Source organism: Candidatus Avedoeria danica (assembly GCA_016703025.1).
Classification (GTDB): domain Bacteria; phylum Chloroflexota; class Anaerolineae; order Epilineales; family Epilineaceae; genus Avedoeria; species Avedoeria danica.
In genome coordinates, this window is sequence record JADJCV010000002.1 from 1 (window position 1) to 57,671 (window position 57,671).

Here is a 57,671-nt window from a genome sequence, read left to right on the forward strand (position 1 = left end):
TGCGCCCACTTGCTCTTGAACTTCTCCTTGCGCTCGACCTCCTCACCCTCCGTGGCCTCTTCGAAGTCCGGGTCGATCGTGGGCCGCTCGGCTTCATCGAGCGCTAGCTTGGCGAGGCGGCTCTCGTAGTAGATCGGCACGGTCGCGCCGTCCTGCACGGCGCGCTGGATGTCGTAGACGCTGATGTAGTCGCCGAAGACGGCGCGCGTGTTGGCGTCCTTGAGTTCGATGGGCGTGCCGGTGAAGCCGATGAAGGAGGCGTGCGGTAAGGCATCGCGCATGTGGGCGGCGTAGCCGTCGACGAAGTCATACTGGCTGCGATGCGCCTCGTCGGCGATGACGACGATGTTGCGGCGGTCGGAGAGGGTGGGGTGCCGATCGCCCTGGGTTTCCGGGAAGAACTTGTGGATCGTGGTGAACACGACGCCGCCGGCGGCGACGCTGAGCAGCTCGCGCAGGTGCGCGCGGCTCTCGGCTTGTACGGGCGGCTGGCGCAGGAGATCGCTACAGCGCGAGAAGGTAGCGAAGAGTTGGTCGTCGAGGTCGTTGCGGTCGGTGAGGACGACGAGGGTGGGGTTCTCCATCGCCGGCTCGCGGATGATGCGGCCCGCGTAGAAGGCCATCGTCAGGCTCTTCCCCGAACCCTGGGTGTGCCAGACGACGCCGATGCGCCGGTCGCCGCTTTGCCGCCGGAGCTTGCGGCCCGTCTCGTAAGATGCCCTCGGGCTCGGCCGCTCTGGGGGGGCGCGGTGCAGCTCGGCCGCACGCAATGTCTCGTCCACGGCCACTTGCACGGCGTGGAACTGGTGGTAACCGGCCATCTTCTTGGCGATGCGGCCCGCCGTCGTCCTCGAATACGAGGAAGTCGCGCACGAGGTCAGGAAGCGCCGCGGCGAGCACAAGCCCTCGATCAGCGACCTGCAGCTCCGGCACGTGCAAGCCGGCAACCGTCGGCCGCGATCGTCCGCCACGGCTTGAACCACTCGCGCCCGGCGGTGAGCGTGCCGACGCGCGCCTCCAGCCCGTCGGAGACAGCCGGGGCGCGTTCGGCGCGAGAGGGACGGCACCTGGCGTTGTAGGTCTGGAGTTGGTGGTGCGCTCCAGATCGTGGCGTTCTCGTCGGCGGCGTTCTTCAATTCGATGACCGCCAGCGGCAGCCCGTTGACGAACAGGACGATGTCGGGCCGCCGCTTGTGCCGGTTCTCCACGACGGTGAACTGGTTGACGGCCAGCCAGTCGTTGGCGGCGGGGTCGTCGTAGTCGAGGACGCGCGCCTGGGCGCCGCGGATCTCGCCGGCGGGGGTGCGGTACTCCACGGTGACGCCCTCGACGAGGAGGCGGTGGAGGGCGCGGTTGCGGGTGATGAGGTCGGGGCCTTCGGGGCGGGTGAGCTTGCGGAAGGCGTCGTCGAGGGCTTCGGCGGGGAGCGCGGGGTTGAGGCGGGTGAGGGCGGTGCGGAGGCGGTGGGCGAGGAGCATCTGGCCGTAGTCGTCGCGCTCGGCGGCGGGTTCGCCGGGGGCGATGGTGGCGCCGTGGATCGTCTGCCAGCCGAAGTTGCGCAGCCAATCCAGGCTGCGTCTTCTACAATGGCCTCGTTGACGCCGCGAAACGTCATAGTTGACCGCCGGGCAACATGTGTTGCATATCTGTAGGCACGCTTACATGTCCAATTCGTGGCGCAACCGTTCGACTGACCATACCTGTTCGCAGAGACGCTGATACAATCCCTGACGCTGATCGAGGTCTGATCTCCGGAAATCGCTATGTGATTGGAAGGGTAGCTTGCGCCGCTCTACCACATTCACAAAGTTCGGGTTGCGAACATATGCATCTGGGTGCAGGGACTGCACCAACAGATTGTTCTTGATGTAGTGCTTGAGTTTCACGCTATAAGGCTGGTCACTATAGCTTTGATTCGTACCTCGAGGAAGCAACACCAATCCTCCAATACGATTTCGATACAAGTTGAAGTCCGCCTCGCTCTCAAACTCATCCTCATGTGTGCTTAAATCGCGTTCGCGCCTTTGTGGAACTATACTTGTCGAAGCTGCTCTCGCCACCACTCCAAACCTCGACGGCATCCGTGAGGCGCGCAAGAATGTGATGTACTCGTTGCTTGTTTTGTTGATGAAGGTAGAAGTCTCGCATACCATCAAAAGTCTCTCCTTGCGCGTCCATTTCATTAAGCGCAGAGATAAAGAACTCAACTATTCCTTGTAGATCCAGTGAACGCAGCGATACGATCCAATTGAAAATGCGCCCCTTTACTGCGGCACCGGCCGTAGTCTTAAAGTTGACAAAGCGTCGCGCTAAGAAAATGTCGAGGAAAGCCGAGACTACTCGTGTCTTGCGCTTCACGATATCGGCTGAGTCCTCTGGATTTAAGGCGCTGGTATTAGCGGATACTGCAATGTGAAACCGTTGTTTGCATTATAGTGAACGGACTCCAATCCTGACTGATGTGCTTCCTGAAATGAGGCCGCGGCGTGACGCATCAAGCCGTATTGACGCGCATAGAACTCGAAGTCCGAGATAGAGAAGCGATTGAAGTCCTGCGGGCCATTCAGTCCTATACTCTTGCGCTCGTCCGTACCCACTTATGGAACGCGGTAACGATTCACTCCCAGTCCTTATTCTCTTCGCCGGGCTTCGAGCCGCGAATTGACTTAGCATGCCGTGCTCTCAACCAGGACTTGAAGAAGTCACTGACATCATCCACGTCTGAGTCGGCGAGCTGTCGGATATGTTTCTGCCACAGTCCATTCAGCTGGTCACGGTCAATCTCATTGTCGATGTTTGCCAGAAGGTACCCCTTCAACATATCGGCAGGGCTCAATGATAATCCGCGATCATTCATCGTTTCGAATATTGTATAGGCCTCCTCATCTGTAAATGCTGTGATCTCCACGAGATCAACGCACTCGACTAGCCAATCGACGAAGAAAGGGAGAGGCCTGCCCTCAAGTCCTCAGAATAACTCGACGATGTCCTGATAGCGATCAAGAATGTTCTGTGCGGAAAGTCCTCGATCAGAGCCGTCGATTGACTCGGCATTGAACAACGAATTGAAGATAACAGTACGCTCCGGAATCTCCAGATTGAATGACTTGTGACCAAACTTCTTGCTAAAGATCATAGGGGTGACGTCAACGATATCAGGCTTGTCTTCCTGCATTACATGGAGATAGATCAACAGCAGCGTTAGAGTTGTTAGTCTCTGCTGTCCATCGATGATGTAGCGATTGCCGTTGCGATTGCAGACCACGATGGAACCCAAAAAGTAACGCGGATAGCCTTCAACCGACTTGCGCTCGTCTGACGGATTGTGTAGTGACGCCAAAAGTGGTTCTGTAGATCTTCCATTGGTTCCTGGACATGTCGACGCTGCCACAGATATTCGCGTTGATAGTAATCGATCAAACGTATTTCTGTCCCGCTAAGCAATTCACGCACAGACTTCGTGCGGGCGTCCGTTCGAGCGGGGGAATCTGACATTATTGTCTCCAGTTGAGCAAGTCGGATCACTCATGGCGTTCGCGCATTGTCCTTTAGAAACGCATGCTACGCCAGAGGCACCGAATCGAGCGCGCCGCTCGTGCGAGCCCCTTGGCGTCGTTCAGCCGCATCACCTCATCTCCAATGTCACCGACAGGCGTTCCGCATTCTCCGTGCAGACCGTGACGAAATACGCGCCGGGGCTGGAATAATCGTACCCCTTCAACCGGATCGACCGCCGATGATGCCGATCCGGCACGGGCGCCATCACGCCACCTCGGCGGCGATGCGTTCGGCGGCGGGGATGCGGAGTTGGCCGGAGATGAGCTTGGGAAGTAGCGCATCACGCAGGTCGGCAGAGTACGCGACTCAAAATACGACTGAGAAATGCGCGCCAAAATGGGCCGAACCACGTCATTAAACGCCCGCACGTACGTTCGGTGGAGGGAGGATCGCTTGCATGGAGTCCATCGCCCCCCCCCACACCGCATAGGGGATCGTGCTCCCCGTGGAATGCCTTGTAGCGAAATCAATCGTCGCGGGATCGTGCAACAGCATTGTCGCGAAGGCAAAGTCATCATTGCGCTTAGGATGGAGGACAAATGCCGTGGTACGAGTCGTGCCATCAAACGGTGCAATGCATACCTTATGGAGATGCGGCCGCATCGCCCCAAAGAGCAAGTCGTCCTTGTAGAACTTCGACAGGCTGCTCTGCGCCTCCTCCCCAGGCTTGCTAGTCGTCAGGGAGAGCGACTTCGAAGAGATGCAGTCAATTGGCACATATGGCCGTGCCGCTGTCTCGGCTGATGCGACACAGCGCTCTATTCGCTGGCGGAGTACGGCACCGAGCGTCCCAACCCCCCACCCCTCCGGAATCTCCCCCCCCTCCGACCCCACCAACCGCCCCGGAAACAACCCCGCCACCCCCTCCGGCAACCCCGTCCCCCGCCCCTCCGCCTTAGCCCGCACCGGCTCGAAGTCCACGAACCACGACTTGAACAGCGCCCGCGCCATCGCCTCCAGCGTCTCGCTCATCCGCCGGTTCAGCTCGATCTTGTCGTCCAGCGTGCAGAGGATGTGGGCGATGGCGCGTTGTTCATGCAACGGGCACCACCAAACATCTAGAGTTGCGAGATCGCTTCCGCGAATCCCCGATGCACCTGCGCCTTGTTCAACTATGCTTCGAATAGCAGCCTGGCCGTGGTGCGACTGCACCGCAAAGTAAGTAGAAGGACGGATCGGCTTTTCGAGGTCGAGTCTGACACGGGTCGTAGCGCTCGAACGTCACGCCAGTTCATCATCCTCTAGGAAGATCAGCGCCAGCCCCTTCCAAAACCAATGATTGCCTCGTCGGAAACCAAGTCACGCTTCTTTCAGCAGAAACCGGTCTGACTCTGACGCATCCAGCGGTACGCGATCCATGTGTGCATTGCGGAGCCGCGGATGAGCGAACAGTTCGCCCATGTTGACCATCTTGACCCCGACGCCACGTACGGCCTTTGGACGCGTCAGTCCGTTTCGCGTCGACTCCGGCAAGGACATCGAACCAAAGGGACGATGTTTCACCCCCATACCCAAGCCCCTCAGGTTCTCCGCAATCACCCCATCCAGCCGCGCCCCTCCGCCTGCTGCTCCCGCAACACCCCGCCAACCGCCGCATCTTCTCCTCAAACGCCTCCCCATCCTCCTCCACCGCCTCCGCCCCCACGTACCGCCCCGGCGTCAGCACATGTCCGTGCTTGCGCACCTCGTCGAGCGCCGCGCTCCTGCAGAAGCCGGCCACGTCCCCGCGGCTCGCCCGCCGCCTCCTCGCCCCGCCACGCGTGGTACGTGTCGGCGATGCGCGCGATGTCCTCGTCCGTCAGCTCGCGGTGCGTGCGGTCCGCCATGGGCCGAGCTTGCGGGCGTCGATGAAGAGCACCTGGCCGCGCCGGTCGCGGTACGAGCCGTTCCTGCGGTCGCGCGCCAGGAACCACAGGCACACCGGGATCTGCGTGGAGTAGAAGAGCTGGCCCGGCATGGCCACCATGCAGTCCACGAGGTCGGCCTCGATCAGGTTCTTGCGGATCTCGCCCTCGCCGGACTGGTTGGACGACATCGACCCGTTGGCGAGCACGAACCCCGCCACGCCCGCGGGCGCCAGGTGGTGAACGATGTGCTGCACCCAGGCGAAGTTGGCGTTGCCCGCCGGCGGCGCGCCGTACTGCCAGCGTTTGTCGCTTGCGCAAGCGCTGGCCGCCCCAGTCGGAGATGTTGAAGGGCGGGTTGGCCAGGATGAAGTCGGCCCGCAGGTCGGGGTGCAGGTCGTTGTGGAACCTGTCGCCTTGGGCGATCTGGCCCAGGTCGATGCCGCGGATGGCGAGGTTCATCCGGGCCAGGCGCCAGGTGGTGTAGTTCGACTCCTGCCCGTAGATCGAGATGTCCGCCTTGGCCCTGCCCCCATTGCCGTTGCCGCGTGCATGTGCCCGGATGAACTCCACCGACTGCACGAACATGCCCGACGAGCCGCAGCAGGGGTCGTACACCCGGCCCCTGTAGGGCTCGATCATCTCCACCAGCAGCTTGACCACGCAGCGCGGCGTGTAGAACTGGCCGCCCTTCTTGCCCTCGGCACTCGCGAACTGCCCCAGGAAGTACTCGTAGACCCGCCCCAGGATGTCCTTCGCCCGGCTCGCCTCGTCGCCCACCCGGATGTTTCTCACCATGTCGATGAGCTGCCCCAGCCGCTGCTTGTCCAGCGACGGGGCGCGTAGTCCTTCGGCAGCACCCCCGCCAGGGCAGGGTTGTCCCGCTCGATCCCCGCCATCGCGTCGTCGACCAGCTGCCCTCGCTGCCCTAGCCGGCCCGCCGCCGCCAGCCCCCCCAAATGCTGCCACCGCGCCTCAGGCGGCGCAGGGGGGGACCAAGGTTCAGTATGGTGTCCGGATCCCCGGGGGCGCGCCTGCGCCCCCTCCCCCCTCAGGCCGAGCGACCTCGAGCGTCCGCGAAACCTTCGGAAGATTAGGCCAGGGAGGACAGGCTGTACTCGACGGCGTCCTCCGGTGCTGCCGCGAGGCCTACTATCGGCCCATCTGCCAGGCTGCGCCTCGTAGCCGATGTTGGCGGCGGTGGGGCGGGTGTTGCCTCGCTTGATGGGCATGAATGAGTCCTACGTGTCGAGATTGCCTGTGGCTGCCGAATCATCGCACCTACTGCCCTGGCGGCGCAAGACGATCACCGGTCGCCTGCCAATCATCCGACAGGCCGCCGCGTGATTTCCGCGTAGGGGCGCTGCTTGCTGCGCCCTCGCTGGACATGCGCACCGACACGTCTTGCGAACCGGGGCGCAGCAAGCGGCGCCCCTATCGCCGTGCCTGGGGCGCGATCACGCCGAATTGGCGTTAATGGGGGACCGAGCTCGATGATCCATCAGGCGATATCCTGCACCGCGCTCACCATCTGCCGCCCGGTCATCGTCACCGGATTGCGCTACTTCGGCAGTACGAAACCGCGGCGCCCGCCCGTGCTGGATTCACTCCCGCTCGATGTGCTCCCCCGACTCCTCATCCGACGCCGGCGGGGTTTCCGCGTGCGGCCCTGCTTGCTCCTGAACCGTCCTGCGGAAATCGTGCGGCGCTCGGATGCGATTGAAGCGCTCCTGTGTGCCGCCCGTGCCTCCGATCGTAATGGAGCCGTAGTCCAGAATTCGTCCGAGCAGCGGCTGATCTACAGTGAGAGCCTCGACCTTTGCCAGAAGGATCTCGATGGAACGATGACGGAGAAAGCCGACCTTGAAGAGGACGCGCTGGTTTGTGACGGCGAATTCCGATGAGCGGTACTCGATATACCCGGCCAGAAACGCGATGCCGAAAAGGACCGCAATGACGAGAAACACGCTGGTGCCGGCATCGGATACATAGTCGGCGGAGGACATCGCCGACCACAGGGCGGCCAAGACAACCGTCGCGAGGACGGGACCGGCGAACAGGATCCAGTGAAGCCTGGTCCGATAGATGACGACCTCTTCGGGCATCAGGTTTGCATCGACGTAGTTCACGCTTGTCCCTGTCTGCTTGTGAAATGCGGCTCCGGTAACACGCACAGTACCCGTGCCCTGCTCCCCATTCAATCCTCTGCCCTTCGCAGCGAGGGGCATGGGCACGCGTGCGCTGGACCGCCGGATCAAGTCCACTCGCCTTGCGGGGCAACCCTGCCGTCCAGACGCATGATGCGCCGGATCAGGATTGCCCGCACTATACCGCCAGAACCCCGCCCTCTCAAGTCGCTCCCCCCGCCGATTCCGATGTCGCCCATCGCTCCCCCGCACGGTCATGGCACCCGTGCCGCGCAGCACCGCCCCATCGCTGCCCCACCACACCACAGCACCGCACCGCACCGCACCCGCATCGCCTCAGCACCCCAAGAAGGACATCCCGATGCCCCCCCACCTCGGCCCCAACGCCCACAGCACCCTCACCGCCCAAAACGTCGGCACCGAAAACGCCACGTTCCTCGTCGCCGCCGGGCCACACGCGGGAACCGGCACCACATCGCCGATCGACCGCATCGTCCAGTCCGTCTTCCCCGGCAGCGCGTTCCGCGACGCGCTGCCCTCCGCCCACGGCCTCCCGCCGGGCGACTACGCCGTACGGATCTCCACCGACCGCCCGACGGCGGCCGTGGCGCGGCTGTCGTGGGGCGATGGGCGGCGGGTGATGTACCGCGATGTTGAAGCGAGCACGGACGTCATCCTGCCGCTCGTGCTCGCGAAGTCCTACGGCCAGACGTCGCGCATCGCCATTCAGAACACCGATCCGGACCGCCCGACGCGGGTGACGATGACGCTCTGGCCGAGCGGCGGCGCCACGCCGACTTGGGAGAAGCCCTTCGACGTCCCGGCCGGTTCGGCGATCGTCCTCGAGCTCGGGCGCGACTGGACCTGGCCACCGTTCGCCGGCTCGGCGCGCCTGGTGAGTCACGACGCGCCGATCGCCGTCGCCTCGGTCGTCGAGCTCGACTGGAGCGACAGGGGCGCCTACGCCGTCTCCGGCGTACCTGCCGAACGGGCAGCGCGCACGCTCTACGCGCCGCTCGTCCGCAAGATGTACATGGACTTCGACCAGCGCACGCGCTCCACCGGAATCTCGGTCGTGAACCCGTCGGCCGCACAGGTGCAGGTGCGCGCCGAGTACCGCGGTACCTCGCCGGCCTGCCACGACCTCACCGCGACCGAGCAGCCGGTGACCTTGCCCGGGCACGGCACGTTGGTCTTCTACCAACCCGTGCACGCGGCCCTGCCGATCCACTGCCAGGGCGCGGCCGTCCTCGAGGCCGACGGCCCGATCCTGGCCGTCGTGAACCATGGCGACGACAAGACCGTCCAGTCCGCCGCCTACCCGGCGCTCGGCGCCGACGAGGCAGCCAAGACCGTCGCCGTCCCCGAGTTCATGCTCGACTACGGCCCGGACCGCTTGTACAGCACGGCCACCGTCATGAACGTCGGCGCCGTGACCGCAACGATCGACTTCGCCTATTGGCGCGAGGGCGACGCCGCCCGCCTCCCGTGCGGCGCACCGTGCCGCTACGACGTGCCGCCCTACGAGTCCGTCACCTATGACCGGTCCCAGCTGCACCCGTCCCACCGCGGCACCCGCGGCTCCGGCCTCGTCACGAGCGACCAGCCCGTCGTCGTCGTCGTGTCCGAGACGAGCGACACCGGCAGCGTCGACGCCGCCAGCTACGTCGGGATCCCCCTCGACGCGCCCCGGCTCGGCGGGACGGCCACGCCCGCGCCGCGAGAGCGGTACGTGCCGTGGCTTGCGGGGGGTGAGCCGGGAGGGACGAGAGCACAGGTGTACTTGCCGATCGGATGGCGGTAGGCGGCTGGCGTTAGGCGAGGCGGTCGGCCGGATGGCGGTCGGCCGAACCAGCCGCTGTCGAGCGGGCGAGACGGGGCGGAGACCAAGGCGTCCAGCGCGCTTGCGTCAGCCCGCCCCAAACTCCAACACGAAGTGCCGCTCCCCCACGAACTCCCCCTCCCAACACAACGCCCGCGGCTCGTGCCCCCACTCCCGAAACCCCGCCCTCCTATACAGCCGCTCCGCCCCCTCCGCCGCCTCCGTCGCCGACAGGCCCACCTGGATCACCCCGTCCCACCCCCGCGCCCGCTCGACTGCCCCCGCCACCAGTGCCGCGCCGACGCCGGCCCGGCGGTACGCGGGCATTACGTACATGCCCCAGATGTAGGCGCGATGTCGTGCCTTGGCCTCCTGTTCGCGGATGACCCCGAGCATCCCCACCAGTCGATCCCCGTCGAACGCCCCGATCACCGCCGCGGCATCGTCGTCCGCCAGCGACGCGCGCATGTACGCCTCCGACCCGCCGCGCCCGTCGTCCTCGGGCGACGAGCCGAAAACCAGCGGCGCCGTTTCGAGCGCCTCCCGGCGCAGCGGGATCAGCGCCGGGACGTCGTCGGGGACGAGTGGTCGGATCGTGACGCCCGTCCCATGCATCCCGTCCGGCGTGCCCGACGCACCCGTCACGGCCGTCACGACGCCCGCCCCCGCCCGATCGCCCCCAAGTGCGTCGCCCCGAACCCCGTCGCGTACTTCAATCCGAAGCCGATCGCGCGGTCCATCCCGATGTGCGCCGCCCAGATCAACCCTGCCCCCGTCACCCACTGCGGGAACGTCCCCGCCAACAGCACGCCCGCCGCGATGCACGCCGCCGCACCGACATACGAATGCGCCGCGTTGTACGCCGCCGCCCCGGCCCGGGGCCCAGCAAGATAGCCGAGGAACGACACGTCGGGCACCAGGAAGAACAGCGCAAACGTGCCCCAGCCGAGGCCGAACCGGCCGTACGCCAGCGCCGCCGCCACCAGCACCAACAGACCCTCAAGTCGCAGCACCGTCCGCACGCCGCCGGTGACCGCACCGTTCGCCGCTCCGTTCATCGCCATCCTTGACCTCCGTCTGATACCCGCACCGCCACCCCAAAGTGATCCGACACCCCCCGCAACTCCGATCGCGCCCCGTCCGGCCACCGCCACGCCGCCCCCGCTCGCCATCGCGCCCTCGTCGATTCCGATTCCGATGCCAGTGTCGACGGCTTCGGCATGCAGATGTGGTCGATGCACGCCGCCCCCTGCATCTCCGGCCCCGCCCCCCGCCGCACCGGATCCCCGTCGCCCCCCGTCACCGCGATGAGCCCGGCGCTGCCCAATGCTTCCAACAACAGCCGCCGGTTCGCGCGCGAGCCATAGTAGTGGGGCGGGCCATCGACCAAGTCCTGGTTCAGGTCGCCCAGCACGAACAAGTCGTCCTTGGGATACGCGGCCCGCAACGCCCGCCAGTCCGCCGCCTGCGTCTCGAGCGCCGCCGCGAACGCCCCGTCGCGCCACGGAATGTCCCGCCACACGCTGCCGATCCACGGCAGGACGGTGCCGTAGACGATGAGGCCGCGTTCGCCGTCCGTGCCTGCCGATGCCGACGCTTCTCGCGACCCCACCTCCGACTCCACGATCACCCGCGCCGCCACCGCCCGCTCCGGATCCCCCGTCGCCGCCAGCCGCTCGATCGGCCACCGCGACCAGATCGTCACCCACCGCTCGCCCGGCCAGTGCGCCCGGTCCGTGCCGGTCGTCGACACCGCCGCGTACCCGTCGCCCGGCGTGATCGAATCGTGCGTCTCGGTCAGCACCCAGACGTCCGCGGCCACGCGGTCGATGTGCTGCCGGAGCGTCGCCGAGCGCGCATTGGGCTGGGCGGCGGGGCGGCGGAGGTTCCAGGTGGCGAGGGTGAGCGTCGGCAATCGAGCCTCCTCAGTCAGCCCGCCCTTCTCTGTGAAGACATCGGCGTGCGGACCGTTCAAGGTACTACCGTGTACTCGAACCCCGTACACATGTGTACTTGGGCCCAGTTCACATGTGTACTTGGCGAAGTACACAAGGGTACTGTCACGCACTTCACATGTGGAGTTGAGCAGCGCCGTCCCATTGACCACCCCCGATCCACGTCGATATACTCGCCGTCCACCCCGCCCACCCCACCCCACCCGCGTGCGCCCATCGCACGCCCCCGAGGAGGCGCGACGATGCGGATCCGCCGGTTCACCACCACCCTGGCCACCGGCGCCCTCGCGCTCGGCCTGCTCGCCGTCGCCGCCTGCACGGGCGCCGACCCCGACGCCCCCGCCGATGCCCCGGCGGCCGACGCCCCCGCCGCGCCCGGAGAGGCCGGCGCCGGCTCGTCGATCACGACGACGGGCGCCACGACATCGTCCCTCCCGGCCGACACAGGCGTGACGACGGCGGGCGCATCCGCCGACGCATCGGCCGCTCCCGCCCCGGCCTCATCGGGCGCCCTCCTCGCCACCGTCCGCCAGCGCGGTCGCCTCAACTGCGGCGTCCAGGACAAGCTCCCCGGCTTCGGCTACCTCGACCCAAGCGGCGAGTACAAGGGCTTCGACGTTGACTTCTGCCGCGCCATCGCCGCCGCCGTGCTGGGCGACGCGGCCGCCGTCGACTTCACGCCGCTCACCGCGCAGCAGCGGTTCACGGCGCTCCAGACCGGCGAGGTCGACGTCCTCGTGCGCAACACCACGTTCACGCTCGCGCGCGACACCCAGAACGGCCTGGACTTCAGCCCGACGACGTTTTACGACGGCCAGGGCATGATGGTCCGCGCCGACCTGAACGTCGACAGCCTGGCTGGCCTGGACGGCGCCAACATCTGCGTCGGCTCCGGCACGACGACCGAGAAGAATCTGGGCGACGCGATGCGCAAGGCCGGCGCGGCGTTCACGCCCGTCGTCCTCGAGGACACGGACCAGGTCTTCAGCGCCTACGACGGCGGCCGCTGCGATGCCGTCACCAGCGACAAGTCCCAGCTCGCCTCGCGCCAGACGACGCTTGCCGACCCGACGGCCCACGTGATCCTCGACCTCACGCTCTCCAAGGAACCCCTTGGCCCCGCCGTCCTCCAGGGCGACGCGCAGTGGGCGGACGCCGTGAACTGGGTCGTCTACGGCGTGATCGCCGCCGAGGAGTTCGGCATCACCAGCCAGAACGTCGACACCTTCCTCACCAGCGAAGATCCCGAGATCCGCCGCCTCCTCGGCGTCGAGGATGCCCTCGGCGAGGGCCTCGGCCTCACCAATGACTTCATGGTCGGCGTGATCCGCGCCGTCGGCAACTACGCCGAGATCTACGACCGCAACCTCGGCCCCGACACGCCGTTCAAGCTGCCGCGGGGGGCAAACCGGTTGTGGACGGAGGGGGGATTGCTCTATAGCCCGCCGTTCCGGTAGCAGTCCTCGATGATCCGGCGTCCTCTCGCCCCTCCCCCAGCATTGGGGGAGGGGTCGGCGCGACAGCGCCGGGGGCGGGGGCCGTAGGCCACCCATGACCCACCCCCTCCGCCACGAACGCATCCGCGCCGCCGTCGCCCAGCTCGCTGTCGCCGCGCTCGTCCTGGCGCTCGTCGGGTGGCTGGCCGCCGGCGTGCTGGCGGACATGCGCGCCCGCAACCTCGTGCCGGGGCTCGGCTTCCTGCGGAACGTGGCAGGATTCGGGATCAGCGAGGGGCCGGCGTTCGCGCCCACCGACAGTTACGGCCGGGCGCTCGTCGTCGGCCTGGCGAACACGCTGCGCGTCGCGGTGCTGGGCATCGTGCTCGCCACGGTGTGGGGGTTTGCGGTCGCGCTGGCGCGGTTGTCGGGCAACGTGCTGCTCGGCGGGATGGCGCGGGGCTACATCGAGGCGCTGCGGAACACGCCGCTCGTGCTCCAGCTGGTGCTCTGGCTCAGCCTGCTCCGCGCGCTGCCGCCGCTCAGCGAGGCGATCGCGCTCGGGCCGGTCGGCAACGCGGCGGGGGCGGCGGGCGGTGCGGCGACGCAGACGGCCTGGCTGCTCCTCAGCCGCAAGGGCGCTGCCATCGCGTGGTGGCAGCTCACGGACGGCGCGCCGTTCCTCGCCCTCGACCTGCCGACGACCGGCCGGTTCGGCTACGACGGCGGCCTCGTCCTCTCGCCCGAGTTCGCGGCGCTCCTGTTCGGCCTCGTCGTCTACACCGGCGCGTTCATCGCCGAGGTCGTCCGCAGCGGCATCGAGGCGGTCTCGCACGGCCAGCTCGAGGCCGCGCGCGCGGTGGGGTTGCGCGAGGGCCAGGCGCTGCGGCTCATCGTCCTGCCGCAGGCGATGCGGGTCATCGTCCCGCCGCTGACGAATCAGTACCTGAACCTCGCCAAGAACTCGTCGCTGGCGATCTTCATCGGCTACCCCGACCTGTTCAACGTCAGCCAGACCGTCGGCAACCAGACTGGGCAGTTCGTCGCCGTTCTCGGCATCGTCATGGCCGTCTACCTGACGATCAGCCTCGGCACGTCGCTGGCGATGAACGCCTACAGCCGCCGCGCGCGCTGGGTCGGGCGATGATGACGTCGCGTGCGTACGCGATCGTCCGCCGGCACGGCCCGTGGTGGCTGGCGGCGCAGGCCGCGCTGACGATCCTGGCGGCGCTCCTCGTGTGGTGGACCGTGCCGCCGCTGCTGCGCTGGCTCTTGTGGACGGCCGATTGGGGCGTCGTCGGCGCGAACCTGCGGCTCTTCGTCCTCTTCCGCTATCCCGTCGACGCCGCCTGGCGGCCGGCCGCGGCGCTGGCGATGACCGCTGCCGCGCTCTGGCTCGCGGCCCGTCGCGGCCGTTCGGGCGAGCGCGCGCTCCTGTGGCTCCTCGGTGCCGTGCTCGCCTCGCTCATCGTGCTCCGAGGCGTCGGCTCGTCGGCCGTGCCGATGAACCTCTGGGGCGGGCTGCTCCTCACGCTCATCCTGGCCGCAACCGCCATCGGCCTGTCGTTGCCGCTCGGCATCCTGCTCGCGCTCGGCCGGCGCAGCTCTCTGCCGCTCGTGCGCTGGACGTCCGTCGCCGCCATCGAGTGCATCCGCGGCCTGCCGTTGATCACGATCCTGTTCATGGCCTCGCTCGTCGTGCCGCTCGCCCTGCCCGACGCCTGGCGCCCGGACACGGTGCTGCGGGCGATGTTCGGCCTGACGCTGTTCAGCGCGGCCTACGTGGCCGAGGACGTCCGCGGCGGTCTGAACGCCGTCGGCGCCGGGCAGTACGACGCCGCGCGCGCGCTCGGGCTGGGCCACGTGGCGATGCACCGGCTCGTCATCCTGCCGCAGGCCCTGCGCGCCGTCGTGCCCGCGATCGTCGGTCAGTTCATCGCGCTACTCAAGGACACGTCGCTCGTGCTGATCCTCGGGCTGACGGAGCTGTTCGGGGTGGCGCGGAGCGTCGTGAATCAGCCGGAGCACTTGGGGCGGTTTCGGGAGGCGTTGTTGTTTGCGGCGGTGGTGTACTTTGTGTTGTGCGGGGGCTTGTCGCGGGTCAGCAAGGCGCTCGAGGCCTCCAATGTGGCCCGCCGCTGATCGTGACCGAAACCGCGCCTGGTCGCAGTGCAACGTACCGAACAACAAAAACGCGGGCCCCACGCTTTCGCGCAGGGCCCGCGGGTTCAGATCAACCCGACCGGCGGTACCGGCCGGGAGGGACTGAGATTAGAGGTCGGCCTTGATGCCGTTGTAGGTGGCAGCGTCGACCGAACCGACTTCCGAGATGTCGTTCACGATGACGACGATCGGCTGGTCGCTGGTGACGACCGCGGAGCCGAACGAGTTCACCGGCATCGCGTTCAGCGAATTGCTCGGGAAGAACGTCCAGGCGTTCAGCGGCTGGACCACGACCTTGCACGCCGCGCCGCAGGAGCTCAGGCCAACGCCCTTGTCATCCGCGAACACGACTTCGATGTTCGCCGGCCCGGTGCCGATGTTCATCACCTGGATGCCCGTCGTGAACTTCGCCGTCGTGTGACCGCGGCGCGCCAGCGGCAAGGCCACCTTCGTCGCGCCCTGCGCCGCCGGAACCGCGTTGTACGCAGCCGACGTCTCGGTCAGGTTCTTCGAGTCGTTCACGATCGCCAGGATGTTGCCATCCGACTCGAGCACGGCCGAACCCACGCAGCCCTTCGGCAGCGTCGCCGCCGTCGGCTGGTAGAACACGTGGCTCGAACCCGCCGGAATGGCCGCCGGGCCCTCCGTGTACGAGTTGCCGGCGCACTCCGCCGAGCCCCCGTAGTACTTCGCCGTCACGTTCACCGGCGCGTTCGTCGGGTTCACGACCGAGATACCGGTCGAGAAGCCCTTCGCCCCGCCCGCGTTCGTCCCCGCCAGCTGCTCCTTGCGGATCAGCGGCGCGTACAGCTTCATCGCGGCGCCTTCCGGCGGCACGCCTTCGAACGCGTACACGGCCTTCTGGCTGCTCTCGATGTCGACGAACGACTGGACGCCCACGTCCACCGCGCTCGTCACCTTCATCGAACCCAGGAAGCCGCCCGGCGTGTTCGGCTGCACGCCGATGAACGCCGCGTCCTTCGAAAGGTCGAGCGTCACCGACGAACCCGGCTGCACCTGGTACGTCTTGTTCACCACCGCCGTCGTGTTGCCCTGCGCGAACAGCTCAACGGTCACCGTGGCCACCTGGCCCGTGTCCGTGTTCTGGATCGACACGAGCGACGTCTGGCCGTAGTACTTGATGACCGACAACGGCACGAACACTTCCTTGCCCGGCTGAACGTTCGAGTAGATCGCCGCAGCGCCCGACGTCGTCCAGTCCGTGCGCGCGATCGCCGCGATCTGGCGGTCGGCGCTGATGATCGCCGCGTACGCGCCGTTCGTCAGCTCCGTCACCGTCGGCAGGTACATGTTCACCGCGCCGCCCGCCGGTACGTTCGGCCGCGACACCTGGATCGCCGTCACCGCCGACGTGCTCTGCTTGTAGAAGTCCGCCAACACCGTCGCCGACTGCGTCGCGTCCAGGTTCTGCACCTGGATACCCGTCGCGCCTGCTCCCTGGATCCCGGCCAGGCGGCTGGCGTACACCGCCGGCTGCCCACCCTGGAACATCCCGGCCGCGGCCATCGCCACGCCCGCCACCACTCCAACACCGGCCGTCATTACGACGAGCTTCTTCATGTGAGCCTCCACGCTTTCGCTGGTTATCGTTGCGCGCATCCGGCCATGAGAGATCCCACTGACCCGAGCGACGCGCTGAGGATAGAGGTCGATCGGGCGGCGCACCATACGCCAAGGGTAGAGTCTGCGGCGCAAAGGCGTACGACTTTCGTAGTAGTACAACCAGAAATCACCGATCCGCCCCGAGGAACGGGTACCCAAAGTGCCGCGGCGGGTCGAACGTCTCCTTGATCGCCCGGGCCGAGACCCAGCGCGTCAGGTTCAGCGCCGAGCCCGCCTTGTCGTTCGTGCCCGAGGCGCGTGCGCCGCCGAAGGGCTGCTGGCCGACGACGGCGCCGGTGGGCTTGTCGTTGACGTAGAAGTTGCCGGCGGCGTTGACGAGGGCGCGCATCGCTTGGTCGACGGCCATCCGGTCGTCGGCGAAGACGCTGCCGGTCAGGGCGTACGGGCTCGTGCGGTCGACGATGTCCAGCGTCTCGGCCCACCGCGCTTCCGGGTAGACGTGGAGCGTCACGATCGGGCCGAACAGCTCCTCGCACATCGTCCGGTAGCCGGGGTCGTCGACGCGCAGGAGCGTCGGCTCGACGTACCAGCCGTCGCGATCGGAGCTCCCGCCGCCGGCGACGATCTCGACGCCGTCCCGCCGAGCTTGCTCGATGTAGCCCGTGAGGTTGGCCCAGCTCTTCCGATCGATGACGGCGTTCACGAAGTTCGTGAAGTCCTCGACCGGCCCCATCTTCACCTCGGCCAGCTGGGCGACGATGGACGCGCGGACCTTCGGCCAGAGCGTGTCCGGCACGTAGACGCGGCTCGCGGCGGAGCACTTCTGGCCCTGGTACTCGTAGCCGCCGCGCACGACGGCCGTCGCCACGGCGTCCGCGTCGGCCGAGGCGTGGGCGACGATGAAGTCCTTGCCGCCCGTCTCGCCGACGATCCGCGGATAGGTCCGGTAGCGCTCGATGCCGCCGCCGATCGTGCGCCACATGTGCTGGAACGTGTTCGTCGAGCCCGTGAAGTGGAGACCGGCGAGGTCGGGCGAGGCCAGGACGGGGTCGCCGACGTCCGCGCCGTCGCCGGGCACCATGTTGATCACGCCGGGCGGCAGGCCGGACGCCTCGAGGAGCTTCATCGTCCAGTAGGCCGACAGGACCGCCGTGGAGGCCGGCTTCCAGACGACGGTGCAGCCCATCAGCGCCGGCGCGGTCGGCAGGTTGCCGCCGATCGACGTGAAGTTGAACGGCGTGACGGCGAAGACGAAGCCCTCGAGGCCGCGGTATTCCAGCCGGTTCCACATCCCCGGCGACGAGATCGGCTGCTGGCCGTAGAGCTCGGCCGTGAAGTGGGCGTTGAAGCGCCAGAAGTCGATGAGCTCGCAGGCCGCGTCGATCTCGGCTTGGAACGCGTTCTTGCTCTGGCCGAGCATCGTCGACGCGTTCAACACCTGCCGCCACGGCCCGGTGAGGAGCGCCGCCGCCCGCAGGAATACAGCAGCGCGCTCCGTCCACGGCAGTGCCGCCCAGTCGGCCCGCGCGGCCAGCGCCGCGTCGACGGCCGCCTGCGCCTCGGCCGCACCGGCCTTGTGGTAGATGCCGAGGTTGGCCGCGTGGTCGTGCGGCGCCTTCACGTCGCCCGTCCGCCCGGTCCGTACCTCCCGCCCGCCGATGATCGCCGGGATGTCGACGCGGTCGGCGCGCATGGCGGCAAGCTTGGCCTTGAGCGCGGCGCGCTCGGGGGTGCCGGGGGCGTAGCTTTGGACGGGTTCGTTGATCGGGGCGGGTACGTGGGATCGGGCGTTCGACATGGCGGGACCTCGGGGGTAGGAAGGTGGCTGGGAAGGCTGCTGGGAAGGCTGGCGGAGCGCCGAACGCCCCGACGGGATCGCCGGCCGGGCGAGGATAGCACAGGCCGGGACGGCGGCCCGTGCGGACCGGGCGGTCGTGATCGCCGGGGCTGCGATCACCCCTCGCGCTCGGCCGACTGGCCCGGCATGAACTGGCCAGTCGGCCGAGCGCGAGGGGTGACCTGGTCGGCTAGGCTCAGTCGATCGCGCTCCATCGACGCTCGCAGCTTCCGGAGGGTCACCATGTCACGCCTGCGCCTGCCCGTCATCGTGTTTGCCGGCCTCACCGCGCTCATCGGCGGCACGGCCGAGGGTGCCGCTCCGTCGCTGCTCGATCGATCCGTCCACGTCGCGACACAGGGTCAGGCCGTGGCGGCGCGCTTCAGCTACCAGGGACGGCTGACCGACGGCGGCGGTCAGCCGCTCACGGGCGCCCACGACCTCCGCTTCCAGTTCTGGGACGACGCCGTCGCCGGCAGCCAGGTCGGCGGCGATGTGACCGTCCCCGGAACACCGCTGTTGGACGGGGTCTTCAGCGTCGAGCTCGATGCCCCGGCCGGTGCGGTCGACGGGCGAGCGCTCTGGCTGCGGATCGGCGTCGACGGCCAGTGGATGGCGCCGCGGCAGGCCGTGCTGGCCGTGCCGTACGCGCTGTCGCTCCGACCGGGCGCGCGGATCGCGTCGGATGCCGCGACGCCGCTGCTCACCGCGGCCAACGAAGGCGCGGGCAGCGGCGTCGCGGGCGAGAGCCGCGGCGGCCACGGCGTGCACGGCACCAGCCAGATGGACTTCGGCGTGTTCGGCGAGACGAGCGGCGGGTTCGCCGCCGGGGTCGGGGGCCAGGGACCGACCGGCGTCTTCGGCCGCGGCGCGGTCGTCGGCGTTTCCGGCTTCTCCGAGACGGGCGACGCCGGGGTCATCGGCATCGCCGCCGCCGCCGGTGCCAAGGGCGTCCACGGCATCGCCAGCGGCCTCGGCGGCACCGGCGTCGTCGGGACGGCCGATCTGGGCACGGGCATGCACGGGACGGGCGAGGTCGGGGTGCGCGCCGACGGTTCGGTCGGGCCCGGCCTGATCGCCCAGGGATCGATCGGCCTCTCGGCCAACGGCACGAACGGCGACGGGGTCTTCGCCAGCAGCGCCGGCACCGCCCCGAGCGCCGCCGTGCACGGCATCGGCACGGGCGAGGCGTACGGCGGGCGGTTCAGCAGCAGCGGCGGCGTCGGGCTCTGGGTCAGCGGCGCCGAGGGGATCCACGCCGAGGACAGCTCGGGCACCGCCCACGCCGTGCACGGCGTCGCGACGACGTCGGACGCGATCAAGGGCGAGAGCACGGACGGCGCAGGCGTTGTCGGCCAGAGCACGACGTTCAACGCGGTGATCGCCGCCGGCGGGGGCAGCGGGCCGGAGCGGGCCGCGCTGCGATCCATCAGCACGCACACCGCCTCCGGGATGGCGGCCTACTTCACGAACAACAGCACGTACGGCAACACCCACCTGAACAACAGCGGCAGCGGCGAGGTGCTGGTGCTCCAGGGCAACGGCGGCCGCTTCCTGCGCGCCGTCGACCAGAGCTGGGACGCCAAGTTCCGCCTCGAGGGCAACGGCCAGGCCTACGCCGACGGCGCCTGGAACGCGGGCGGCGCGGACTTCGCCGAGCTGCTGCCGGCCGCCGACGGCCTCGCCCCGGGCGACGTCCTGGCGATCGGCGCCGACGGGCGGCTCGTGCGGACGACGTCGGCCTACGAGGCGGCGGTCGCCGGTGTCTACTCCACCGCGCCCGGCTTTGTCGGCGGGCAGGACGCCGACGAAGGTGCGCCGGCGGGAACCGTACCGTTGGCCGTCGTCGGTGTGGTGCCGGTGAAGGCCTCGGCCGAGAACGGGCCGATCCGGCCGGGCGACCTGCTCGTCAGCGCGGCGACGGCCGGACACGCGATGCGCGCCGGTCCCGATGCGCCGCAGGGCACCGTCATCGGCAAGGCGCTGGGCAGCCTGGCGCGAGGCACCGGGACCGTGCGGATGCTGGCATCCCTGCAGTGATGCGCGCCGTTTGAGGAGGTAGCCCATGCGCCGTCGATCGTTGAGTTCCTTCCGCCGGCCGCTCGGCGACCGCGCCCGACCGCGGGCATTCGCCGCCGTCGCCGCCGTCGCCGCCGTGCTGCCGGCGCTGTTCCTGGCCACCGCCGCGGCTGACGTGCACCTCGCGACCGGCGTCGTCGGGGCGGGTGGCGGCGCGGTCGCCGGCGGCGGGTACCAGATCGTTGGCACGCTCGGCCAGCCGGTCGTCGGGCGATCGCGGGGTGCGGCAGGGCAGGTGGCGAGCGGCTTCTGGGCAGGCGGGGTCCGCGGGGGAGCGACGTCAATCGCGACCGCAAGCGCCACCAGCGGGCCGACGCCTACGGCCACGACGTTGTCGCCGACGCCGACGCCGACGCCGACGCCGACGGTCGCTGGCGGGCGGCAGTGGGTGGTGACGACGACCGACGATCTCGATGATGGCGCCTGCAGCGGTGCGCACTGCTCGCTGCGCGAGGCGCTGATCGCGGCCGACGCTGCCGCCGGGGCCGACCGGATCGGGTTCGCGATCCCGGCCGGCGATGCGGGCTGCACGCTGGGCGGACCGTGTACGATCCGGCCAACCACCCCGCTGCGTGAGATCTACGACGGCGCGACGACGATCGACGGCTACTCGCAGGCCGGGGCGCGGCCGAACACGGCGCCCGTCGGGCAGGCGCTGAACGGCGTGCTCAAGATCGTGCTGGACGGCTCGTTGCTGCCCGCCTGCTGCCCGGCCGGCATCGTCGTCCGCGGCGCGGGCGCGACGGTGCGCGGGCTGGTCATTCACGACTTCCACATCGGGATCCGCCTTCTCGACGGCGTCGGGAGCCGGATCGAAGGCAACTACGTCGGCACGGACGCGCTCGGGCTGGCGGCGCCGGGCAACCGCTGCGGCGGCGTCTCGATCGAGGATATCGCCGGCGGCGATGTGCCGCGCGACCATCGCGTCGGCGGCGACGCGGCGGCGCGCAACCTCCTGTCCGGCAACACGTGCGCCGGCCTGCAGATCGGCGGGGCGATCGGCACGCGCGTCGTCGGAAACGTGATCGGGGCGGACGCGAGCGCGGTGCGTGCGCTCTCCAACAGCTACAGCGGCGTGTACGTGCACGGCGGGGCCACCGGCAGCCGGATCGGCGGCGAGGGCGACGGCGAGCCGAACGTGATCGCGTTCAACGAGCTGGCCGGCGTCGACATCAACGGAAAGTTCGGCGCCACGGTCGGCAACACGCTCACCGCCAATCAGATCCACGCCAACGGCGGCCCGGGCATCGCCCTGGTCGACGGCGGGAACCACGGCCTCGCGGCACCCGTCATCGTCGAGGCCCTGCCGACATCGGCGCGCGGCACGGCGTGCGCACTCTGCGTGGTCGAGGTCTTTTCCGATGCCGTCGATGAAGGCGGTCGCTTCGAGGGCCGCACGCGCGCCGACGGCGCCGGCATGTGGCAGCTGACGCTGCCGGGCGGCTTCGGCGGCCCGTTCCTGACCGCCACGGCCACCGACGCCGGCGGCGACACGTCCGCCTTCAGCGCGCCAAAGGCAGTCGCCGGCCCGCGGCCATCGGCGACACCGACGGCGACGGCGCAGGTGACGTCGACCGCTGGGCCGTCGCCGACCGGCGGTCCGTCCGCAACACCGACCGGCCGGCCATCGGGCACGGCCACGGGACAGGCATCGCCCACCCCGACCGTACGCCCCTCGACAACCCCGGATCCGGCGGCCTCGACGCCGCCGCCCCGGCATCGGATCTGGCTGCCGATCGCGTCGCGGCCGCCCGTACTCGAGGGCAACTGAGCCCACGCACCGAACGATGCGCACGTTCGTCGGAATCCCCCAACCCGTGATCCTCCCCTCCCCCAGACTCGGGGGAGGGGGTCGGGGGGTGAGGGCCGCAGGCAGTGCGGCCGTATACTGACGATCCCGCCGTCCTCCCCGCGAGCCCCCACCCATGCCCCACACGATCATCGAGCCCTTCCGCATCAAGTCCGTCGAGCCGATCCGCCGCACGACGCGCGCCGAGCGCGAGGCCCACCTGCGCGCGGCCGAGTGGAACCTGTTCCAGGTGCCGGCGGATGCCGTCCTGATCGACCTGCTGACGGACAGCGGGACCGGGGCGATGAGCGTCCAGCAGTGGGCCGGGATGATGGTCGGCGACGAGAGTTATGCCGGCAGCCGGAGCTGGCCGGTGTTCCGCGACGCGGTGCGGGACATCTTCGGCTACGGCCACGTGATCCCGACGCACCAGGGGCGGGCGGCGGAGCGGATCCTGTTCTCCGTGATGTGCAAGGCGGGCGACATCGTCCCGAACAACACGCACTTCGACACGACGCGGGCCAACGTCGAGTTCGTCGGCGCGCGGGCGGTGGACCTGCCGTGCGCCGAGGCGGCCGACCCGGCGGAGAGCCACCCGTTCAAGGGCAACATGGACGTCGCGGCGCTCGACCGGCTGCTGACCGAGAACCGCGGGCGGGTGCCGCTCGTCATGCTGACGGTGACGAACAACTCGGGCGGCGGCCAGCCGGTGAGCATGGGCAACGCGACGGCCGTCAGCGAGACGTGCCACCGCCACGGCGTGCCGCTCTACTTCGACGCCTGCCGCTTCGCCGAGAACGCCTGGTTCATCAAGCAGCGCGAGCCGGGCTACGCCGACCACGCGCCGATCGACATCGCGCGGGCGATGATGGCCCTCGGCGACGGCTGCACGATGAGCGCCAAGAAGGACGGGATGGCGAACATCGGCGGCTTCCTGTGCACGAACGACGACGTGCTGGCGCGCCAGGAAGAGAACCTGCTGATCCTGACGGAGGGCTACCCGACGTACGGCGGCCTGGCCGGCCGCGACCTCGAGGCGATCGCCGTCGGATTGCACGAGGCGCTCGACGAGGACTACCTGGCCTACCGCGCCGCCAGCGTCGCCTACCTGGGCGACCACATCAGCCGCGCCGGCGTCCCGATCATCCAGCCGCCCGGCGGCCACGCCGTATATATCGACGCCAAGGCCTTCCTGCCGCACGTCCCGCCGGCCGCGCTGCCGGGCGTCGCGCTGGCGAATGCGCTCTACGTGCAGGGCGGCATCCGCTCGGTGGAGATCGGGACGCTGATGTTCGCGGATGCGGCGCGGATGGAGCTCGTCCGGCTGGCGGTGCCGCGGCGCGTGTATACGCAGAGCCACATCGACTACGTCGTCGAGACGATCCTCGAGGTCTTTGCCGAGCGCGAGGCGATCGGCGGACTGCGGATCGTCGAAGCCGCCCCCTTCTTGCGCCACTTCACGGCGCGCCTCGCGCCACTGGAGTCCTCCCGATGACCCCGCCACCGACCCGTTCCGTCCGCATCTGGCTCTGGACCGTCGCCGCTCTCGTGGCGGGGATGGTCGTCGTCGGCGGCTTCGTCCGTCTGTCGCGCGCCGGGCTGTCGATCGTCGAGTGGGATGCCGTGACGGGCGTCGTGCCGCCGATGGGCGAGGCGGCGTGGCAGGAGGCGTTCGCGCAGTACCAACAGAGCCCGGAGGGCCGGACCGTGAACGCCGACATGACGCTGGACGGCTACCGGCGGATCTTCCTCATCGAGTGGTTCCACCGGCTCGTCGCCCGCCTGGCCGGCCTGGCCGTGTTGCTGCCGCTCCTCGTCTTCCTCTTCCGCCGGACGATTCCGTGGCGGCGGAGCGGGCCCTATTGGGCGGTCGTCATCGGCTTCGGCCTCCAGGGTCTCCTCGGCTGGCTCATGGTCGCCAGCGGCCTCGTCGATCGGCCGAGCGTGAGCCACTACCGGCTGACGGCGCACCTGATGGCGGCGCTGGCGCTGCTGGCGTTCACGATCTGGCTGGCGATGCGCCCGGCGGAGGTCGCGGGTGACGCGACTTCGGCACGCGATGCGTCGCCCGAGCGGGCGCGCGACGACGGATCGGCGCGCCGGCTGCGCCGCTTGGGGTGGCTGCTCGTCGCGGTCGTGACGATCCAGATCGTGTGGGGCGGGTTGATGGCCGGGCTCAAGGCCGGCACGGTTTCGGACACGTGGCCGCGCATGCTCGGCCAACTGCTGCCCGACGGGCTGCTCAGCGCTGCGCCGACGTGGTGGCAGAGCGTGACCGAGGTGCCGCTCGGCGTGCACTGGGTCCACCGCTGGCTGGCATGGGCGGTCCTCGCCGTGGCCGCTGCGCTCGCCCTCGCGGCGCGCCGGGCGGGCGCGGGTCGGATCGCACGGCCGGCGGCGGCGCTCGTCGTGCTCGTGGGCGTGCAGATCGCGCTGGGCGTGACCGTCATCGTCCAGCACGTGCCGCTCTCGCTCGCGCTGCTCCACCAGGCCACCGGCGTGGCGGTGTTCGCGCTGACGGTCGTGACGTTCCACCGGTTGGCGACCGCCGGCCGCTGATGATCGTCATCGTCGGCGGCGGGATCATCGGCCTGGCGATCGGTTGGGAGCTGGCCAAGCGCGGCGTCCCGTCGACGATCGTCGAGCGCGGTGAAGCCGGCCGCGGCGCGTCATGGGCCGCCGCCGGGATGCTGCCGCCGCACGCCGAGGTCGAGCCGGCCGAGGAGCGGCTGCTGCCGCTGCTCCTCGCGGGGCGCGCGCTGTGGCCCGCATACGCCGCCGAGCTGTCGGCCGCGACCGGGATCGACGTCGACTACCGCACGGACGGCGCGCTGCTCGTCGCGCTCGATCGGGACGACGCGGCGCAGCTGAAGTTCAGGCACGATCTGCAGCAGCGTCACGGCCTGACCGTCGAGTGGCTGTCCGGCGCCGAGGCGCGGCAACTCGAACCGTACCTGTCGCGATCGACCACGGCCGCGGTGTTCAGCCCGGACGATCACTGCGTCGACAACCGCGCCGTCGTCGTCGCGCTCGCGGCGGCGTACCGGCGGGCGGGGGGCGTGCTGCGCGAGCACACCGAGGTCGTCGGGCTGCGGACCGAGCACGGACGGGTGGGCGGCGTCGATGTCGCGGTCGCCGTCGACGGTCGCGATGCGGGCGATGTGCGAGATATCGAAACACTGGCCGCCGACGCCGTCGTCGTCGCCGCCGGCGCGTGGTCGCGCGGCCTGCCGGGGCTGCCGGAGATCGCCCGGCCGCCGGTTCGGCCGGTGAAGGGACAGATGCTGGCGCTCCGGATGGATGCGGCCGCGCCGATCGTGACGCGGATGATCTGGGCGCCCGACGCCTACCTCGTGCCGCGCGGCGACGGGCGGCTGCTCGTCGGGGCCACGGTCGAGGAGCAGGGATTCGACACGACGCTGACGGCCGGCGGGATCCGCGGGCTGCTGGACGGGGCATGGGAGGCGGTGCCGGGCGTCGATGAGCTGCCGCTCGTCGAGACATGGGCGGGCCTGCGGCCGACGAGCCGCGACGACGCGCCGATCCTGGGGCCGACGGCCATCGACGGGCTGTGGCTGGCGACGGGGCATCATCGCAACGGCGTGCTGCTGGCGCCGATCACGGGGGCGCTGATCGCCGAGGGGTTGGTGACGGGGGGGATGCCGGAGGCGGGGCGGGGGTTCGGGGTGGAGCGGTTCGGGTGAGGGCGCGCATCGCGACTGCCTGCCTCGCCCTCGCTTTCGGCGCAATGGTCGCCCGTCCGACATCGGCGCAGCGGGGCGATCCGGTCGACGCGTTCCGCACGTGCGTGCGCGGCGAGATGGCGTCCGGCGGCCTGATCGGCGCATCCGTCGCCGTCATGCAGGACGGCGAACTCGTCATGGCCGAGGGCTTCGGGCGGAAGCACAAGGACCGGGACGACGCGGTCGACGCCGCGACGCAGTTCCGGATCGGGTCGACGACGAAGATGCTCTCCGCGGCCGGCGTGCTGCGCCTCGTCGACCGCGGTCTTGTTGACCTCGACGCGCCGCTGTCGCGCTACGTGCCGGAGGTGCGCTTCGCCGAGCCGGGGTTCGAGGACCGGGTGACGATCCGCGACCTCCTGCAGCACACGAGCGGGCTGCCGGACAACTCGGCGACGCAGGAATCGGACCTCTACGGCAAGCCCGACCCGGCGGCGATGGGCCGCTGGGTGCTCGAGCAGGGGGCGACGATCCCGTTCAACCCGCCCGGGCGGTTCTGGAACTACTCGAGCGCCAACTACATGTATCTGGGCCACGTGATCGAGCGCGTCAGCGGCATGGGCTTCCCGGAGTACATGCAGCGCGAGGTCTTCACGCGGGCCGGGATGCGGGACACGACGATGTTGGCCGGCGAGGTCGAGGCGCGCGGGAACTTCGCGTTCGGGCACTGGAACGACATCTTCAATGGCGGCTTGGCGATCTGGCGGCCGAGCGATCAGGACAATTGGGCGCGCCACCCCACGGGCTACGCCCACAGCACGGCCGGCGACCTCGTGCGCTGGGCGACGGTGCTCATGGACGGCGGCGGCGACGTGTTGACGCCGGCGTCGGCGCGCCTCATGACGTCGCCGCTCGTGGCGATGGAGTCGGCCGAAGGCGAGGCCTACGGCTTCGGGGTCATCACCCAGTCCCACGGGAACGTCACGTTGAAGCGGCACCCCGGCAGCGCCTGGGGCTGGATGGCGACGCTCGACTGGGTGCCCGAGCGGCGCTTCGCGGTGGCGACGCTGACGAACGGCTTCGGCGCGCTCTACGGCTCCGCCACGTGTGCGATCGACGCCTTCCTCGTCCCCGCGCCCTCGACGTCGCCCCGCCCGAGCTGCCCCCAGCGGCCCGATGCGTGGCCGGTGCTGGCCGGGCACTACGCCGGCCACACGAACGTCGGCACGCCGTGGTCGTGGGACGTCGACATCGTCGACGGCGTGCTGACGACGACCGTCACCCGCGCCGACGGCCGGCAGGTGCGCACCGCGATGGCCCAGGACTGCGGCCTGGCGTACGCAAACGGGCCGCGCAGCTTCCGGATCGACACGGATGGCAACGGCAGCGTCGACCAAGTGGTGACGTTCTTCGACGATCCGGTCGAGCCGGGTGTGGTTTGGATCCGCAATCGGTTCTTCGTCCTGCGGCGGGGGGCGCCGGCGGGTTCACGGATACTTCTGCCGTACGTCGCACGACTGGACAGCCGTTGAAACGTTGGCTGGCAGTGTTGTCCCGTTCTCCATCGAGTGCCCTGCGCTGGCCCCCTCCCCCGGCGCGCTGTGCGCGCCGACCCCGCCCCCAATGCTGAGGGCGGGGTGAAACCAAGCGCGCCCTGGCCTGCCGAGCTGTCCCCAACAGGTCCCTCCACCAGAATTGGGGGAGGGACAGGCCGGCGAAGCCGGCCAGGGAGGGGGCCCGCGCGGGACAGGCTACCGAGAACGGGACAGCCCTGCGTTGGCTGGCGACAGCACACTTGGCGTGGGACAATGCGTTGCCCTCGGCTCATCGTGCCCCTGTCGCGGAGTCCCAGGTATGCCCCCCCTGCCCACCGGCACCGTCACCTTCCTCTTCACCGACATCGCCGGCAGCACCGCCCTGTGGGAGCGCGACCGCGACGCGATGCAGACCGCCCTCGCGCAACACGACGCCCTTCTTCGCACAGCCATCGAGTCCCGCGGCGGCCACGTCTTCAAGACCGTCGGCGACGGCCGAGGCGCTGCACCCGCGCGCCCGGGTGCGCGTGGTCGAGGCCGATGACCTCGCAGCGACCAACGGGTGCGCGTCTATCGATCCGACGTCGCGCGACGCCGGCGGCGTCTGGGCCCGCCTCGAAGCGACGCTCCGCGGCGACTCCGCCGACGCCGTCACGCTCACGATCGCCGAAGCCGCCGATCTGGCCCGCCACAAGCCCGCGAACTGGCGCGAGTGGCGCCTTGGCCGCGGCAAGTCGACGTTACTGCGGCGCCTGGAGCTGGACACGGCCATCGCGGGGCTGCGCGGCGAGATAACCCGACGCGAGGACCGCGTCACGTTCTTCCTCTCGCTGAGTACGTACGCCCCCGCCCGCCCCGGCGACCCGCCGCCCGACCTGCGGGTGCCGCAGGTGCGCATCGAGCCGTTGTCGGAGGACCAAGTGCGCGATTTCGACCGTCGAATCCCGCGCGGAACATGACAGGAAGATGAGACCCCGACCGAAACCTTATACAAAGTCTCGATGTATAGGGTTTCACTCGTTACACTGGTCGTCACAACGGTTGGCCGCGTCCTCGAGTGGCAACCATGCATCACCCACTGTTGAACGAAGGGCGTGCGGTCGTTCCGCGGCCGCCGGCGCTGCACTCGTTCGCACCATGACCAGGAGATTGCCCTTCATGAAGCGCTCTACCTTTGCCGCGGCCGCGCTCGCTGTCCTTGGAACGTGGCTGGCTGCCCAGCCGGCCGCCGCCCAAGACAACCAGGCGCGGGTACGCGTCGTGCACGCCTCGCCGGACGGCCCCGCCGTCGACGTATGGGTGGCGGACAAGCCCGCCTTCACGAACGCATCGTTCAAGGGCATCACCGCGTATGCCGGCCTGGCCGCAGGCAAGTACGGTGTCAAGGTGGTCCCGACGGGCAAGACCGAGCCGGCGGTCATCGATGCCAACCTCGACCTGGCGGCAGGAACGGACTACACCGTGGTAGCGGTGGGCAAGCTGGCGGAGATCGCACCGCTGGTGCTGACTGACAACAACGCCGCGCCGGCCGCGGGCAAGGCCCATGTCCGGTTCGTCCACGCTTCGCCCGACGCGCCGGCGGTGGACATCGCCGTGGCCGCCGGCGGCCCGGTGCTCTTCAAGAACATCGCCTTCAAGCAGACGGGTGACTACCTGCCCGTGGACGCCGGCACCTACGCCCTCGATGTCCGCCCGACGGGCACGGACACGGTAGCGCTGTCGGTTCCGGGCCTGACGCTGGAGGCCGGAACGGTCTACACCATCTTCGCCATGGGCCTTGCCGGCGGCGAGCCGGCGCTGGTGGCGGTGCCGAGCGTGGACGCCAAGGCCTCCTCGGGCCAAGCGATGCCGGCATCGATGCCCAAGACCGGCTCCGGTGGGCCGGCCCGCCAGATGCGCACGCTGTTCCTCGCCGCGGCCGGGTTGCTGGTCATCCTGGGCCTCGGGATCCGCCGGCAGATCGCTTCGCCACAACGCTAGTACTCTGTCACTCGACACGCTTCGGCTATCCGACAGAGGCAGTTGTCCGCAGACCCTGCAGTGACAGAGCACTAGGCGCTCCACGCCTTCCGACAGTGGCGTAGGCCAACACGTGCGGTGCGACCCGTCGAACGAGGTCGCACCGCACGTTCGGTGTTCTTCGACGCGCACAACGGCAATGATGGCCGTGCGCCGCACCATCGCTTGCCCCCAACCCCCGATCGTCCTACCCTCCCCCGCGTTTGGCCGCCCCCGCATCTACGCCCGTACCCGTATCGCACCCAGGACGACATGCCTCCATGTATGCCAAGGCCGTCTTCGAAACCATCCAGCAGCGCGATCCGAACCAGCCCGAGTTCCACCAGGCCGTCTGGGAGGTCCTCGAGACGCTCGAGCCCGTCTTCGAGCGCAACCCGCAGTACCGCGAGGCCGCCATCCTGGAGCGGCTGACGGAGCCGGAGCGCGTGATCACGTTCCGCGTGCCGTGGGTGGACGACAGCGGCAAGGTGCAGGTGAACCGCGGGATGCGGGTGCAGTTCAACAGCGCGATCGGGCCGTACAAGGGCGGGCTGCGGTTCCATCCGTCCGTGAACCTGTCGATCATCAAGTTCCTCGGCTTCGAGCAGATCTTCAAGAACGCCCTGACCACCCGCCCGATCGGCGGCGGCAAGGGCGGCAGCGACTTCGATCCCAAGGGCAAGTCGGACGGCGAGGTCATGCGCTTCTGCCAGTCGTTCATGACCGAGTTGTTCCGCCACATCGGCCCGAACATCGACGTCCCGGCCGGCGACATCGGTGTCGGCGGGCGCGAGATCGGCTTCCTGTTCGGGCAGTACAAGCGGCTGACGAAGAGCTGGGACGGCGTCCTGACGGGCAAGGGCTGGGGTTGGGGCGGGTCGCTCATCCGGCCCGAGGCCACCGGCTACGGCCAGGTCTACTTCCTGCGCGAGATGCTGAAGGCCCGCGGCGACACGATCGAAGGCCGCACGTGCACGGTCAGCGGCAGCGGCAACGTCTCGCAGTACTGCATCGAGAAGGTCCTCGACTACGGCGGCAAGGTCGTCACGGCCTCGGACTCGAACGGCTTCGTGCACGATCCGGCCGGCATCGATCGCGAGAAGCTGGCGTGGATCATGGACCTCAAGAACGTCCGCCGCGGCCGGATCGAGGAGTACACCGCCCAGTTCGCGGGCAGCACGTTCCACGCCGGGAAGCGCCCGTGGGCCGTCCCGTGCGACATCGCGCTGCCGTGCGCGACGCAGAACGAGATCGAGGCGGCCGACGCCAAGGCGCTCGTCGCGGGCGGGTGCAAGGCGGTCAGCGAGGGCGCGAACATGCCGTCGACGCTGGAGGCGATCGACATCTTCCACGGCGCCGGCATCGCCTTCGGTCCGGCCAAGGCCGCGAACGCGGGCGGGGTGGCGACGTCGGCGCTCGAGATGACGCAGAACGCGCAGTTCGACAACTGGGACCGTGCCCAGGTGGACGCCCAGCTCGACCGGATCATGACCGGCATCCATGCCGCGGCGGCCGGTGCGGCCGAGACCTACGGCGTGAAGGGCAACCTCCTGGCCGGCGCGAACATCGCCGGCTTCCTGAAGGTGGCGAACGCGATGCTCGACCAGGGCCTCGTCTAGCCGACCGGTACGACGAACACATGGCGATGGGGGAGGACGGCCGGAGCGGCGCGATCGCATCGCCCGGTCGTCCCGCGCCGTTGCCCGGCCCCGCGCCCGACCTCGAGGCGATCGTCGAGGCGTACGACGTCCAGACCAGCCAGCTCCAGACGCTGCTGTCGTTCCGCGTCCGGCGGGTCCTTCTGGTCGCCAGCCTGTACGACTCGTACACGCTGTCCGAGGGCGCCCATCTGGCCGAGCTGATCTTCACGACGTACCAGAGCTTGTCGCTCGAAGGCCCGCCGGAGATCACCCGCGTCTCGACCCGCGCCCGCGCGCTCGAGGCGCTCGCCGAGCGTCCATTCGACATCGTCATTACGATCGCCGCCGTCAACGATGTCGGCGCTTCCGACTTCGGGCGGCAGGCCAAAGCGCTGTGCGCCGACGTGCCCGTGTTCATCATGGCCTACGACATGCGCGAGCTGTTCGGCATCCCCGGCGGACCGGGCGCGATCCCGCACATCGACGGCGTGTTGCTCTGGCGGGGCGATGTCCGGCTGTTCCTCGCGATCATCCGCCTCCTCGAGGACAGCCGCAACGCCGAGCACGACGCCCGCGTCGGCGGGGTGCGCAGCATCATCCTGGTGGAGGACAGCGTCCCGTTCATCTCGTCTTACCTGCCGCTCGTCTTCAGCGCGCTGACGCGCCAGACGGACCAGCTCATCGCCCAGAGCCTGAACCTCGATCAGCGGCTGCTGCGGCGCCGGCTGCGGCCGCGGCTGCTCCTGGCGACGACGTTCGAGGAGGGCTGGGCGCTCTACCAAGCGTCACAAGACCACGTCCTGGCCGTGATCAGCGACGTCCGGTTCCCGCGCGGCGGCGTCGACGACAACGAGGCCGGCCTCGAGCTGCTGCGGCAGATCCGCGCCGTCGACGCCGAGACGCCGCTCCTCCTGCAATCGTCCCAGGACCGCTTCCGTGCGGACGCCGAGGTGCTCGGCGCGGCCTTCGTGAACAAGAACTCGCCGACGCTGTTGAACGAGTTCAACAACTTCATGCTCGACCGACTGGGCTTCGGTGAATTCGTGTTCCGCGGCGAGGACGGCGCCGAGGTCGCTCGGGCCGCCGACGTCGATGCGCTGGTGGGCGTGCTGCCGACATTGCCGGACGACGTGCTGGTCGGGCACGCAAAGCGCAACGGCTTCTCGAACTGGCTGATGGCCCGCACCGAGTTCGCTCTGGCGTCCGAGCTGCGCACGCTCCATGTCGACGACTTCGCCACCACGGGCGACATGCGGGCGTTCCTCATCGATCGCCTGCAGCAGACCCGCGACGCGCTTCGCCGCGGCCAGGTCGTCGACTTCGCCGCCGCCCGCGCCGACGCCCGCGACACGTTCGTGCGCATCGGCAGCGGCAGCTTGGGGGGGAAGGGACGCGGTCTGGCCTTCACGTTCGACCTGCTGTCGCGCGGCGACATCGCCCGCGACCTGCCGCGGATCCGCCTGTTCGTGCCGACGACGGCCGTCCTGGCCACCGATGTCTTCGACGCCTTCGTCGGCGCCGCCGACCTGCAAGCGTTCGCGCTGCGCGAGTCGGATGACCACGCCATCCTCGCGCGCTTCCTTGAAACGCCGCTGCCGCCGCATGTGAGCGCCGATCTGGCCGCCTTCCTCGCGCGCGCCGACCAGCCGCTGGCCGTGCGCTCCTCGAGCCTGCTCGAGGACTCGCACCACCTGCCGGCCGCCGGCGTCTACCCGACGCACATGCTGCCCAACAACGCTGCGACGCCGGGGGAGCGACAGGCGGCGCTCGAAGCGGCCATCAAGCACATCTACGCCGCGACGTACTTCACGGCGGCCAAGGCGTACTTCGCCGCGACGCCGAACCGCGTCGAGGACGAGAAGATGGCCGTCGTCATCATGCAGATCGTCGGCGATCGGTACGGCGACGTGGTGTATCCGCACTTCTCAGGTGTGGCGCAGTCGCACAACTTCTATCCGGTGCGCGACATGCGGGCCGAGGAAGGCATCGCGACCGTCGCGCTCGGGCTCGGCAAGACGGTCGTCGACGGCGGGCGGGCGGTACGGTTCTCGCCCGCCCACCCCGAGTGGCTGCCGCAGCTCTCGCTGCCCGAGGACATCCTGGCCAACGCTCAGCGCACGTTCTGGGCGTTGGACGTTACCCGCCCGGCCAGCTTTCACAATCCGGAGCCCGAGTCGGCGCTCGTCGAACTCGGGCTGGCGGACGCCGAGCGCCACGATACGCTTTGGCCGGTCGCCTCGGTCTACGTGCCGGACAACGACGCGGTGTACGACGGGCTGTCGCGGCCCGGTGTGCGGCTCGTGACCTTCGCGCCGATCCTGAAGCACCACCTCCTGCCGCTGTGCGAGACGCTGCAGCGGCTGCTCGAGCTCGGCACGCTTGGCATGTCCGGCCCGGTCGAAATCGAGTTCGCGGTCTGCCTGCGCCCGTCGCCCGCGCCGCACGAGTTCGCGTTCCTGCAGATCCGCCCGCTCGTCCTTGGCACGGCAGCCCAGGCGATCGATTTGACCGCCATCGCGCCGTCGGACGCCTTCATCGCGTGCAGCAAAGCCCTTGGCGTCGGCCGGACCGTCGATGTGACCGACATCGTCACCGTCCGGCGTGATGTGTTCGATCGGCAGCGCACAGCCGACATCGCGCTCGAGGTCGCAGCCGTCAACGCCGCGCTGCAGGCCGAGGGCCGACCGTACTTGCTGGTCGGCCCAGGACGGTGGGGCACCGCCGACCGCTGGCTCGGCATCCCGGTGGCCTGGCGCGACATCGCCGGTGCGCGCGTCATCGTCGAATGCGACCTGGCCGGCATGCCGGTCGAGCCGTCGCAGGGGACGCACTTCTTCCACAACATGACGAGCCTGGGTATCGGCTACTTCACCGCCAGCGAGCGCCGCGGCGCGCTGATCGACTGGGATTGGCTGGATGCGCAGCCGGTGGCGCGCGAGACGGCGTGGGTGCGGCACCATCGGCTGGTGGAGCCGATGGAGGTCCTCATCGACGCGCGGAGCGGCGAGGGGGCGGTGGTGAAGGTGGCGAGGGAGCCGGACGACGAGTGACCCGCGTCCGTTCTTCCCCCCACCGGCCAACGACCATGATTGCCCGTCGCGATGACCCACCGGTAGGGGCATTTTGGCCGATGGGGATCTTGCCGATGGGAACGATTCGCGGCGCAGCTACCCCCCCGGCCGCCATGCCACGTCGCCCACGCCCGCCCGCGCGTTCGCGTACCGCGCCGCCATGAACAGGTAGTCGCTCAGCCGGTTGAGATACATGACGACGGGCGGACTGATCGTTTCCCCCGCCTTGGCCGCCGCCAGGACCCGACGTTCGGCGCGCCGGCAGACCGTGCGCGCCAAGTGGAGCGCACCGGCGAGGGGCGTGCCGCCGGGCAGGATGAACGCCGATAGCGGCGGCAGCGTCGACGTGAGCGCGTCGATCTCCCCCTCGAGTTCGGTCGCCCACGCGGGCGGCACGCGCTTCAGCCAGTCGCCCGCCGCGGTGTCCGGTGGTGTGGCGAGGTCGGCGCCGAGATCGAACAGGCGGTCCTGGATGTGGCGCAGGGCGGCGACGAGGTCGCCCGGGGCGTCCGCTCCGCCCAGGGCGAGCGCCAGGCCGATCGTGCTGTTCAGCTCGTCGACGTCGCCGTAGGCCTCGACCCGCGGGTGGGTCTTGGGGACGCGGTCGCCGCCGAACAGGCCCGTCTCACCTTTGTCGCCGGTCCGGGTATAGATCTTCACGGGACCGTCACGTCGCTCGCTTGCGCGGCGTCCGCTTGGCCGCGGGCGTGGCGGGCGTGGCGGGCGTGGCGGGCATGCGCTCGGCATCCTCGATCGCGTCGAGGAGGATGCGGGCGATCCGCTGCGTCGCGGTGCGGCCGGCGGTCACCGGTGCGGGCGGTGGCGACGCGGGTTCGGGCCGCCCGGTCGCGACCGACGTGGGGGCGGCGGATGCCGGCGGCGCCGCGTCCAATGCCGCCGTGTCCATCGCGGGGGCGCTTTCGGCGGCCGGCCCGATGTCTGCGGGGCGCATCGCACCCGCGTCCGTCGATGGGGCGAACGACGTTGGCGGTGCCGCGACCGGCACGTACGCCGCACCGGGCGTTGACGGCGCCGGCGCCGGTGCCACGTCGGCCGGGTCGACGACGCCGCGGCGCCACGGCGGGGCGAAGATCGTCTCGGGTGTCGACGGCGGCGCGCTCGGGTTGGCCGGCTCGACGGCCGATGGCTGCACGGGGGCGAAACCGGCCGCTGCGGGTGCTTGGTCGGACCCGGCCGGCGGGGCGAACTGTGCGAACCGGGCGGTCTCGGAGGCGGTCGCCGCGCCGGCGAACGACTCGCCGAGCGGCTCGGCGATCACGCCCTCCTCGGCCTCGACGGCTGCGGCGGCGGCCGCGGGGTCTTCGGCATCCGTCTGGGGAGCGGGCGGGCCGAGCGGTGAGAGCTCACGTGAGCCGGCCACGCGGAAGAGGTCGCCGACGGCCCGGGCCGTCGGCAAGCTGTCGGAGCGGACGACGAGCGCCGTGGCGCCTTCGCCGATCGCCTGGAGGACCTCGGCCTGGTGGACCTTGGGCACCCGCACCGTCTCCGAGATCGCGCCGAGCGCCCCGCCGACGAGGGCGCCGATGACGGCGCCGAGCGCGAGGGCCAGCAGCCAGCCGACGGCCTCGGGCGCCAGCGCCGTGCCGGCGTAGTAGCCGAGCGCGGCGCCGATCAACGCACCGGCCACGACGCCGGCCATCGGACCGCGGTGGGCGGGCAGGCCGGCCTCGCGCGCCAAGCCGCGCTGCGTGTCGAGGTCCCCGTGCACGACGCTGATCTGATCGAGGTCGAGCGGCGACGCCGCCAGCTGGTTCAGCACGCGGCGGGCGGTGTCCAGGTCATCGAACAGGCCGAGGACAACGGTCTTCATGACGGTCCTTCCCCTTTGGTCGACGGCACACGGCCGGTCACGGCGCTGCCCCGATGCGAATCGGGACGCTGTACGGCGGGTCGAGGAAGTTGCCGTCCTTCTTCACGAGCACCAGCCGCACAGTGTAGTCGCCCGGTGCCAGGCTGGCTGCGTCCAGCACCTCGAGCTGGCCGTCGACGACGGCGGTCGTGTGCGTCTGGCCGAGCGTCATCCACTCCGCGGGCACGACGTCGCGCCGGCTGAGCTCGACCTTGAAGTACTCGATCTCGGATGGGTTGAACGTCACGGTGCCGGTCAATACGGTCCGGCCGTCGAGCCGGGTGCCGGGGACGAGGTTCAGGCGATAGACGCTCTGCGAGTACGCCGTGCGGCCTGTGGCGGTGATGCCGAACGTGGCCGAGATCGGCACGTCGGGCCCGGGCAGCGACCCTGGCGCCAGCGCCGCGTCGACGAGCGCCTGGCTGCATACCTCCGACGGCTCGATCGCCGCGAACCCGTTCGTGCGCGCCCACTCGATCGCCCCGGCGCGCTCCTGCTCCTCGGCCGGCAGCGGCAGAACGGCCACGCCCTGCACCTTGTCCGCCCCAAAACCCGTCACCGCGTCCGGTGCGCACAGCACGGCCGGTGCCCACTTCAGCGGCTTCTTCTCTGCCTCGGCCTGCGCGATCAGCTCCGGTGGCGGCGGCCCCTGCGGCACGACGACGGCGCCGAGCGTGGCCCAGACGTCGCCGCCGGCGGCGGGTGCGATGGGCTGGCCGTCGACGCCGAGCGGGGCGGCGGGCGGGGGGGCGGCGCCGTCGACGGGCGCTCCGGGCGCGCTTTGGGCGACGGCGTCATCGCCGCCGCCGGCGAACGCCTCGAGGAAGTACTCGCTCTTGTACTCGCGACATGCCGTGCCGAGGTTGTTCAGCGACAGGACGTTGCAGACGCTGCGCTCGACGACGTTGTCCGGCTGCTCGAAGCGCGAGACCCACTCGAGACCGAACATCGCCCGCGCCTCTTCGACAACGGCCTTGCGCTCGTCGTCGAAGAGGATGCCGCGCATGACGGCGCCCCAGATCGGCGCCGCACCGGTCAGGCCGCTCGAGCGGTTCATCGCCGAGTTGTCGCTGTTGCCGGCCCAGACGCCGACGACGAGGCTCGGGGTGTAGCCGAGCGTCCAGTTGTCTCGATAGTCGTTCGTGGTGCCGGTCTTGGCGGCGGCGGCCACGCCGAGGTAGAGCGGCGAGCGGCTGCCGAAGGCCGGGGCGCGGGCGTCGTTGTCCGCCAGGAACTGGGTGACGATATAGGCGGCGCCCGGGTCGACGGCGGGCTCGGGCTCGAGGGCCTTCGTATCGTCCTTCAGGCTGTAGAGGATCTTGCCGGCGGTGTCGGTGATCGTCAGGACGGTGTGCGGCCGGATCAGCTCGCCCATGTTGGCGAGCGTTCCGTAGGCCGTCGTCAGGTCGAGCAGCGTGACCTCGCCGCCGCCGAGCGTGAGCGAGAGGCCGTAGTCCCACGGGTCGCGCTGCAGGCCGGTGATCCCCATCTTGTGCGCCGTCTCGACGGTCAGCTCGACGCCCGCCTTGCCGGCATCGTCCTTGTGGTCCGGGTGGGGGGTGATCCGGTCGAGGACCTTGAGGGCCGGGATGTTGTAGGAGTTCGCGAGCGCCGTTCGGAGGCGCACCGGGCCGTGGAACGTGTCGTCGTAGTTCTTGGGCTCGTAGAGCACGCCGTTCGGGTAGAGCTTCCACGGCACGTCCCAGATCAGCGTCGCGGGCGACATGCCGTTGGCGATGGCGGTCACGAACGTCAGCGGCTTGATGCTCGAGCCGGGCTGGCGCTCCCGGACGGCCACGTTCACCCGCCCGTCGATCGCGTCGTTCCAGTAGTCGGCGCTGCCGACCATCGCGATGACCTGCCCGGTCCGCGGCTCCATCGCCACGACGGCGCCGTTCGTCAGGTGCTGCGCCTCGGCCAGCTTGGCGACCTGCTCGGAGACCTCCGCCTGCGCCATTCGCTGCGTCTCGAGGTCGAGCGTCGTGACCACGTTCAGCCCGCCGCGGGCCAGCCGGTCCGAGCCGACGAGATCCTCGATGACCTTCTCGACGTGGACGACGAAGTGCGGCGCCTCGAAGCGGTCGTTGTCCGGCTTGCGGAACGTGAGGTTCGTCTTCATCGCCCGGTCCGCCTCGGCCTGCGTGATCACCTTGCGCTCGGCCATCAGGTTCAGGACGACGCGCTGCCGGTCCTTCACGCGCTCCTGGACCTCGGGGTCCGGGTCGAGCGGGTCGTAGTAGCGGGGCGCCTGCGGCAGGCCGATGAGGAGCGCAGCCTCGGCCAGGTTCAGGTCGACGGCGCTCTTGTCGAACACGGTCAGGGCCGCCGCCTCGATGCCGTAGGCCAGATTGCCGTAGTAGATCTCGTTGAGGTACCACTCCAGGATCTGGTCCTTGCTGTACTGTCGCGTCAGCATGACCGCCAGCACGAGCTCCTTGGCCTTGCGCTTGTAGCTCCGCGCCAGGCGCTCCTCGTTCGTGAAGGCCACGTGCCGCACGAACTGCTGCGTGATCGTGCTCCCGCCCCCGCCGCTCGACGTCGCCTCGGCGTCGCCGAGCGTGCGTTCCCCGAGCGCCCGAACCTCGCCGAGCACCGCCCGCGCGATCCCCTCGACGTCGATGCCCGGGTTCCGCTCGAACGTCTCGTCCTCGACGGCGATCGTGCCCTTCACGACGAACGACGCGATCTGCGCGAGCGGCACGTACGTCCGCCGCCCCTCGCCGATCACCTGCCGCAGCAGCACGCCCTGCCGGTCGAGGATGTTCGTCGTCTCGAACGTCGTGCGCTCCTCGAGGTTCTGGATGTGCGCCAGATTCTCTCTCAGCTCGCCCGACAGCGTCGCGTACGCGATGCCCGCCGCCGCCAACCCGACGGCCGCGATGGCCGCCGGCACGCCGGCGACGGCCGCGACGAGCACGCCGAGGCGGCTCTTGCGGGCACGCAGGCGCGTGAGGCGGCGCTCGAGGAGGATGCGCTCGAGGGGGGTGATGGACATGGGGGCGATTATACGCATGGGGGATGAGGGGATTGTGGGAGGGGGCGGAGCGCGGGGGCATCAACGGCGTCAGCCGTTGATGCCTTTGATCCCCCCATCATCGACTAGAATCGCCCCCGTGACCACACCCCACCCCTCGATCACCATCCTCGGCCTCGGCCCCGGCTCCCCCGACCACCTCACCCTCGCCGCCGCCGCCGCCCTCGCCGCCGCCGCCGACGTCCACGTCCGGACGACCCGCTTCCCGGGCGTCGCCGCGATCCCGTCGACCGCGACCGTCATCGCCTGCGACGACCTGTACGCCGCCAACGACGCCTTCCCGGACGTCTACGCCGCCATCGCCGCGCGCATCGTCGACGCCGCGGCGCGCGGGCCGGTGGTCTACGCCGTGCCGGGCGATCCGGCGGTCGGCGAGACGACGGTGGGGCTCGTGCGCCTCCTCGCGGCGGCGCGCGGGATCGACGTCGTCGTGCTGCCCGGCGTCTCGTTCATCGGGCCGACACTGTCCGCGCTGGGCTGGGACGCCCTCGACGGCGTGCAGGTGGCCGACGCGACCGAGCTTGGGCAGCGGCACCACCCGTCCGTCGACCCGGACAAGGCGGCACTCGTCGCCCAGGTGTACAGCCGGATCGTCGCCTCGGACGTGAAGCTCGTCCTCCAGAACCAGTACCCGGACGATCACCCCATATATATCGTCTCCGGCGCGGGCTCGGCGGCGCCCTCCGTGACGACCGCGACGCTGTCGACGCTCGACCATGCCGAGGCGTTCGACGACGTGACGACGATCGGCGTGCCGCCGCTGCCGCGGGCGGGGTCGCTGCTCAGCCTGGCCGACGTCATCGCCCACCTGCGCGCGCCGGACGGCTGCCCGTGGGACCGCGAGCAGACGCACGAGAGCCTGCGGCCTTATCTCCTCGAGGAAGCGTACGAGGCCGTCGCCGCCATCGACGCCGGCGACCCGGAGCTCCTGGCCGAGGAGCTGGGCGACGTCCTCCTCCAAGTCGTCCTCCACAGCCAGCTGGCCGTCGAGGCCGGCGACTTCAACCTGAGCGACGTGATCCGCCACATCACCGAGAAGCTGATCCGCCGTCATCCCCACGTGTTCGGCGACGTGCAGGCCGACACGCCGGCCGAGGTGCTGGCGAACTGGGATCAGCTGAAGGCGGCCGAGAAAGCGGCGAAGGCGGCGTCGATCGCGGGCGACATCGACGGCGACGTCGGTGGTCCGGTCGACCCGTTTGCCGACATCCCGCCGGCATTGCCCGCCCTCATGCGCGCCCAAGCCGTCCAACGCAAGAGCGCCAAACTCGCGACCGACGTCGGCCCCACTCCTAACCCTCCCCCAGAATTGGGGGAGGGACAGGCCGGCAAAGCCGGCCAGGGAGGGGGCCCGCCCACCGCCGTCGATGCCCTCCGCATGGCCGTCGCCGCCCTCGACGACACCACCCCCCGCGCCGAATCCATCGGCCAAGCCCTGTGGGCCGTCGCCGCCCTCGCCCGCGCCTGGGGCGTGGATGCCGAGACGGCGCTCCGCGACGCGACGGGCGACGTCGAACGCCGCGTCCGTGCGAACCTTTCCTCTCCAGGAGCCGACCGATGACCACCCGCATCTCCACCGTCCACGCCCGCGAGGTCCTCGACTCCCGCGGCAACCCCACCGTCGAAGCGTTCGTCACCCTCGCCGGCGGTGCCGTCGGCAGCGCGATGGTCCCGTCCGGCGCCTCGACCGGTGCGCACGAGGCCGTCGAGCGGCGGGACGGCGTGAAAGGGCGATACGGCGGCAAGGGTGTGCTGGGCGCCGTCGCATCGGTGAACGATGAGATCGCCCGCGCCGTCGCCGGCACCCACCGCGACGCCCTCGACCAGCGCGGGCTCGACGGAATGCTCTGCGCGCTCGACGGCACCCCCACCAAGGCACGCCTCGGCGCGAACGCGATCCTCGCCGTGAGCCTGGCGAACGCCCGCGCCGCCGCGCACGCCGTCGGCCTGCCGCTCTACCGCTACCTCGGCGGTCCGAACGGCCACGTCCTGCCGGTGCCGATGCTGAACATCCTGAACGGCGGCAAGCACGCCTCGAACTCGACGGACTTCCAGGAGTTCATGGTCATGCCCGTCGGCGCACCGACGTTTGCCGAGGGGCTTCGCTGGGGCGTCGAGGTCTACCAGGCGCTCAAGGGCGTCCTCAAAGACATGGGCCAGGCCACCAACGTCGGCGACGAGGGCGGCTTCGCGCCGAGCCTGCCGTCCAATCAGGCCGCGGTCGAGCTCGTGCTGCAGGCGATCGAGCGCGCCGGATACCAGCCGGGCCAGGACGTCGCCATCGCCCTCGACCCGGCGGCGAGCGAGGTCTTCGAGGGCGGTACGTACAACCTCGCCGTCGAGCACCGGTCGCTCACGCCGGGCGGCATGGTCGACTTCTGGGCCGATTGGGCGAAGCGCTACCCCATCGTGAGCATCGAGGACGGTCTGGCGGAGGACGATTGGGACGCCTGGGCCGCCCTGACCGCCCGCATCGGCGACACCGTCCAGCTCGTCGGCGACGACTTGCTCGTCACGAACGTCGAGCGGCTCGATCGCGCGATCCGGGGCGGGAACGCGAACAGCATCCTGATCAAGCTCAACCAGATCGGCACCCTGACCGAAACCCTCGATGCGATCCACACCGCCCAGCGTGCCGGCTGGACCGCCGTGATCAGCCACCGCTCCGGCGAGACCGAGGACGCCTTCATCGCCGACCTGGCCGTGGCCACGAACGCCGGCCAGATCAAAGCCGGCGCCCCCGCCCGCTCGGACCGCGTCGCCAAGTACAACCGGCTGCTCGCGATCGCGGATGAGTTGGGGGCGTCGGCGGAATATGCGGGGCGGGCGGCGCTGAATGGGCGGTAGGGCAGGGGGCGTAGGCCGTTGATCCCCCCCGCCTCTCGCTCCTTCGCCACGTCCGCCCGCCTCTTCGCCGCCGCCCAACGCGTCCTCCCCGGCGGCGTCGACAGCCCCGTCCGCGCCTTCCGCGCCGTCGGCGGCCACCCGCTGTTCATCGAGCGCGGCGAGGGCGCGTACGTCGTCGACGCGGACGGGAACCGGTACGTGGATTACGTCGGCTCGTGGGGGCCGCTCATCCTGGGCCACTGCCACCCGGCCGTCGTCGAGGCGATCCGCGACCAGGCCGGGCGCGGGACGAGCTTCGGGGCACCGACACGGCTCGAGACGGCGCTGGCGGAGCGGATCATCGCCGCCGTGCCGGCCGTCGAGTGCATCCGCTTCGTCAGCTCGGGCACCGAGGCGACGATGAGCGCGCTGCGGTTGGCGCGGGCGGTCACGGGGCGCGACAAGATCGTGAAGTTCGACGGCGGCTACCATGGGCACGCGGATGCCCTGCTGGTGGCGGCAGGATCCGGCGTGGCAACGCTCGGGCTGCCGGACTCGCCGGGCGTGACGGCGGGTGCGGCGGCGGACACGCTCGTCGCGCCATACAACGACATCGCGGCGGTCGAGGCGCTGTTCGACGCTGCGGCGCGGGCGAACGCGGGCGTGGACGCGATCGCTGCCGTCATCGTCGAGCCCGTCGCCGGCAACATGGGCCTCGTGCCGCCGTTGCCGGGGTTCCTCGCGGGGCTGCGGGACGTGTGCGACCGACACGGCGCGCTCCTCGTGTTCGACGAGGTGATGACCGGCTTCCGTGTCGCCTACGGCGGCGCCGGCGCGCTGTACGGCGTGCGGCCCGACCTCGTCGCCCTCGGAAAGGTCATCGGCGCCGGCCTGCCGGTCGGGGCCTACGGCGGTCGCGCGGACCTCATGGCCCACGTGGCGCCCGCCGGGTCGATGTACCAGGCCGGCACGCTGTCCGGCAACCCGCTGGCGATGGCGGCGGGCATCGCCCAGCTCGACGTGTTGGCCGAGGAGGCGACGTACGAGCGGCTGGCGGCGCTCTCGACGCGGCTCGTCGACGGCCTCGCGGCGGCGGCGCGCGATGCGGGCGTCGCGTTGACGACGGCGGCCGTGGGCGGGATGTTCGGCTTCTTCTTCACGCCCGGGCCGGTCGTCGACTACGCATCGGCCAAGCGGGCCGACGTCGACGCCTTCCGGCGGTTCTTCTGGGGGATGATCCAGCGCGGGCACTACCTGGCGCCGAGCGCGTTCGAGGCGGGGTTCGTGAGCTTGGCGCATGCGCAGGACGACGTCGATGAGACGGTGGGGGCGGCGGGGGAGGTCATGGCGAGGCTGCGCGGCGCCTCATGCGCGGTCGAGCAGGCGAACCGGGTGGGCCACCACGGCGTCGACGCGCAACACCTGGGGCCCCCCGGGGCGACGATGGCATTGAACATCAAGAACGACCGGGTCGAACGCCTCGCGGCTGAGGTCGCGGCCATGACCGGCGAGACGAAGGTGGAAGCCGTGCGCCGGGCGCTCGAGGAGCGCAAGGCGCGCCTGACGTTGGGCGGAGCGCCAGGCGATAGCGCGGGCTGGGACAGGGCGATGCGGATCATGGAGCGCGAGATCTGGCCGGCGATCCCCGTCGCCGAGCTCGGCCGGCGCCTCAGCCGAGAGGAAGAGGACGCGATCCTCGGCTACGGGCCGGAGGGCGTGTGATCCTCGATACCTCGGCGATCATCGCGATCCTGTTCCGTGAGGCCGGTGCCGGGGCGCTGCTGGAGCGCTTGTGGAGCGCCACGGTGCGCGCCGTCGGCGCGCCGACGCTCGTCGAGGCGGGAGTCGTCCTGACGGCGCGCGCAGGCGAGGCGGCCGTCCCACTCCTCCATCACTTCCTCGACGCCTTCAGCATCGCCACGGTCCCGTTCGATGGCCGTCATGCGCAGGAGGCGGTGGCGATCTACAACACCTTCGGCAAGGGCCATCATCCGGCGGGCCTCAACTACGGCGATTGCCTGAGCATGGCCACGGCACGCCTGGCCGGGCTGCCGTTGCTGTGCGTCGGCGACGATTTCAGTCGGACGGATGTGGAGTTGGCGTGAGCTGCGCGCGGGGCCACGATTAGGGACGGTGCCCTCCACTCAACAGCCCGCGGACTTGACCTCGCCAGCGGCCACGGAAGAGTGTGCGGGATTCGTTGCCGGGAGATGCACGAGAAGGACCTTGCCGCATGAGCGCCATAGACGATGTGATCGCCACTACGCGGGCGCGGCTGGAGCAGCTTCGCAGCCGCGGGACAGATCTCAACGAGCAGAATACCAAGGCGACGCTCATCGATCCCGTGCTGGCGGCACTCGGGTGGGACCTGCACAACGTCGACGAGGTCGATCGGGAGTACAAACGCAAGCCCCAAGACAACCCGGTCGATTACGCGCTGTTGCTGATGCGAGCTCCGCGGCTCTTCATCGAGGCAAAGGCGCTCCGCGTCGACCTGAACGACCGCAAGTCTGTGGCGCAGACCCTGGGCTATGCCACGGTGGTCGGCGTCGAGTGGTGCGTCCTCACGAATGGCGACGAGTACCGTCTCTACAATGCGCACGCCGCTGTGGACGTCGAGGAGAAGCTGTTTCGCTCGGTAAGGATCTCCGATGAGCACGGGCGTGACTCCCTGCGCGCCACACTCGAGCTCCTCTCCAAGGACAAGCTTGGCGCGAACCAACTAAGCGCGATATGGAAGGCCCACTTCATCGACCGTCAAGTGAAAGCCGTCGTCACGGGCCTGCTGCAGGACCCGGATCCAGCCACGGTGCGGTTGATCCAGAAGCGCCTGCCGATGTTCCGGCCTCCGGAGATTCGCGATTCGCTCAGACGGGCGGATGTCCGGGTCACCTTCCCAAGCGAAACGCTGGACGAGGCGCCGCCGCGACGCGCGACCCATCGCACCGCGGCGGCGTCGACGGCGCCGGCTAGCCCGGCGAAGCTGGCGGCCTCGGTCGGGGCGCCGCCCGCACCCGAGCCTGTGAAGCTGCCATCGGCCCCGTCGGACACTGACTCGCCGCGTCCAGTCCCCGTGCGGATAGATGTGTCGCTAGCTGACCTCATCGCCGCCGGGCATGTCCGTCCGCCCATGCGGCTGGAAGTACGGTACAAGGGACGCGAGTTGACTGCAGAGGTCCTCCCCGACGGCCGGGTGGCGTTCGCTGGCGCGGCATATGACTCTCCGTCGACCGCTGCCGCCTGCGCGCGGATGACGATCATCGGCAAACCGGCGAAGTGGGCAAGGCCACCTACGAACGGCTGGACTTTCTGGCGATGTACGGACCCAGAGACGAGCCAGCTTGTTGCGCTGGACGTGCTGCGCCAGAGGTGGATCGCCGAGCGGAACCAGGCGAACCAGAACTTCCAGACGTAGCGAATCGCGCCGCGGTGCAGGAGTCAAGATGATCCTTCGCGTGTGTTCGTGGAACCTCCGCAAGCCCGGCCGCGGCCAGGCCGCGCGCCGCGTGCAAGCGCTCCGCGATCTCGACTGCGATGTCTACCTCCTCCAAGAAGTCACGCCGCACGTCTGGCAGCACATTGTCGCCAGCGACTTCGTAGCCGGCCGTACCTACTCGATTTCTGATCTCGGCATCGAGCCGAGCGGTCCACAGCCCCACGGCGCCGTCGTGCTGGCGCGCCCACCGTTCCGGCTGACAAGGCCGACGGAGATCCCGGGCTTGCCCAAGCGCGAGCGCGGGTTGGCTGCCTTGGTCAGCGATGGCCGGACAACCGTTCAGGTCGCGAGCTGGTACGCGCCCAACGCAGCGGGCAATGGCGTCGCCGCGAAGATGGCCGCCTACAAGGCAGTGACTCGCTGGCTGGCAAACATCGAGTCACCGGACGTGCGCGTTCGTGCCTGCCGCTACGACCTCGCCGCCGGGGTGGCCGCCGGCAGCGACCACGCGGTTGTGCGGGCGGAGGTCGAGTTCGGGACATCGGAGGGGTCCTGAAGCTGATCTGGAACGCGAACGCCCTTCCGCCTACCATCCCCGTTCGAATCCAAAGGGTTCACGACCGTCGACACGGAGGGGTCCATGGCCCGCTGCCCAAGTCCGAAATCCGCGCCCGTCTACCCCGCGGCCCAGCAGTTTGTCGACCGAGCCCTCGCGCGGCATGACTCTTTGTTCTCGCCGGGGCAGAGCATCTGGTCGTCGGCCATACTCGACGATCTGCACACCAGGTTCGTTGAGCAGCCGATCGAGACACCTGAGCCGTTCATGGTGAAGTTCGAGCGGCAGCTGTCAGGTGCGTCCGACGCCACGCTCCTTCTCGCGGCCGAGTGTCTGTTCGTCTACTTCCTGGTGCCTCTCAACATCAAAGGGGAGACGAAACGTGCTGCGATCCAGACAGTGTTGTCATGGATGAAGGAGCCCGTAGCCATTCCCACCGACCTAGCTGCTGCGATGGACGGAGGCTTGGCCACGGTTGGGATCGCATACCAGACCTATCGGCCCTTCCAGCTGCAGTTCCTGATCGCGCTCGCCAGGTCGTGGCAGGTGCTAGACGACGATCGCCGGGCGGCCGCCCTTGCCGATCCGTGGGTGTTCCGCACCGTCGTCTACGACGTGCCGGTTCCGCCAGGCAGTCAGGCGATGCGCGAGTGCCTCTTGCACCTTGTCCATCCGGACACGTTCGAGCCGGCGACGCTCGTCGAGGTGAAGAAGCGGATCGCCGACAGTTTCTCTGCGTTCGTGTCGGATCCCAAGGAGAACGTGGACCGTCAGCTCCTGGAGATCCGTGGACGGCTGGCCGAGGAGTACGGTCCTGGGTTCGACTTCTGGGACGCAGGCGTTCGGGAGCGTTGGCAGCCGGACGCCGCGAACCGCTGGGGGCAGTTCGTGTACTGGGCGCGGCGGTTCCATGAGGGCACGTCGTTCACGACGCTGGAGCGGGATTACAAGGTTGAGATCGCTCGCCGGTTGCAGGACGCCCGCCAGGCGGTGATCGACAATGCGCCGGGCTGGAAGGATGTGTTGCGCCGGGCGTTCGGCCCGCCGAATAACATCACGTTCCACATCGTACACGCTCACTTCCTAGAGTGGATCGAGACCGAGCCGGTAAAGGCGCGTGCCGCGCTCGTCGCGCTTTGGGCACCCGGCGACAGCGGCGCGGACGATGCCGTCGACCAACGGATCCGGGCGTTCTCCGCGGCGCTGCCGTCGAATACGCCGTCGGCGGGCGGCCGAGTGTTCGGTATCTCCGGCACGGGCAGTCGCCTGAACATGATCGCGTTCCTGAACCTGGCAACGGACATCGAGCGGTTCCCGCCGTACGTCACCACGGCGTTCACAAAGGCGTTCGAGCTCACAGGTCATCCCAAGCCATCGGCCAGTGCGGACGAGGCGGAGAGGTACCGGCACATGCTGAACTTCCTCGACGCCCTCGACCACGAGGCGTCGCAACGCGGCTTGGTGCTGAACGATCGGCTCGACGCCCAGTCCGTCGTCTGGTGCGTGACGAAGTGGAATCCGGATCCGGCGTGGCCGCGCGCCGATCAGAACGCGTTCCGGCGGTATCGGGGGGAGCCGCTGGAGGGCGAGGGGGACGATCCGCCTCCGCCGGGCCCGAACGGGGATCCGACAGCGCCGCCCGGCCTGAAGGCCCTCGCCGAGAGGGAGCTGCTGGACCTCGCTTACCTCGAGACGATCGACCAGCTCCTGCGCTCGAAGCGTCAGGTCATCTTCTACGGCCCGCCCGGCACGGGGAAGACGTACATCGCCCGCAAGCTGGCCGAGGTCTATGCGGACGGTGCGACGAGCGCCGTGGAGCTCGTGCAGTTCCACCCGTCGTATGCCTACGAGGACTTTGTCGAGGGCTTTCGACCTGCCAAGGGAGGCGCGCAAGGCTTCCTGCTCACACCAGGTCCGTTGCGCCGCATTGCCGCGGCGGCCGCCAATGATCCGTCGCGCATGCACGTCCTGATCATCGACGAGGTGAACCGGGCGAACGTGGCCAAGGTGTTCGGCGAACTCTACTTCCTTCTCGAGTATCGCCGCGAAGACATCGCGCTTCAATACTCGCCCGAGCAGCGCTTTAACCTGCCCGAAAACCTGTACATCGTCGGCACGATGAACTCGGCAGACCGATCGATCGCGCTCGTCGATGCCGCGCTCCGGCGACGATTCTACTTCGTCCCGTTCTTCCCCGATCGGCCGCCCATTCAAGACTTGTTGCGCCGGTGGCTGGCCAGGCATAAGCCCGCCCTCTCGTGGCTCGCGGACGTCGTGGACCTACTGAACGAGCGGTTGGGCGATCGAAACTTGGCCGTCGGCCCGAGCCACTTCTTGCGCCCCGATCTCAACGACGAGTGGATCCACCTGATCTGGGACTTCGCCGTCCTGCCCTATCTTGCGGAGCACTTCATCGAGGACGAGGCGCGGCTCGCCGAGTTCGGCCTCGAACGGCTGCGTGCTGCGTTGTCGGCCGGTGGGACGTTCCTCGGCGGGGGCGGTTCTCCAACTTTGACGGACGAGATGGCCAACGGTGCGGACGCTTCGCCTTCGTGAGCATGCGACGTCGTTCGGCGTCGCACTGAGCCCCGACGAGGTTGACGAACTTCGGCGCACCGTCTCGTCGGTCGACGTCCAGCCGACGCCCGGTCTGCGCCATCGGTTCGACGTGCGGCCGGGTGCGACGGTTGGTATCGTCCGGCTGGGCGACTTGTCCGTCGAGATCCAGCCCAAGTTGCCGATCCGGCGGTTGCTCTTCCTCCTGTCCTACCTCGTCGACCCGAAGGGCTGGCGTCCGGACGAGACGGAGGTGGACGAAGGCGCCGATCTGTTCGAAGCGGTGATCCCGGCGTTCGCGTTCCAGGTGTACCGTGCCCTGCGGCGAGGAGTGCTGCAGGGCTACCGGACCGAAGAGGATGCGCTGTCCGTCGTCCGCGGCCGCGTGCGCTTCGACGATCAGATCCGCCGGCGATATGGCCGAACGCCGCCGGTCGAGGTTCGCTACGACGAGTTCACGGAGGATATCGAGGCGAATCGGTTGATCAAGGCCGCGACCAGGCGGCTCCTCCGCCTTCGGCCCCGGTCGCTGGCGTCCCGGCGGTCCCTGGCCGGAATCGAGGTGGCCTTCGCCGCGGTCTCCGACGTGACGTATCGAGCGCGCGATCTGCAGGAGATCCCGTACAACCGGCTGAACGCACATTACCGACCGGCCGTGGAGCTGGCGCGACTGATCTTGCGTGCGACGTCGCTGGAGGTCGGCCACGGCGCGGTACGCGGGATGGCCTGCCTATTCGACATGAACGTCGTGTTCGAGGACTTCGTCGTCGTTGCGCTGCGCGAGCAGCTTCGCCTCTCGACCCATACCTTCCCACAAGGCGCCAGCGGACATCGACTCTGCTTGGACAACGACCGACGGATTCGCCTCGAACCCGACATCTCATGGTGGGAAGGCGAGCGGGCGGTGTTCGTCGGCGACGTGAAGTACAAGCGGACGGCTGACGCACTCGGGAGGAACGCCGACATCTACCAGGCGATGGCGTACGCCATAGCGGCTGACTTGCCCGGCGCCCTGCTCATCTACGCCGCGGGGGAGCGGGAGCAGGGGGTACATAGGATCATCCACCTGGACAAGGTGATCGAGGTCGTGACGATGGATCTGAACGCAAGGCCGGAGGTCGTGTTGGGGCTGGTTCAGGCGATTGCAGAGCGGATCCGGGCCTTGCAGTCAGCGCAGGGCTAGTCAAGCGATTGAGCCGCGTGCCGTAGCCGCACGACAACGCGCTGCAACGCTGGGCAACGTCGGCGCAACGATGACGACCCTGCGCAACAGCAGATCGTCGCGCCGCCTCCTTTCGGCGCATTCCACCCGCAAGGACGAACGCCTTCCTTGCCCGCACCCGACAGTCTGGCAATGCCCTTCTCCACCCCCCTCGAACTCGGCCTCGACACCTTCGGCGACGTCACCCTCTCCCCCGACGGCGCTCCCTCCTCCACGCCGAGGTCCTCCGCAACGTCGTCGCCGAAGCCGAGCTCGCGGACCGCCTCGGCCTCCACGTCTTCGGCGTCGGCGAGCACCACCGCGCCGACATCGCCGTCTCGGCGCCCGAGGTCGTCTTCACCCCGATCGCCGGCCGCGCGGCGCTGCCACAGCCGTTAAGCGACGGTTTCGCCCCCCCAGCGTCGGCTGCGCGGCGGTCGCGCGGCGGTTTTGCGGCGTTCGGACGGGCCGAAAGGGCGCTACGCTCTGGCCACGCCCGCTCGGCTCATCGAATCGTCGATGTCACACCGAACCTCAACCGCGGGCATCGCCATCCCAGGAGGATCATCGATGGCAACGTTGCTGCAGGCGATCGCTACGTACCGCCCCCGGATCGTGAACTCGCGGACGATGGAGCTTGGCGAGCTGGCGGACCATCTGGCCGTCGGGACGCTCGTCACCGCGCCGATCGCGCGGATGGTGCTCGAGGAGCTCGGGCGGCAGGCGCTCCTCCAGGGGCGGGCGGGGATCAAGATCCGGCTGCCGGGGATCGGGCTCATCTCCCAGGACCTGCGGATGGACGGGACGCCGTTCCCGGTCATCCGGCTGGACAAGGACCTCCGGGGCGGGCTCGCCGACCGCGATGCGTTCCACGCCGACATCAAGCACCGCGAGATGATCGCCGTGCCGCTGGCGGCCTACAAGGCGCGCTGGGACGCCGACCACCCGGACGATCCCGTGATCCTGACCGACCAGGAGCGCGCGGCGTAGCCCGCACTGGTCCGCCGGGCGGCCTGCAATCGAGCCCGTGTGGACGGGCGCAGGCGCCGGACTCACCGCTTGAGAGGGCGATCCGATCGACAACCCACGATGCCATGACCGGCTCTCCGGGGGCGGGGCGACCTACCAAGGTCGCCCCGCTCTCGTTTTGCACGTCCGTCGTGCGCGCGGAGGTGTGGGTGGATACCGATCACCGCGTGCGGAGAGACCGTTGATCCCGCGACGGGAAGCGGTTCACTTCGAAGAGTGAAGCCGTTCGACGAGCGAAGGGAAGGCTACACGTTCGAAAGCGAACGACTCATCCGTCGGGCGCGTTCAGGGGTGCGCGGCGGTATCCTATCGCCGAGTCGTGACCGCCATCGCGACCACCCGTGACGCTGCCGTCGCCCGCCGGCGAACGAGACCTCATCCGATCGCACGAAAGGAAGCCCGCGTGCCGAAGCGCCGCCGACCGCTCGCCGTCGCCGCGTTCCTCCTGTTCGCCCTCGCCGGGTGCGATGCGTTCGGGTTCGGCGGGGCGCAGTCCGCGTTGACGTACCGTCTGCCGTACGCGGACGGGACGGAGGTGGAGGTCACGGCGGACGCGGACACGCACGATCCGCCGGGGGCGTACGACATGCGGGCGTTCGGGGGCTGGGGGCTGCGGCGGTACCGCATCGTGGCGGCGCAGGCCGGGGTGGTGCGGCACATCGTGGACGACGGGACGAAGGTATGCTGCGACGGGGACTGCGCGAACAACTACGTCTGGATCGAGCACGCGCGCGGGGAGTGGTCGAAGTACGCGCACATGGCGACGGGCTCGGTGACGGACGACGCGGGTCTGGCGGTCGGGGACGAGGTGGAGGCCGGGACGTTCCTGGGGTTCGAGTCCGACGTCGGGCGGGCGTGCGGGGTGCACCTGCACTTCGAGGTGGGGGTGCCGGACGATCCGGCCGCGCCGCTGTACGACGAGGTGGGCGGGTTCCTGGACGGGGCGCGGGTGGTGCCGCGGTTCTGCGGGGTGGAGGGGGAGGTGTTGTACGAGGGGGACGAGGTGGAGGCGGAGGGGTGTGAGGCGTGATGCGGGGACTCAGGCGTTCCCGGATGCACGTCGCTCCCTGCCTGTCACACGGCCAGGTGGTCCAACCTCCATTGATCCTATGGCGCCGCACCCTTTCCTTCTGCTTGCTCGTATTCGCGCAGGCAGTCATGCAGTGGATGGCCCTGGTCGTAGATGCAGTCACAGAAACGTAGGCAGTCGTCCGGATTGCCCTTGCCCTTGCACATGTTCGTGCACTCGGGCTTCATGTTTCCGGGCCGGATGTCGTACATGAATTGATTGACGACGACGACGGAACCCAGCGCCGCGAACACGCATATGAAGAACCATGCCGGGAACTTGCTGTTCTTGTCTGGGACGTAATCGACTTCTTCGCGACGCCTGAACGGCAACACGTGGCTAAGCCGGTCATAGTCCCAGACCAGCAAGAACACATTCGCCAACAGCATGAACGTCGCGATGCGGGTTCCTTCGAACCGGACGGCATAGGTCAGGACACAGATGTTCAGCATGATGGGGAAGTAGACGAGCGCGCCCAGGAGCGCCGTTCTCGGAATGAGCAGGAGAACGGCCGCCGCCAGCTGGGCAACGCCAATGAATGTGTAGTAGTAACCGGTCAGGTGCAGGGCGTCGAAGTAGTGGCCTAGCGGATGATTGGGGGGCAGGCCGGTGAACCGTTCGCCCCTCAGCTTCACGATGGCGGATGGGATGAAGCCGAGCGCGAGCGCGATGCGGCAGAAGACGGCGAAGTAGCGAGGCCACTTGTTGCGCTTTAGGTCACCGTACAGGCGGTCAATGTCCATCAGTTGGCTCATGGGTCGCAGGTAGCGAGACGGGCAGGGTCTTTTTGGCACACGCTCCGAGATGAGCCGGCTGGACGCTTACGGTCGACGCGTCCATCGCTGCCAAGGCCGAGTTCGAGTACCTTTACCACCGGCCGTACCAGGACAACAAGACCGTCCGCGTGGCCGGCCCGTTCACCGTGGACAGCCTCAGCCCGCACCGCGTCCTGGGCGTGGACGAGGACGACGAGCTGATCGACGCCCTCAAGGACGGTACGTCGGGCTTTGGCACCGAGTGGTCGTTTCCGCGGATGATCCTGGAGATCCTCAAGACCGCCGGCGTCCAGCAGGCGCACAAGGAGGACCGGATCAGCTTTACCTCCATCAGGGCGTGGCCCGGCGAGTACATCAGCGGCGAGGGACGGTACATGGAGGGCGCCGTCGAGAAGCGCGCGGCGATCTTCATCGGCCCCGAGTTCGGCACCGTCCAGCGATCGGACCTCGTCGCCGCCGCGCGCGAGGCGGGGGACGGGGGGTTCGACGTCCTCATTGCGTGCGCCTTCAACTGCGAGGCGCACACCACGGAACTCGCCAAGCTCGGCCGCATCCCGATCCTCAAGGCCCGCATGAACGCCGACCTCCACATGGCCGACGACCTGAAGAACACGGGCAAGGGCAACCTCTTCGTCATCTTCGGCGAACCCGGCCGCCCGACATCACCCTGCTGCACGACCCCGACGACCGCCTCCGCGTCCAAATCAACGGCGTCGACGTCTTCAAGCCCCAGACCGGCGAAGTCATCAACCCCGGCGCCGACGGCATCGCCTGCTGGTTCATCGACACGGACTACAACGAGGAATCGTTCTTCGTCCGCCACGCCTACTTCCTCGGCGCCAACGACTCGTACAGCGCGCTGAAGACGACGCTGAAGGCGGAGATCGACGCGGACGCATGGGGGACGCTGCACAGCGATACGTCGCGGGCGTTTGGGCGGCCGGGGAGGGAGAGGATTGCGGTGAAGGTGTTTCGGGTGTGAGGGAGGTGCGCATCGCACGGCACCATCGCCTGTCTGTGCAAGCCGCCCCAGATGCCGGCACCCCGACCTGACGACATCCATCCGCGTAGGGGCGACGCGAACGCGTCGCCCGCAGGCCGTTCGTTGCCCCAACGCCCTACGGCCCACACCAGACACGCACATGCGCGCCGCCCCCGGATTCCGTGCGGCCGAGGCGTTGTGTGGGGCGGGCGGCCTGCGGGCGACGCGTTCGCGTCGCCCCTACGCGGGAGGTTGTCGTCAGGCCACAGTGCCGGCATCTGGGGCGTACTGTGCCGGGCATTCCGGGTCCTCCGGCTGGACGTGTTCGGGTCGGCCGCTCAGGGCACTTTCCGCGCCGAGTCCAGCGATCTGCACTTTGTCGCTCGCTTCGATGGCACCCGTGACGGCGATTACGCCGAGCGATTCTTTCACTTCGCTGAGGCGCTGGAGCGCTAGGGCGAGTTCCAGTCGGCCTATCACGATCCCTGAGAGTCCGCCGCGGCAACCGGACCTGTGGACTGCATCCGCACGGCCCCCGACCGAATGATTTGCGTGACCGCCGCCCAACGCACTACAATCGCCCGCTGATCTATCGCTGTGAGTGGTCGCTGTAAGAGGTTCCCCATGCAAGTCATCCTGAAGACGGACGTCCCGAAGCTCGGCCAAGTGGGCGACCTGTGCAAGGTCGCCGGCGGTTTCGGCCGCAACTACCTGCTCCCGCAGGGCTTGGCGATCCTGGCCACGCCGGGCGCGCTCAAGCAGATCGGCGACCTGAAGCGCGCCGAGACGCGCCGCCAGGACCGGCAGCGCACCGAGATGAACGACCTGGCCGCCCAGATCGGCCGCCAGGCCCTGACGTTCAAGGCGCGCGTCGGCGAGACCGGGCGGCTGTACGGCTCGATCACGGCCACCGACATCGCCGAGGCGCTCGAGGCCCAGCTCGGCTCGCCCGTCGATCGCCGCAAGATCGTCCTCGACGACACGATCCGCACGCTCGGCGACCACAACGTGCCGATTCACCTGATGCAGGGCATCAACGCCATGATCAAGGTGACCGTCGAGGCGGACGGCGAGCTCGTGCCCGACAAGCCGACCGAGACCTCGGTCGAGGACGATGCCTGGGGCAAGGTGACCGTCACCGACCTGGGCGACGACGACGACGACGAGGACGACGAGGGCCGGGGTCGCCGGGGTCGCCGGGGTCGCTGACGCGGCCCCACCGCGCCGGACTTGGGTGAGGTGGGCAGCCATGGACGAATCGACGTCGGAACGGGTCGTCCGCTTCCTGGTCGACCACGCGCGGTGCGACCAGTGCCGCGGCGCTTACCACGTCGAGAACGTCCACGTCCTGCACCAGAGCGGTGACCGCATCTGGGACCTGGCCGCCGTTTGTGAGCAGTGCTACGGCATGGCGCTGATCCGCGCCGTCGTCAAGAGCGAGGACGGCCAGATCCACACCGAGCCCGTCGGCGAACTCTCGAACGCCGAGCTGCGCCGCTTCCACCGGCTGCGGCCGATCGACCGCGACGACGTCCTCGACGCGACGGCCTTTCTGAGCGACTTCGACGGCGACTTCGAGCGCTTGTTCCAGAGCGGCGAAGCGGATGGGGTCGACGGATGACCGCGGCACACCACCGCGCGTTCGGCGCGCTCGCCGCCGCCGGCCTTGCGCTCAGCATGGCCTCCGGCGTCGTCGCGCAGCCCGTCGCCCCTCAACCCGGAGGCCCGACCGCGATGGGCGATCCGGGCAGCAGCCGCCTGATCGGCCGCGTCACGGACATCGTCACCGGCCGACCGCTCGCCGGCGTGCGCGTGCGCGCCGGCGAGGCCGACGGCCGCACGGACAACGACGGCGTCTATCGCCTCAGCCTCCCGCCCGGCGCCTACCGCATCCGTGTGACTTCGCCGGGCTACCAGGGCGTCACCGTCGTCGAGCGCGAGCTCGATCCGCTCATCGGTGACGGCGAGGCGCGCGTCGACGTCGCGCTGCCGCCGCTCGTGGCCGGCGCGGACGATGCCCGCAAGGTCGTCGACGCCATCCGCGGGCGCACGGCGCTCACCATGACCGTGCCCGTGACGACGACGAGCGTCGAGGATGGCGAGGATGTCGGAACCGAGGACGCCGACCCGCAGCGACTGGCCGCTTCGCTCGCAGTCAACGAGGTGCCGGCCACGATCCGCGTCCTCATGCCGGAGGGCCAGATCGTCGCCCTCGACACGGACGAGTACCTCAAGGGCGTCGTCCCGGCCGAGATGGGCTGGATCTTCCGCCGCGCCTTCGAGGCGCTGAAGGCGCAGGCGATCGCCTCTCGAACCTACGCCGCCGCGCACTGCATGCCGACCTCGGCCGGCGACCCGGCGGTCTGCGAGCGCGGCCTGGACGCCAACGTCGACACGACGACGCGCACCCAGGTCTGGCGGCCCGTCCACTACGACATCACGGACGCCGCCGTCGAAGCGACGAGCGGTCTGGCCGCCCGACTGGACGGCGCCCTCTTCAGCACGATGTACTTCGCCCGGACGGTGAACCGCACGCTCGATAGCGAGGCCAGCCCGTGCTGCGGCGGCCGCAGCGTGAGCTTCCTGCGCTCCGTCGCCTCACCCGACCCGTTCGACGCCCGCCACGGGCACGGCGCCGGGCTCAGCCAGGAGGGCGCCGCCGTCCTCGCGGAGTGGGGCGCCACGGCCGAGGAGATCATCACCTACTACTATACGGGCGCCACCGTCGCCGCCGACCCGTCCGCGGCCGCCGTGGCGCGCGGCGCGGCGACCGACGGCGGAACCGACGAGACGACCGACGAGACGACCGATGATGCCGCCGATGGTGACGACGCCGACGCCGACGCCGCGCCGCCTGAAACCCGCGCCGGCTCCGCCCGCCTCGAATCCGACCGCTTCGGCGACGTCGCGCCCGGATCGGTCACGGCCGTCGACGCGCTCGCGATCCGATCGTTGACCGCCGATGCCGATACCGCCGCCGATGCCGACGACCCCGCGGAACTCGAGATCGTCGACAGCCCGACCGTCCGAGCCGACTTCCCGTTCATGGCCCTGGCGGTCCGCTGGACGGACAACCCGACCGCGGGCGAGGCCGTCACGGCCACCGCGGCAGTCACGGCGGCCACGGCGACGCCGTCGACCGGCGACGCGTATCCGCCGGATGGGGCAGCCGATGCGTCGGATGAACACCGAGGCGACGTCCTCGTCCGCGTGAGCGACGACGGGGAGACGTGGTCCGACTGGCTGCCGATGCTGCCCGACGAGGACGGCCGGACGCGCTCGACGGACAACTGGACGCGGCTCGTCGTGGCCCGCGGGCGCTACGCGCAGCTGCGGATCGTGTTCAGCGGACCGGCCGACGCCCGCGCCTTCGACCAGCTCGACCTTCACTACTTCAATGCGGACGCCGGCCCGCGCGCGCCGATCGTGCCCGCCTCGGAAGCGCTGAACGACGTGTCGGCCTCGTCCGACCGCGAGCTCACCGCCGCCTCGATCGAGGACACCGTCGTCAAACGCGCCGGATGGGGCGCCGACGAGCAGCTGCGCTTCCAGGGGGGCGCCGAGATCTGGCCGCCCGAGTACACGATCCCGAAGGCGCTGATCATCCACCACACCGTGACGCAGAACGATCCGGTTGACCCGGCGACGGTCATGCGGGCGATCTACTACTACCATGCCGTCACGCGCGGCTGGGGGGACATCGGCTACAACTTCCTGATCGACCACCGCGGCAACGTGTACGAGGGCCGGTTCGGCGGCGAGCGGAACGGCCGGATCACGCAGGGCGGCCACGCGCTGCAGTTCAACACGAACTCGATCGGCGTTGCGCTGCTCGGCACGTTCACCGACGTCCGGCCGCCGGCCGCCGCCGAGTCGGCGCTCGTGTCGTTCTGCGCCGCCAAGGCCTTCCGGTACCGCGTCGACCCGCAGGCCGGCGTGACGCTTCTCGGGACGCGCTTTGCCCACGGCCTGATGGGCCACCGGGACGCGCTGCCCGGCCACACCGCCTGCCCCGGCAATGCCGCCTATCCCCGCATGGACGCCATCCGCATCGGCGTCGCGGCGCTCCTCAGCGAGCTGGGCGGCCAGCCGACGGTGCCGGCGACGGCTACACGCACGCCGCCGCCGACCGTCCGCCCGACAGCCACGCCCACCCGCCGCCCCACCGCGACGCGCAGCACGACGGCCAGCGCAA

Annotated in this window: 41 protein-coding genes and 4 pseudogenes (1 of these 45 running past the window's edge); 29 read left to right on the forward strand and 16 right to left on the reverse strand. The window is 69.5% G+C overall.

Going from position 1 to position 57,671, the window contains the following annotated elements; translation table 11 throughout:
* The 7 genes and pseudogenes from IPG72_01215 to IPG72_01245 form a co-directional block, all read right to left on the reverse strand.
* A pseudogene (locus tag IPG72_01215) lies at positions 1 to 1,646 on the reverse strand (type I restriction endonuclease subunit R).
* A 12-nt stretch (positions 1,647 to 1,658) separates the two neighbouring features.
* The gene (locus IPG72_01220; protein MBK6767660.1) at positions 1,659 to 2,153 is read right to left on the reverse strand and encodes an HNH endonuclease; all 495 of its coding nucleotides are present in this window, start codon (positions 2,151 to 2,153) and stop codon (positions 1,659 to 1,661) included.
* A gap of 464 nt (positions 2,154 to 2,617) precedes the next feature.
* Positions 2,618 to 2,908 (reverse strand): hypothetical protein, encoded by a 291-nt coding sequence (locus IPG72_01225; GenBank protein MBK6767661.1) that lies wholly within the window; start codon positions 2,906 to 2,908, stop codon positions 2,618 to 2,620.
* A 60-nt stretch (positions 2,909 to 2,968) separates the two neighbouring features.
* Positions 2,969 to 3,391: a DUF262 domain-containing protein gene (locus IPG72_01230; protein ID MBK6767662.1), complete on the reverse strand. Its 423-nt coding sequence runs from the start codon at positions 3,389 to 3,391 to the stop codon at positions 2,969 to 2,971.
* Positions 3,392 to 4,350: 959 nt separating this feature from the next.
* A pseudogene (locus tag IPG72_01235) lies at positions 4,351 to 4,593 on the reverse strand (restriction endonuclease subunit S).
* A 474-nt stretch (positions 4,594 to 5,067) separates the two neighbouring features.
* Positions 5,068 to 6,634 (reverse strand): annotated as a pseudogene (locus IPG72_01240) (N-6 DNA methylase).
* Positions 6,635 to 7,006: 372 nt separating this feature from the next.
* Positions 7,007 to 7,531, reverse strand: a complete 525-nt coding sequence (locus IPG72_01245; GenBank protein ID MBK6767663.1) for a PH domain-containing protein — start codon at positions 7,529 to 7,531, stop codon at positions 7,007 to 7,009.
* A 379-nt stretch (positions 7,532 to 7,910) separates the two neighbouring features.
* On the opposite strand from IPG72_01245, the gene IPG72_01250 reads away from it, so the two are divergent.
* Complete coding sequence (locus IPG72_01250; GenBank protein ID MBK6767664.1) at positions 7,911 to 9,353, forward strand: hypothetical protein; 1,443 nt, start codon at positions 7,911 to 7,913, stop codon at positions 9,351 to 9,353.
* A gap of 105 nt (positions 9,354 to 9,458) precedes the next feature.
* Here the strand turns inward: IPG72_01250 and IPG72_01255 are convergent, their stop codons facing one another.
* Genes IPG72_01255 through IPG72_01265 form a run of 3 tightly spaced genes read right to left on the reverse strand, consistent with a single transcriptional unit; the run spans position 9,459 to position 11,286 of the window.
* Positions 9,459 to 10,025: a GNAT family N-acetyltransferase gene (locus IPG72_01255; GenBank protein ID MBK6767665.1), complete on the reverse strand. Its 567-nt coding sequence runs from the start codon at positions 10,023 to 10,025 to the stop codon at positions 9,459 to 9,461.
* The gene (locus IPG72_01260; GenBank protein ID MBK6767666.1) at positions 10,022 to 10,435 is read right to left on the reverse strand and encodes a DUF4260 family protein; all 414 of its coding nucleotides are present in this window, start codon (positions 10,433 to 10,435) and stop codon (positions 10,022 to 10,024) included. Before IPG72_01260 ends, IPG72_01255 begins: the two co-directional genes overlap by 4 nt.
* Positions 10,426 to 11,286: an endonuclease/exonuclease/phosphatase family protein gene (locus IPG72_01265; protein MBK6767667.1), complete on the reverse strand. Its 861-nt coding sequence runs from the start codon at positions 11,284 to 11,286 to the stop codon at positions 10,426 to 10,428. The genes IPG72_01260 and IPG72_01265 overlap by 10 nt, the downstream gene beginning before the upstream one ends.
* Before the next feature lie 282 nt (positions 11,287 to 11,568).
* Here IPG72_01265 and IPG72_01270 point away from each other — a divergent pair, with 282 nt between their 5' ends.
* The 3 genes from IPG72_01270 (at position 11,569) to IPG72_01280 (ending at position 14,904) form a co-directional block, all read left to right on the forward strand.
* The gene (locus IPG72_01270) at positions 11,569 to 12,783 is read left to right on the forward strand and encodes an amino acid ABC transporter substrate-binding protein (protein MBK6767668.1); all 1,215 of its coding nucleotides are present in this window, start codon (positions 11,569 to 11,571) and stop codon (positions 12,781 to 12,783) included.
* Between the two features lie 94 nt (positions 12,784 to 12,877).
* The gene (locus IPG72_01275; GenBank protein MBK6767669.1) at positions 12,878 to 13,909 is read left to right on the forward strand and encodes an ABC transporter permease subunit; all 1,032 of its coding nucleotides are present in this window, start codon (positions 12,878 to 12,880) and stop codon (positions 13,907 to 13,909) included.
* Positions 13,906 to 14,904, forward strand: coding sequence for an amino acid ABC transporter permease (locus tag IPG72_01280; GenBank protein MBK6767670.1), 999 nt, complete (start codon positions 13,906 to 13,908; stop codon positions 14,902 to 14,904). Before IPG72_01275 ends, IPG72_01280 begins: the two co-directional genes overlap by 4 nt.
* 129 nt (positions 14,905 to 15,033) lie before the next feature.
* Here the strand turns inward: IPG72_01280 and IPG72_01285 are convergent, their stop codons facing one another.
* Both IPG72_01285 and pruA read right to left on the reverse strand, forming a co-directional pair.
* Positions 15,034 to 16,506 carry a hypothetical protein gene (locus IPG72_01285; GenBank protein MBK6767671.1) on the reverse strand — a complete coding sequence of 491 codons (1,473 nt, stop codon included), beginning with the start codon at positions 16,504 to 16,506 and terminating at the stop codon, positions 15,034 to 15,036.
* A gap of 169 nt (positions 16,507 to 16,675) precedes the next feature.
* Positions 16,676 to 18,307: an L-glutamate gamma-semialdehyde dehydrogenase gene (gene pruA, locus IPG72_01290; GenBank protein MBK6767672.1), complete on the reverse strand. Its 1,632-nt coding sequence runs from the start codon at positions 18,305 to 18,307 to the stop codon at positions 16,676 to 16,678.
* A 282-nt stretch (positions 18,308 to 18,589) separates the two neighbouring features.
* On the opposite strand from pruA, the gene IPG72_01295 reads away from it, so the two are divergent.
* The 11 genes from IPG72_01295 (at position 18,590) to IPG72_01345 (ending at position 34,120) form a co-directional block, all read left to right on the forward strand.
* Complete coding sequence (locus tag IPG72_01295; protein ID MBK6767673.1) at positions 18,590 to 20,386, forward strand: hypothetical protein; 1,797 nt, start codon at positions 18,590 to 18,592, stop codon at positions 20,384 to 20,386.
* 25 nt (positions 20,387 to 20,411) lie between these two features.
* Entirely contained in the window at positions 20,412 to 22,196 is a 1,785-nt protein-coding gene (locus IPG72_01300) for a CSLREA domain-containing protein (protein MBK6767674.1), read from the forward strand.
* A 154-nt stretch (positions 22,197 to 22,350) separates the two neighbouring features.
* On the forward strand, positions 22,351 to 23,709 hold the full coding sequence (locus IPG72_01305) for a tryptophanase (GenBank protein MBK6767675.1): 1,359 nt from the start codon (positions 22,351 to 22,353) through the stop codon (positions 23,707 to 23,709).
* Entirely contained in the window at positions 23,706 to 24,773 is a 1,068-nt protein-coding gene (locus IPG72_01310; protein ID MBK6767676.1) for a COX15/CtaA family protein, read from the forward strand. Before IPG72_01305 ends, IPG72_01310 begins: the two co-directional genes overlap by 4 nt.
* Entirely contained in the window at positions 24,773 to 25,918 is a 1,146-nt protein-coding gene (gene thiO / locus IPG72_01315; GenBank protein ID MBK6767677.1) for a glycine oxidase ThiO, read from the forward strand. Before IPG72_01310 ends, thiO begins: the two co-directional genes overlap by 1 nt.
* Positions 25,915 to 27,429: a beta-lactamase family protein gene (locus IPG72_01320; protein MBK6767678.1), complete on the forward strand. Its 1,515-nt coding sequence runs from the start codon at positions 25,915 to 25,917 to the stop codon at positions 27,427 to 27,429. The genes thiO and IPG72_01320 overlap by 4 nt, the downstream gene beginning before the upstream one ends.
* 322 nt (positions 27,430 to 27,751) lie before the next feature.
* Entirely contained in the window at positions 27,752 to 27,976 is a 225-nt protein-coding gene (locus IPG72_01325) for a hypothetical protein (protein ID MBK6767679.1), read from the forward strand.
* Complete coding sequence (locus tag IPG72_01330) at positions 27,954 to 28,391, forward strand: hypothetical protein (GenBank protein ID MBK6767680.1); 438 nt, start codon at positions 27,954 to 27,956, stop codon at positions 28,389 to 28,391. Before IPG72_01325 ends, IPG72_01330 begins: the two co-directional genes overlap by 23 nt.
* A gap of 199 nt (positions 28,392 to 28,590) precedes the next feature.
* Entirely contained in the window at positions 28,591 to 29,412 is an 822-nt protein-coding gene (locus IPG72_01335; protein ID MBK6767681.1) for a DUF4397 domain-containing protein, read from the forward strand.
* 299 nt (positions 29,413 to 29,711) lie between these two features.
* Entirely contained in the window at positions 29,712 to 31,049 is a 1,338-nt protein-coding gene (gene gdhA, locus IPG72_01340; GenBank protein MBK6767682.1) for an NADP-specific glutamate dehydrogenase, read from the forward strand.
* A 20-nt stretch (positions 31,050 to 31,069) separates the two neighbouring features.
* Entirely contained in the window at positions 31,070 to 34,120 is a 3,051-nt protein-coding gene (locus IPG72_01345; protein MBK6767683.1) for a histidine kinase, read from the forward strand.
* A gap of 117 nt (positions 34,121 to 34,237) precedes the next feature.
* On the opposite strand, the gene IPG72_01350 is transcribed toward IPG72_01345, so the two are convergent.
* The 3 genes from IPG72_01350 to IPG72_01360 are packed head-to-tail and all read right to left on the reverse strand — an operon-like array spanning position 34,238 to position 39,006.
* Positions 34,238 to 34,801, reverse strand: coding sequence for a cob(I)yrinic acid a,c-diamide adenosyltransferase (locus IPG72_01350; protein ID MBK6767684.1), 564 nt, complete (start codon positions 34,799 to 34,801; stop codon positions 34,238 to 34,240).
* A 7-nt stretch (positions 34,802 to 34,808) separates the two neighbouring features.
* Positions 34,809 to 35,972, reverse strand: a complete 1,164-nt coding sequence (locus tag IPG72_01355; GenBank protein ID MBK6767685.1) for a hypothetical protein — start codon at positions 35,970 to 35,972, stop codon at positions 34,809 to 34,811.
* Positions 35,973 to 36,009: 37 nt separating this feature from the next.
* Positions 36,010 to 39,006 carry a transglycosylase domain-containing protein gene (locus IPG72_01360; GenBank protein MBK6767686.1) on the reverse strand — a complete coding sequence of 999 codons (2,997 nt, stop codon included), beginning with the start codon at positions 39,004 to 39,006 and terminating at the stop codon, positions 36,010 to 36,012.
* 118 nt (positions 39,007 to 39,124) lie between these two features.
* Between IPG72_01360 and IPG72_01365 the strand changes: the two genes are divergently transcribed.
* The 10 genes from IPG72_01365 to IPG72_01410 all read left to right on the forward strand — a co-directional run bounded on the left by IPG72_01365 (position 39,125) and on the right by IPG72_01410 (position 51,679).
* Positions 39,125 to 40,606 carry a MazG family protein gene (locus IPG72_01365; protein ID MBK6767687.1) on the forward strand — a complete coding sequence of 494 codons (1,482 nt, stop codon included), beginning with the start codon at positions 39,125 to 39,127 and terminating at the stop codon, positions 40,604 to 40,606.
* On the forward strand, positions 40,603 to 41,892 hold the full coding sequence (eno, locus tag IPG72_01370; GenBank protein ID MBK6767688.1) for a phosphopyruvate hydratase: 1,290 nt from the start codon (positions 40,603 to 40,605) through the stop codon (positions 41,890 to 41,892). Before IPG72_01365 ends, eno begins: the two co-directional genes overlap by 4 nt.
* 18 nt (positions 41,893 to 41,910) lie before the next feature.
* On the forward strand, positions 41,911 to 43,593 hold the full coding sequence (hemL, locus tag IPG72_01375) for a glutamate-1-semialdehyde 2,1-aminomutase (GenBank protein ID MBK6767689.1): 1,683 nt from the start codon (positions 41,911 to 41,913) through the stop codon (positions 43,591 to 43,593).
* On the forward strand, positions 43,590 to 43,976 hold the full coding sequence (locus IPG72_01380; protein MBK6767690.1) for a type II toxin-antitoxin system VapC family toxin: 387 nt from the start codon (positions 43,590 to 43,592) through the stop codon (positions 43,974 to 43,976). The genes hemL and IPG72_01380 overlap by 4 nt, the downstream gene beginning before the upstream one ends.
* Before the next feature lie 128 nt (positions 43,977 to 44,104).
* The gene (locus IPG72_01385; protein MBK6767691.1) at positions 44,105 to 45,286 is read left to right on the forward strand and encodes a type I restriction enzyme HsdR N-terminal domain-containing protein; all 1,182 of its coding nucleotides are present in this window, start codon (positions 44,105 to 44,107) and stop codon (positions 45,284 to 45,286) included.
* Positions 45,287 to 45,314: 28 nt separating this feature from the next.
* A complete protein-coding gene (locus IPG72_01390) occupies positions 45,315 to 45,863 on the forward strand; it encodes a hypothetical protein (protein ID MBK6767692.1) in 549 nt (182 codons plus the stop codon).
* A gap of 267 nt (positions 45,864 to 46,130) precedes the next feature.
* A complete protein-coding gene (locus tag IPG72_01395) occupies positions 46,131 to 48,419 on the forward strand; it encodes an AAA family ATPase (protein ID MBK6767693.1) in 2,289 nt (762 codons plus the stop codon).
* Positions 48,397 to 49,602, forward strand: a complete 1,206-nt coding sequence (locus tag IPG72_01400) for a restriction endonuclease (GenBank protein MBK6767694.1) — start codon at positions 48,397 to 48,399, stop codon at positions 49,600 to 49,602. The genes IPG72_01395 and IPG72_01400 overlap by 23 nt, the downstream gene beginning before the upstream one ends.
* A 588-nt stretch (positions 49,603 to 50,190) precedes the next feature.
* Positions 50,191 to 50,610, forward strand: a complete 420-nt coding sequence (locus IPG72_01405; GenBank protein MBK6767695.1) for a hypothetical protein — start codon at positions 50,191 to 50,193, stop codon at positions 50,608 to 50,610.
* A 442-nt stretch (positions 50,611 to 51,052) separates the two neighbouring features.
* The gene (locus tag IPG72_01410; GenBank protein MBK6767696.1) at positions 51,053 to 51,679 is read left to right on the forward strand and encodes a M23 family metallopeptidase; all 627 of its coding nucleotides are present in this window, start codon (positions 51,053 to 51,055) and stop codon (positions 51,677 to 51,679) included.
* A gap of 77 nt (positions 51,680 to 51,756) precedes the next feature.
* Here IPG72_01410 and IPG72_01415 read toward each other — a convergent pair whose 3' ends face one another.
* Complete coding sequence (locus IPG72_01415; protein MBK6767697.1) at positions 51,757 to 52,473, reverse strand: DoxX family protein; 717 nt, start codon at positions 52,471 to 52,473, stop codon at positions 51,757 to 51,759.
* Between the two features lie 71 nt (positions 52,474 to 52,544).
* Here IPG72_01415 and IPG72_01420 point away from each other — a divergent pair.
* From IPG72_01420 to IPG72_01435, 4 genes and pseudogenes are all read left to right on the forward strand, one after another.
* Positions 52,545 to 53,476 (forward strand): annotated as a pseudogene (locus tag IPG72_01420) (site-specific DNA-methyltransferase).
* Between the two features lie 624 nt (positions 53,477 to 54,100).
* Positions 54,101 to 54,685, forward strand: coding sequence for a 50S ribosomal protein L9 (locus IPG72_01425; protein MBK6767698.1), 585 nt, complete (start codon positions 54,101 to 54,103; stop codon positions 54,683 to 54,685).
* Positions 54,686 to 54,725: 40 nt separating this feature from the next.
* Complete coding sequence (locus IPG72_01430) at positions 54,726 to 55,097, forward strand: hypothetical protein (protein ID MBK6767699.1); 372 nt, start codon at positions 54,726 to 54,728, stop codon at positions 55,095 to 55,097.
* A protein-coding gene (locus IPG72_01435; protein ID MBK6767700.1) for an N-acetylmuramoyl-L-alanine amidase crosses the window boundary here: on the forward strand, positions 55,094 to 57,671 show its 5' portion. Its footprint extends 1,394 nt past the window's final position; 2,578 of the gene's 3,972 nt are visible here — the first part of the coding sequence; its start codon is at positions 55,094 to 55,096; its stop codon lies off the right edge, out of view. The genes IPG72_01430 and IPG72_01435 overlap by 4 nt, the downstream gene beginning before the upstream one ends.

Bases quoted from the DNA above. Each gene is read 5' to 3' on its own strand.
- IPG72_01425 (MBK6767698.1), top strand. From the start codon at position 54,101: ATGCAAGTCATCCTGAAGACGGACGTCCCGAAGCTCGGCCAAGTGGGC.
- IPG72_01390 (MBK6767692.1), top strand. From the start codon at position 45,315: ATGATCCTTCGCGTGTGTTCGTGGAACCTCCGCAAGCCCGGCCGCGGC.
- IPG72_01405 (MBK6767695.1), top strand. From the start codon at position 50,191: ATGGCAACGTTGCTGCAGGCGATCGCTACGTACCGCCCCCGGATCGTG.
- IPG72_01360 (MBK6767686.1), bottom strand. From the start codon at position 39,006: ATGTCCATCACCCCCCTCGAGCGCATCCTCCTCGAGCGCCGCCTCACG.
- IPG72_01300 (MBK6767674.1), top strand. From the start codon at position 20,412: ATGCGCCGTCGATCGTTGAGTTCCTTCCGCCGGCCGCTCGGCGACCGC.
- IPG72_01260 (MBK6767666.1), bottom strand. From the start codon at position 10,435: ATGGCGATGAACGGAGCGGCGAACGGTGCGGTCACCGGCGGCGTGCGG.
- gdhA (MBK6767682.1), top strand. From the start codon at position 29,712: ATGTATGCCAAGGCCGTCTTCGAAACCATCCAGCAGCGCGATCCGAAC.
- IPG72_01325 (MBK6767679.1), top strand. From the start codon at position 27,752: ATGCCCCCCCTGCCCACCGGCACCGTCACCTTCCTCTTCACCGACATC.
- IPG72_01310 (MBK6767676.1), top strand. From the start codon at position 23,706: ATGACCCCGCCACCGACCCGTTCCGTCCGCATCTGGCTCTGGACCGTC.
- IPG72_01430 (MBK6767699.1), top strand. From the start codon at position 54,726: ATGGACGAATCGACGTCGGAACGGGTCGTCCGCTTCCTGGTCGACCAC.
- IPG72_01295 (MBK6767673.1), top strand. From the start codon at position 18,590: ATGTCACGCCTGCGCCTGCCCGTCATCGTGTTTGCCGGCCTCACCGCG.
- IPG72_01270 (MBK6767668.1), top strand. From the start codon at position 11,569: ATGCGGATCCGCCGGTTCACCACCACCCTGGCCACCGGCGCCCTCGCG.
- IPG72_01280 (MBK6767670.1), top strand. From the start codon at position 13,906: ATGATGACGTCGCGTGCGTACGCGATCGTCCGCCGGCACGGCCCGTGG.
- pruA (MBK6767672.1), bottom strand. From the start codon at position 18,307: ATGTCGAACGCCCGATCCCACGTACCCGCCCCGATCAACGAACCCGTC.
- IPG72_01305 (MBK6767675.1), top strand. From the start codon at position 22,351: ATGCCCCACACGATCATCGAGCCCTTCCGCATCAAGTCCGTCGAGCCG.
- IPG72_01275 (MBK6767669.1), top strand. From the start codon at position 12,878: ATGACCCACCCCCTCCGCCACGAACGCATCCGCGCCGCCGTCGCCCAG.
- IPG72_01395 (MBK6767693.1), top strand. From the start codon at position 46,131: ATGGTGAAGTTCGAGCGGCAGCTGTCAGGTGCGTCCGACGCCACGCTC.
- IPG72_01385 (MBK6767691.1), top strand. From the start codon at position 44,105: ATGAGCGCCATAGACGATGTGATCGCCACTACGCGGGCGCGGCTGGAG.
- IPG72_01220 (MBK6767660.1), bottom strand. From the start codon at position 2,153: ATGGTATGCGAGACTTCTACCTTCATCAACAAAACAAGCAACGAGTAC.
- IPG72_01345 (MBK6767683.1), top strand. From the start codon at position 31,070: ATGGCGATGGGGGAGGACGGCCGGAGCGGCGCGATCGCATCGCCCGGT.
- IPG72_01285 (MBK6767671.1), bottom strand. From the start codon at position 16,506: ATGAAGAAGCTCGTCGTAATGACGGCCGGTGTTGGAGTGGTGGCGGGC.
- IPG72_01250 (MBK6767664.1), top strand. From the start codon at position 7,911: ATGCCCCCCCACCTCGGCCCCAACGCCCACAGCACCCTCACCGCCCAA.
- thiO (MBK6767677.1), top strand. From the start codon at position 24,773: ATGATCGTCATCGTCGGCGGCGGGATCATCGGCCTGGCGATCGGTTGG.
- IPG72_01355 (MBK6767685.1), bottom strand. From the start codon at position 35,972: ATGAAGACCGTTGTCCTCGGCCTGTTCGATGACCTGGACACCGCCCGC.
- IPG72_01335 (MBK6767681.1), top strand. From the start codon at position 28,591: ATGAAGCGCTCTACCTTTGCCGCGGCCGCGCTCGCTGTCCTTGGAACG.
- IPG72_01415 (MBK6767697.1), bottom strand. From the start codon at position 52,473: ATGAGCCAACTGATGGACATTGACCGCCTGTACGGTGACCTAAAGCGC.
- eno (MBK6767688.1), top strand. From the start codon at position 40,603: ATGACCACCCGCATCTCCACCGTCCACGCCCGCGAGGTCCTCGACTCC.